This is a genomic window from Porphyromonas gingivicanis JCM 15907 (assembly GCF_000614585.1).
GTDB lineage: Bacteria > Bacteroidota > Bacteroidia > Bacteroidales > Porphyromonadaceae > Porphyromonas > Porphyromonas gingivicanis.
In genome coordinates, this window is sequence record NZ_BAKX01000001.1 from 57,672 (window position 1) to 115,342 (window position 57,671).

39 protein-coding genes and 4 pseudogenes (1 of these 43 only partly in view) are annotated in these 57,671 nt (G+C 41.5%); 22 read left to right on the plus strand and 21 right to left on the minus strand.

From position 1 onward, the window contains the following. Positions 1 to 36: 36 nt before the first annotated feature. The gene (locus JCM15907_RS11885) at positions 37 to 237 is read right to left on the minus strand and encodes a hypothetical protein (RefSeq protein WP_025842241.1); all 201 of its coding nucleotides are present in this window, start codon (positions 235 to 237) and stop codon (positions 37 to 39) included. 1,245 nt (positions 238 to 1,482) lie between these two features. On the opposite strand from JCM15907_RS11885, the gene JCM15907_RS13210 reads away from it, so the two are divergent. Both JCM15907_RS13210 and JCM15907_RS09845 read left to right on the plus strand, forming a co-directional pair. Continuing rightward, on the plus strand, positions 1,483 to 2,400 hold the full coding sequence (locus JCM15907_RS13210) for a hypothetical protein (RefSeq protein ID WP_242396734.1): 918 nt from the start codon (positions 1,483 to 1,485) through the stop codon (positions 2,398 to 2,400). Next, positions 2,397 to 6,299, plus strand: coding sequence for a RecQ family ATP-dependent DNA helicase (locus JCM15907_RS09845; protein WP_242396735.1), 3,903 nt, complete (start codon positions 2,397 to 2,399; stop codon positions 6,297 to 6,299). Before JCM15907_RS13210 ends, JCM15907_RS09845 begins: the two co-directional genes overlap by 4 nt. 100 nt (positions 6,300 to 6,399) lie before the next feature. Here JCM15907_RS09845 and JCM15907_RS00265 read toward each other — a convergent pair whose 3' ends face one another. The 4 genes and pseudogenes from JCM15907_RS00265 to megL all read right to left on the minus strand — a co-directional run bounded on the left by JCM15907_RS00265 (position 6,400) and on the right by megL (position 10,753). Continuing rightward, the gene (locus JCM15907_RS00265) at positions 6,400 to 7,596 is read right to left on the minus strand and encodes a C1 family peptidase (protein ID WP_025842242.1); all 1,197 of its coding nucleotides are present in this window, start codon (positions 7,594 to 7,596) and stop codon (positions 6,400 to 6,402) included. A 50-nt stretch (positions 7,597 to 7,646) separates the two neighbouring features. Then, complete coding sequence (locus tag JCM15907_RS09850) at positions 7,647 to 8,951, minus strand: DUF8439 domain-containing protein (RefSeq protein ID WP_051522296.1); 1,305 nt, start codon at positions 8,949 to 8,951, stop codon at positions 7,647 to 7,649. A 39-nt stretch (positions 8,952 to 8,990) separates the two neighbouring features. Next, positions 8,991 to 9,472 (minus strand): annotated as a pseudogene (gene dnaX / locus JCM15907_RS13215) (DNA polymerase III subunit gamma/tau); the annotation flags it as partial. Between the two features lie 81 nt (positions 9,473 to 9,553). Then, entirely contained in the window at positions 9,554 to 10,753 is a 1,200-nt protein-coding gene (megL, locus tag JCM15907_RS00275) for a methionine gamma-lyase (RefSeq protein ID WP_025842243.1), read from the minus strand. A gap of 230 nt (positions 10,754 to 10,983) precedes the next feature. Between megL and JCM15907_RS00280 the strand changes: the two genes are divergently transcribed. Then, positions 10,984 to 12,393, plus strand: coding sequence for an MATE family efflux transporter (locus tag JCM15907_RS00280; protein WP_025842244.1), 1,410 nt, complete (start codon positions 10,984 to 10,986; stop codon positions 12,391 to 12,393). A gap of 145 nt (positions 12,394 to 12,538) precedes the next feature. Here JCM15907_RS00280 and JCM15907_RS09855 read toward each other — a convergent pair whose 3' ends face one another. The 8 genes from JCM15907_RS09855 to JCM15907_RS09865 all read right to left on the minus strand — a co-directional run bounded on the left by JCM15907_RS09855 (position 12,539) and on the right by JCM15907_RS09865 (position 22,524). Continuing rightward, positions 12,539 to 13,432, minus strand: a complete 894-nt coding sequence (locus JCM15907_RS09855; protein WP_051522298.1) for an MATE family efflux transporter — start codon at positions 13,430 to 13,432, stop codon at positions 12,539 to 12,541. Further along, positions 13,429 to 13,899 (minus strand): MATE family efflux transporter, encoded by a 471-nt coding sequence (locus tag JCM15907_RS11895; RefSeq protein WP_051522299.1) that lies wholly within the window; start codon positions 13,897 to 13,899, stop codon positions 13,429 to 13,431. Before JCM15907_RS11895 ends, JCM15907_RS09855 begins: the two co-directional genes overlap by 4 nt. Before the next feature lie 52 nt (positions 13,900 to 13,951). Further along, positions 13,952 to 15,895, minus strand: coding sequence for a RecQ family ATP-dependent DNA helicase (locus JCM15907_RS09860; protein WP_159099878.1), 1,944 nt, complete (start codon positions 15,893 to 15,895; stop codon positions 13,952 to 13,954). Between the two features lie 29 nt (positions 15,896 to 15,924). Continuing rightward, positions 15,925 to 16,053: a hypothetical protein gene (locus JCM15907_RS13540; RefSeq protein WP_277906745.1), complete on the minus strand. Its 129-nt coding sequence runs from the start codon at positions 16,051 to 16,053 to the stop codon at positions 15,925 to 15,927. Positions 16,054 to 16,058: 5 nt separating this feature from the next. Then, positions 16,059 to 17,807, minus strand: coding sequence for a single-stranded-DNA-specific exonuclease RecJ (gene recJ, locus JCM15907_RS00295; protein WP_025842245.1), 1,749 nt, complete (start codon positions 17,805 to 17,807; stop codon positions 16,059 to 16,061). A 646-nt stretch (positions 17,808 to 18,453) separates the two neighbouring features. After that, complete coding sequence (locus tag JCM15907_RS00305; protein WP_025842246.1) at positions 18,454 to 19,014, minus strand: hypothetical protein; 561 nt, start codon at positions 19,012 to 19,014, stop codon at positions 18,454 to 18,456. 181 nt (positions 19,015 to 19,195) lie between these two features. Then, positions 19,196 to 21,007, minus strand: coding sequence for a translational GTPase TypA (gene typA, locus JCM15907_RS00315; protein ID WP_025842247.1), 1,812 nt, complete (start codon positions 21,005 to 21,007; stop codon positions 19,196 to 19,198). A 776-nt stretch (positions 21,008 to 21,783) separates the two neighbouring features. Next, positions 21,784 to 22,524, minus strand: coding sequence for a M23 family metallopeptidase (locus tag JCM15907_RS09865; RefSeq protein WP_242396736.1), 741 nt, complete (start codon positions 22,522 to 22,524; stop codon positions 21,784 to 21,786). Positions 22,525 to 22,807: 283 nt separating this feature from the next. On the opposite strand from JCM15907_RS09865, the pseudogene mutS reads away from it, so the two are divergent. The 4 genes and pseudogenes from mutS to JCM15907_RS00340 all read left to right on the plus strand — a co-directional run bounded on the left by mutS (position 22,808) and on the right by JCM15907_RS00340 (position 27,844). Beyond that, a pseudogene (gene mutS, locus JCM15907_RS09870) lies at positions 22,808 to 25,454 on the plus strand (DNA mismatch repair protein MutS). A 307-nt stretch (positions 25,455 to 25,761) separates the two neighbouring features. Next, entirely contained in the window at positions 25,762 to 26,160 is a 399-nt protein-coding gene (locus tag JCM15907_RS00330; RefSeq protein ID WP_025842248.1) for a DoxX family protein, read from the plus strand. Between the two features lie 400 nt (positions 26,161 to 26,560). Continuing rightward, positions 26,561 to 27,289 carry a pirin family protein gene (locus JCM15907_RS00335; protein WP_025842249.1) on the plus strand — a complete coding sequence of 243 codons (729 nt, stop codon included), beginning with the start codon at positions 26,561 to 26,563 and terminating at the stop codon, positions 27,287 to 27,289. Positions 27,290 to 27,310: 21 nt separating this feature from the next. After that, positions 27,311 to 27,844: an NADPH-dependent FMN reductase gene (locus JCM15907_RS00340; RefSeq protein ID WP_025842250.1), complete on the plus strand. Its 534-nt coding sequence runs from the start codon at positions 27,311 to 27,313 to the stop codon at positions 27,842 to 27,844. A gap of 427 nt (positions 27,845 to 28,271) precedes the next feature. On the opposite strand, the gene rsmD is transcribed toward JCM15907_RS00340, so the two are convergent. From rsmD to JCM15907_RS09875, 7 genes and pseudogenes are all read right to left on the minus strand, one after another. After that, positions 28,272 to 28,826 carry a 16S rRNA (guanine(966)-N(2))-methyltransferase RsmD gene (gene rsmD / locus JCM15907_RS00345; protein WP_025842251.1) on the minus strand — a complete coding sequence of 185 codons (555 nt, stop codon included), beginning with the start codon at positions 28,824 to 28,826 and terminating at the stop codon, positions 28,272 to 28,274. Positions 28,827 to 29,083: 257 nt separating this feature from the next. Then, positions 29,084 to 29,677, minus strand: a complete 594-nt coding sequence (locus JCM15907_RS00355; protein WP_025842252.1) for a DUF3822 family protein — start codon at positions 29,675 to 29,677, stop codon at positions 29,084 to 29,086. Next, positions 29,678 to 30,319 carry a hypothetical protein gene (locus JCM15907_RS00360; RefSeq protein ID WP_025842253.1) on the minus strand — a complete coding sequence of 214 codons (642 nt, stop codon included), beginning with the start codon at positions 30,317 to 30,319 and terminating at the stop codon, positions 29,678 to 29,680. 275 nt (positions 30,320 to 30,594) lie between these two features. Further along, on the minus strand, positions 30,595 to 31,815 hold the full coding sequence (gene hflX, locus JCM15907_RS00365; protein WP_025842254.1) for a GTPase HflX: 1,221 nt from the start codon (positions 31,813 to 31,815) through the stop codon (positions 30,595 to 30,597). A gap of 37 nt (positions 31,816 to 31,852) precedes the next feature. Continuing rightward, positions 31,853 to 32,899 (minus strand): dTDP-glucose 4,6-dehydratase, encoded by a 1,047-nt coding sequence (gene rfbB / locus JCM15907_RS00370; RefSeq protein WP_025842255.1) that lies wholly within the window; start codon positions 32,897 to 32,899, stop codon positions 31,853 to 31,855. A gap of 14 nt (positions 32,900 to 32,913) precedes the next feature. Next, positions 32,914 to 33,795 (minus strand): glucose-1-phosphate thymidylyltransferase RfbA, encoded by an 882-nt coding sequence (rfbA, locus tag JCM15907_RS00375; RefSeq protein WP_025842256.1) that lies wholly within the window; start codon positions 33,793 to 33,795, stop codon positions 32,914 to 32,916. A gap of 106 nt (positions 33,796 to 33,901) precedes the next feature. Next, a pseudogene (locus JCM15907_RS09875) lies at positions 33,902 to 35,562 on the minus strand (dipeptidase). A 489-nt stretch (positions 35,563 to 36,051) separates the two neighbouring features. Between JCM15907_RS09875 and JCM15907_RS00390 the strand changes: the two are divergent. The 13 genes and pseudogenes from JCM15907_RS00390 to JCM15907_RS00450 all read left to right on the plus strand — a co-directional run bounded on the left by JCM15907_RS00390 (position 36,052) and on the right by JCM15907_RS00450 (position 50,545). Next, positions 36,052 to 36,543, plus strand: coding sequence for a TlpA family protein disulfide reductase (locus JCM15907_RS00390; protein WP_025842257.1), 492 nt, complete (start codon positions 36,052 to 36,054; stop codon positions 36,541 to 36,543). A 7-nt stretch (positions 36,544 to 36,550) separates the two neighbouring features. Then, positions 36,551 to 38,326 (plus strand): DUF6029 family protein, encoded by a 1,776-nt coding sequence (locus JCM15907_RS00395; RefSeq protein WP_025842258.1) that lies wholly within the window; start codon positions 36,551 to 36,553, stop codon positions 38,324 to 38,326. A 19-nt stretch (positions 38,327 to 38,345) separates the two neighbouring features. Then, positions 38,346 to 39,161 carry an Omp28 family outer membrane lipoprotein gene (locus JCM15907_RS00400; RefSeq protein WP_025842259.1) on the plus strand — a complete coding sequence of 272 codons (816 nt, stop codon included), beginning with the start codon at positions 38,346 to 38,348 and terminating at the stop codon, positions 39,159 to 39,161. 438 nt (positions 39,162 to 39,599) lie between these two features. Next, positions 39,600 to 42,199: pseudogene (gyrA, locus tag JCM15907_RS09880) on the plus strand (DNA gyrase subunit A). 73 nt (positions 42,200 to 42,272) lie between these two features. Beyond that, positions 42,273 to 43,454: a tetratricopeptide repeat protein gene (locus JCM15907_RS00410; RefSeq protein ID WP_025842260.1), complete on the plus strand. Its 1,182-nt coding sequence runs from the start codon at positions 42,273 to 42,275 to the stop codon at positions 43,452 to 43,454. 45 nt (positions 43,455 to 43,499) lie between these two features. Beyond that, positions 43,500 to 44,186 (plus strand): porin family protein, encoded by a 687-nt coding sequence (locus JCM15907_RS00415; RefSeq protein WP_025842261.1) that lies wholly within the window; start codon positions 43,500 to 43,502, stop codon positions 44,184 to 44,186. Positions 44,187 to 44,300: 114 nt separating this feature from the next. Beyond that, positions 44,301 to 44,825 carry an NAD(P)H-dependent oxidoreductase gene (locus JCM15907_RS00420; RefSeq protein WP_025842262.1) on the plus strand — a complete coding sequence of 175 codons (525 nt, stop codon included), beginning with the start codon at positions 44,301 to 44,303 and terminating at the stop codon, positions 44,823 to 44,825. Positions 44,826 to 44,847: 22 nt separating this feature from the next. Continuing rightward, entirely contained in the window at positions 44,848 to 45,564 is a 717-nt protein-coding gene (locus JCM15907_RS00425) for a cell division ATP-binding protein FtsE (protein WP_036885283.1), read from the plus strand. 30 nt (positions 45,565 to 45,594) lie between these two features. Further along, positions 45,595 to 46,962, plus strand: coding sequence for an aspartate kinase (locus JCM15907_RS00430; RefSeq protein ID WP_025842264.1), 1,368 nt, complete (start codon positions 45,595 to 45,597; stop codon positions 46,960 to 46,962). A 32-nt stretch (positions 46,963 to 46,994) separates the two neighbouring features. Further along, the gene (menA, locus tag JCM15907_RS00435; RefSeq protein ID WP_025842265.1) at positions 46,995 to 47,867 is read left to right on the plus strand and encodes a 1,4-dihydroxy-2-naphthoate octaprenyltransferase; all 873 of its coding nucleotides are present in this window, start codon (positions 46,995 to 46,997) and stop codon (positions 47,865 to 47,867) included. 69 nt (positions 47,868 to 47,936) lie between these two features. Continuing rightward, positions 47,937 to 48,938: a type IX secretion system protein PorQ gene (gene porQ / locus JCM15907_RS00440; RefSeq protein ID WP_025842266.1), complete on the plus strand. Its 1,002-nt coding sequence runs from the start codon at positions 47,937 to 47,939 to the stop codon at positions 48,936 to 48,938. A gap of 9 nt (positions 48,939 to 48,947) precedes the next feature. Beyond that, the gene (cmk, locus tag JCM15907_RS00445) at positions 48,948 to 49,649 is read left to right on the plus strand and encodes a (d)CMP kinase (protein WP_025842267.1); all 702 of its coding nucleotides are present in this window, start codon (positions 48,948 to 48,950) and stop codon (positions 49,647 to 49,649) included. Then, entirely contained in the window at positions 49,646 to 50,545 is a 900-nt protein-coding gene (locus tag JCM15907_RS00450) for a 4-hydroxy-3-methylbut-2-enyl diphosphate reductase (protein WP_025842268.1), read from the plus strand. The genes cmk and JCM15907_RS00450 overlap by 4 nt, the downstream gene beginning before the upstream one ends. Before the next feature lie 125 nt (positions 50,546 to 50,670). Here the strand turns inward: JCM15907_RS00450 and rho are convergent, their stop codons facing one another. Beyond that, positions 50,671 to 52,488, minus strand: coding sequence for a transcription termination factor Rho (gene rho, locus JCM15907_RS00455; protein ID WP_025842269.1), 1,818 nt, complete (start codon positions 52,486 to 52,488; stop codon positions 50,671 to 50,673). 450 nt (positions 52,489 to 52,938) lie between these two features. On the opposite strand from rho, the gene JCM15907_RS00460 reads away from it, so the two are divergent. Together JCM15907_RS00460 and JCM15907_RS00465 are read left to right on the plus strand one after the other, a co-directional pair. Continuing rightward, a complete protein-coding gene (locus tag JCM15907_RS00460) occupies positions 52,939 to 56,109 on the plus strand; it encodes a hypothetical protein (RefSeq protein ID WP_148297407.1) in 3,171 nt (1,056 codons plus the stop codon). Positions 56,110 to 56,244: 135 nt separating this feature from the next. After that, positions 56,245 to 57,671 carry the 5' portion of a T9SS-dependent choice-of-anchor J family protein gene (locus JCM15907_RS00465; protein ID WP_025842271.1) on the plus strand. Its footprint extends 742 nt past the window's final position, so only the first 1,427 of its 2,169 coding nucleotides appear in the window; the start codon lies at positions 56,245 to 56,247; its stop codon lies off the right edge, out of view.

Consider the following 57,671-nt stretch of genomic DNA (forward strand, 5'->3'; position numbering starts at 1 on the left):
TTGCACCTGTTAGAATGATTTTGCCGTTGCCATCGGTTATGCGATAATTTCTTCCCGATTGATGAGTGCTCCCGTAACATTGACATTGCCACTTGCCATAATCTCCAGCTCGATAATTTCGCCTTTTCTTTTGTTTGTCGTCAAGGAGATTTGATTTTGTGCTACAATGTTTGTAGCGGTGAGCATTGCAACAACGGCGATGAGCATACGCAATAAAAAGAGGTTTTGTTTTTTCATATTCTTCTATCATACAAATGTTTAAGTCGCCTCATTTACTAAGGTTTTTAGGGAAAGTCCTTGGTAGGGGCTTTGCAATCTTGGAAAGTAAGCGGTGCGACTTCTTTTTTTGCTCGCCAAAAGTAGTTTTTTTCCTCTTATGTAATAATATTTTGTCAGTCGCTTAATCCTGTAGATGATTCGGAAGAACCCCCATCTGCGAGAACATCAAGATTTGAGATGTGAACAGAGAATAACTGTCATCAATCTTTTCTTCATAACTTATCTGTTGAGTTAAAGCATTTATTCTTCGCTATATCATAGCTAATTGGATCTATTCTTTCTCGAATATACTGCCTAATTGATTGACAAGTTCCAGGCGGTAAACTACCCGTCCTCATACAAGAGCTTTTGATTGCCCTTGAGGCTTAGAATGTAGTCAGCTTCTGACTGGATGATCTGCTCTGCAATGTTGGTACTAGAATATCGCTCAATTTATACTTGCAACGACCTATACCACGTGGATCTTCTTCCGTTAGAAAAATAATCTTCTACATCCATAATCCAAGGATAGCCCTATTTTGATGCGGTTGCCCTGTATTTAGAGTCGAAATAGTACTTTGCAGGAGCTTTTTTAGTAACTTTGATCTGGTAGGAGATGCTCTACCTACTGCGGTGTAGTTGATCTCTCTCTTTGCTATGATGATTTTAGAGGAAGGAAAAGTTTGAACAATAAGGACTTTTTATGGCACTAAGTACATTTCTCTCTCAGCTACTTTTAGATGTAGCTTTGGCTATACCGATAGCTGTAGTTCTCTTTTTATTGTTGCGCTATTTGCGACGTAGGTATAGGGCGAGGGTACTTTACTTAGCCTCTTGTTACTTGTGGTACTCGCTATCCTTATGATAGTGTTTTTCTTTGTGGGTGTGAAAAACTATGCTCTTCTTTCTGCCAATGCTTTAAGTGGAGGTTATCTATTGAATGAACTCAACCGGGGTAAGTGGAAAAGGGTATAATCCTTTGTTCCAAAACCATCCGAGTAAACTCTGAAAACCATAGACCCTTTTTGTAGTTCAGACGGAAGGTTGCTATCCTTAGAACGGAATCTTTGTATCCATCTTATATACTCTGTTCGAGAAATTAATGAAGAATAGAGTTATTAACCTCCTTTTTTGTATCCAAAATACACTATTTTTATGCCCGAATGGGAGCCTATGTAGTAGGTCCTCGGTGTATATTGTATAAAAAGACATAAAGGATAGATTATGGGTGAACGCTTTCTTGTGTTCGTCGATACGGAAATAGATTTTCATAGGAAATGCATCCTTGACATCGGAGCTGTGGATGATAAGGGCAATTCTTTTCACAATACCTCGCTTGGCAAGTTTACAGACTTCCTCTCAGGTGTGCAGTACGTCTGTGGCCACAATATCATTAGGCATGATGCTCTCTACATAGGTGGAGCCATGGCGCAAGCGGGGGTTAAGCCTCAGAACATTATCGATACACTATTCCTTTCGCCCCTACTTTTTCCAACTAAACCCTATCACGCTCTTTTGAAAGATGATAAGCTCCAAACTGAAGAGCTTAATAATCCGTTGAATGACTCCTTCAAAGCGAGAGACCTTTTCTACGATGAGATATCGGCTTTCACTCAGATGTCCGAGGACTTTCGGAAGATATTGTTTCTCCTCCTTAGAGAGCAAAGTGAGTTCTCTGCCTTTTTCAATTTTATTCGTTACAGATGTACCGAGGTAGAGGTAGAACCCTTAATTCGACAACGATTTGTTGGCGAGATATGTTCTCATGTAGACCTTTCCACTCTTATTGCCCATCGTCCTATAGCATTGGCTTATTGTCTTGCTCTGATAAACTCCTTTATTAAGAGTGCAAATAGTCATTCTATAACTCCTCCTTGGGTGCTAAAAAACTACCCGGAGGTAGAGCAGATTATGTTGCTCCTACGCAATAAACCTTGTGTGGAGGGATGTATCTATTGCGATAGAGTCTTGGATATTCATAGGGGGTTAAAGAGATTCTTTGGCTACGACTCCTACCGGACGTATGGAGGCGAATCTCTACAAGAGAGAGCTGTTAAAGATGCCGTTGATGGGAAGTCATTGCTCGCTGTGTTCCTACGGGGGGAGGTAAATCCATTACATTTCAGGTGCCCGCACTTATGAGCGGAGAGCACGTCAGAGGACTTACTATTGTTATCTCTCCCCTTCAATCTCTAATGAAAGATCAAGTTGATAACCTCGAAAGAATAGGTATAACAGAGGCGGTAACTATAAATGGATTGCTTGACCCTTTGGAGCGAGCTGAATCTTTCAAACGAGTGGAAGATGGCTCTGCCTCGTTATTGTACATATCGCCAGAGTCACTACGCTCCAAAACGATAGAGCGCCTTATCTTGGGGCGTAAGGTTGTACGCTTTGTAATTGATGAGGCACACTGCTTTTCGGCATGGGGGCAAGATTTTAGAGTAGACTATCTATACATTGGTGACTTTATTCGCCACATTCAGGAGAAAAAGAATCTTGATGAGGCTATCCCTGTCTCCTGCTTTACAGCCACAGCCAAGCAGAAGGTAATCGAAGATATTCGCAACTATTTTCAAGAGAAGCTACACCTTACCCTCAACCTCCATATCTCCAAAGTGGCGAGAACCAACCTGCATTACAAGGTATTCCCAGAGGCAAGCGAGGAGGAGAAGTATCAAGCCCTTCGCAACCTCATCGAAGGGAAGAATTGTCCGACTATCGTGTATGTGTCAAGAACTCAAAAGGCGGAGGATCTGGCAAGGCAATTATGTAGAGATGGCTTTAGAGCAAAGGCTTATCACGGGAAGCTGGACAAGCAGAAGAAGTCCGAAAATCAAGATGCTTTTATCCGTGGTGAGGTCGATATTATGGTGGCAACCTCTGCTTTTGGAATGGGGGTAGATAAGAAAGATGTCGGTTTGGTGGTTCACTACGACATCTCGGACTCGCTCGAAAACTATGTGCAAGAGGCAGGAAGAGCGGGGAGGGATGAGCATATCGAGGCAGACTGTTTTGTGCTCTTCAACCAAGAAGACCTTTCGAAACACTTTATTCTGCTCAATCAAACAAAACTTTCTATTAAAGAGATCCAACAGGTATGGAGGGCTATTAAAGATATTACAAAAATTCGTACAACGGTATCAAACTCTGCTCTTGAAATAGCTCGGAGAGCAGGTTGGGATCATAACGTTGCAGAGATAGAGACTCGTGTTACCACTGCCATAGCAGCACTCGAAAATGCTGGCTATCTAAAGCGTGGGCAGAATATGCCACAGATATTTGCCAATAGTATCCTTACTAAAACGGCAAGTGAAGCTATTGAAAAAATCAACGCCTCGGAGCGTTTCGAGGAGAAGCAGAAAGCTACAGCTATCCGTATTATAAAGAAACTTTTTTCTAGCAAAAGTCGAAAGCAAACTGGAGATGAGCTAGCAGAGTCGAGAGTAGACTACATTAGTGACCATTTGGGTATTGTAAAGGAGGAGGTAATCAATATCATAACCTTGCTCCGAGAAGAAAATATACTGGCAGACACGAAAGACTTAACCGCTTTTATCAAGAGAGGGGAGCAGATGAACCGCTCTCTTGCACTGGTTAAAGCCTTTTATAAGATGGAGTGTTTTCTGCTCTCTCTCATCGACGAAAAGCCTCAAGATTTCCATATAAAACAGCTGAATGAAGATGCCGAGAAGGCGGGTTGTAGTAATGTGACCAATGCTAAAATCAATACAATTTTCAACTTCTGGCTTATCAAACATTGGATAAAAAAAGAGTTCCTGCCTTTCTCTAAAAATCATATTCGGGTCTATAGTCTTCAACCTAAAGCTACCAGTGAGGAGCGGCTCAAGAAGAGGTATGAGCTGGCACAGTTTATTGTAGAGTTCCTTTATGAGAGAAGTAGTTGGGAGGTTCCCAAAGAGACTACTGCCCCAGAGGAGGTTTTGGTAGAGTTTTCTGTACATGAACTTAAGTCTGCCTATGAGTCAAGCTCCGATCTTTTCAAAATCTCCATCTCGATAGATGATATAGAAGATACGTTATTTTACCTCTCAAGAATTGAAGCTATTAAGATTGAAGGAGGCTTTTTGGTAACTTACAATCGGCTAACTATACAGCGACTTGAACAGGGTGGGCGTAAGCAGTATACCAAAGAGGACTATCAGCAATTGAATCAATTCTACGAAAACAAAATCCAGCAAATCCACATCGTTGGGGAGTATGCTCAAAAGATGATTAGCAATTATAAAGAGGCTTTGCAGTTTGTGGACGATTACTTTCAACTCAACTATACTTCTTTTCTTACTAAGTACTTTAAAGGAGATAGAGGGAACGAGATTAAGAAAAATATCACTCCTACTAAGTTTAAGCAACTCTTTGGAGAGCTCTCTCCGACACAACTCAAAATTATAAATGATAGCGAAGCCAGATATATCGTAGTGGCCGCGGGACCAGGAAGTGGTAAGACTAGAGTATTGGTACACAAACTAGCCTCTCTACTCTTGATGGAAGATGTAAAACACGAACAGTTGCTTATGCTCACCTTCTCTCGAGCGGCAGCCACCGAGTTTAAGAAAAGACTTCTTAAACTCATTGGCAATGCTGCCAACTTTGTCGAGATAAAGACCTTTCATTCCTATTGTTTCGATTTGTTGGGCAGGGTAGGTAGCATAGAAAAGTCGGATGATATCTTGAAAAAGACCATTCAAAAAATTCAAAGTGGGGAAGTAGAGCCTAACCGCATCACTAAAACCGTCTTAGTGATAGATGAAGCGCAAGATATGAATGCCGATGAGTTTGCTCTAATCTCGACTTTGATGGAGCAGAATGAAGAGATGAGAGTAATTGCCGTTGGAGATGACGACCAAAATATCTATGCTTTTAGAGGGTCGGACTCGAAATACTTCGAACAGTTTATTGATAAAGGCGCCGTAAAGTATGAATTGATTGAAAACTACCGGAGCAAAAGGAATTTAGTTGAGTTGGCCAACACCTTCGCGGGTCGCCTTACATATCGTCTCAAGGAGACCCCTATTGTTGCCGTACAAAAGGACAATGGGGGATTGAAGATAGTGCGTTATCGAAGTGAACATCTTATCATGCCCTTGGTGCGAGACCTCCTTACTTCGGGGTTGTCGGGCTCTACTTGTGTGCTGACGAAAACCAATGAAGAGGCTTTGCAGGTTACTGGACTACTTTTGAAAGAAGGAATGCCAGCTAAACTTATTCAAAGTAACGACCGATTTAATCTATATAACCTTGCCGAAATTCGATTCTTTTTGACCCAATTGGCTCTAAAAGAAGATGTCTTTATCATTAGTGATGATAGTTGGGAGGCAGCCAAACGAGCCCTCAAAGAGAAATATGCTCAGAGCAATAAACTTTCTATTTGCGAGGGGATGATTCGAGATTTTGAGATGATCAATCCTAAAAGGAGGTACAAATCCGATTGGGAGTCATTTATACGAGAGTCGAGAATGGAAGATTTTATTAGTTCCAACGTAGAGACAATCTTAGTATCGACAGTTCATAAAGCTAAAGGGAAAGAGTTTGACAACGTATTTTTACTGCTCGAAAATCTCAACTTAATCACAGATGAGGCTCGAAGACATCTCTATGTAGCCATGACGAGAGCCAAACAGAATCTCACTATCCATACCAATTCGAATCTTTTCGACTTCTCGCTAGAAAATTTAGACTTCGTTACAGATGCAATGCTTTATTCCCCTTTGAGAAGAATAGCTATGCACCTAACCTACCGAGATGTCTTTTTGGATTACTTTATAGATAAGCAACATATTATTACTCAGATGGTAAGTGGCTCTCCTTTACAGTTCAATAAAGAGGGCGGGTTGAGTTATAAAGGTCATTCTGTAGTGCGTTTTTCTCAATCTTTTCTCAAACAGATAGAGGAGCGAAAAGAAAAGGGCTACCAGCTCAAAGAGGCGAAAGTAAATCTTATACTTTACTGGTTCAAGGAGGAGGGGAATAGAGAGATACAAATCATTCTCCCTGAACTTTATTTTGAAAAGGTCGAATAGTTACTGAGACAATATATATATGAGAGGATGCTCTGCACACAAAAAAGAGGTGAGAGTACAGAAACCCTCACCTCTTTATTACGAGATTGTGTTTTCGAACTTAACGGATGCCCAATTTCTTTGCAATATCTTTTGGTAAAGCATCCTTGTGTAACACGATGTTCATAGTGCGTCCTGCTACGTATTTTTCAGATACATACCAAATACCCTTGTAGGCACCAGCTTCTCCCCATGAGTTTTTAACCATGAAGAAAGGACGTCCTTTTTGGTTCTTGGCAAGACCGTAGATTACCATACCGTGGTCGTCGGTTAAAGTATAGTTGTCATAACCTTTCTGACGAAATTCTTGTGTAGGTTCGATTTCTGGGCAGTCTGGAGTGTTGATGAGGCGAAGAATTTCTTGCTGACGTGCAGAGTGGCTCAAACCAATCCAGCGAGCTTGGTCGGACCCCGCTGTGTTGATAGCTTCTACATCGGCAAGTACACCAATTCCATCACGGTTGAAGCCTACTTCGCTTACATCTGCACCCCATGCGATAGGATATCCTTTATCCACGGCATTGTACATAACTTTCATAAGTTCATCAATAGGGAGGTTGTAGCTTTCGCTCCAACGCCAGTTGTCTTCTATCTCAAGAGCAAATTTGCTGTAGAAGGGATGGTGCATATAGCTTGTAAGAGATACATAGTCATCGGCATTCAAACCTAACATTTTAGCAAAAGAGTTCGGAGTGTAGCTCTTACCCTTGTAAGTGAAAGAGGTAGGTAGTTCGCCCAAGTAGGTGTCTATGATGGCGTTGAATGCTTTCTTCCAGACGGGAGTTAATTCCTTATTAGGATTCTTTACTATGGCATCCAAGAAACCTTTTGCTCCTTGCTCCATTTCGTTGTGAGCGTTGCGCTTAGTTCCATAGTTAAGACCTTGCATTACCTCTTCGGGTACAGCTCCATAATGCTTAAGTACGTAGATAACATCATAGAATGAACCACCTTGAGCAAAGTTAAGTTTGCCATGGAGACGTACATACTTTTCTGCCTTGTCACGGTAAGAATGGCTTACCACAAACATGTCAGAAAGGTCATACTCAGGTTTCCCCATACGCATAAGCTCTGCTTCAAGAAAACCTTGAGTAGAGTAAGACCAGCAAGTACCAGAATTACCTTGGTCCTTGATTGTCGTAATAGGGAGTTCCTTCACCACGGAGAAAGTGTTAGTTTCCACCTTCGTTTCTTGGGCTTGAACAGCTCCAAAGGTCAGAAGACCTGCCAAAAAGAAAATCGAATACTTCTTTTGCATAATAATTTAAGTGTGAATATCTAATTTATTTAGCTTGTTTCGTATAAGGTTTAGGGGGCTATCCTTAAATCCAATGCTGTGACTAATTTCTGTAAATCTTTATTCTCTTGGAGTAGGGAGTGTAGCCAGTCATTGGCCGTTTCCATCTCTCCTTGCCACTGTTGGGCATCTACAATTTGAACCTCTATCTGAAGAGAAGGCTCTGAGAAAACAGCTCTAAGATGAGAGAGTATAGGAGGCATAATTTTCTCCAAAGCATTCATTTGCATAGAGTTGAATACTCCTACCCGCCACTTACCATCATCATCTTTTTGAGGGATGGAGGTAGTCATCGTGTTTTTTAGAAAAGGATCCTTCGCATAGGCACCATTAGCCCAAGCAAACCATTCGGTTATGAGAGCTTCTTCGGTTAGTCTTAGGGACTCTTGCTCCAAAATCTCTTCCTTCGCAGGAACTCCCTCTACCTTTTCCCTATGGAGTGTCTCTTGAGGAACTTTTGCTTGAGAATGAGGTGTTGAAGTAGATGTTAGAGGGCGTGTTTGAAGAGGACGAATAGGATTGGATGCAGGTGGAGGTTGCAGAGACTCTTTTTTTTGTATAGGAGCAGGAGAAGGTGTAGAGCGTTGTGGTTCGTTAGAAGGAGGAGAGGCGATACCTGTATTTACTGGCTTGGTTTGCTGAGGAGTAATCAATGTGGCAGTATGTTGTCCATTGGGTATCGTAGCACTGGGAGTGTGAGGTTTGTTGTCTGAATGAGAAGATGGAGGGTAAGGTATACTATCGTTACCCATGGGGGCAAGCGACAGAAGAGTCATTTCTGCTAAAAGGCGTTTAGAGTTGCTATTACGATACTCTTTACCGTAACTCAGCAACTGCATAATAGCGCGATAGAGAAATACTTTCCCTGCTCGCTTTGCTAAATCGTTATACAAGGCAGCTTGTGATTGAGACAAACGTAATAGAGGGAGGGTCAGAGCATCATAGGCTATCAAGAGCGTTCGCATAAACTCTGTCAAGCCGTTCATAATGATACGAGTGTCAAACCCTTTTTCTAATAGTTCGTCCAAAAGGAGTAAGATGGAGCCTTGCTCCCCTTTAATGATATGATTTACCAGCCTAACATAGTACTCTTCATCCAATATGTTGAGGCTTTCAAGTGTACGTTCATAGGTAACATTGCCTCCCGTAAAACTAACGATACGATCAAAAACAGACAGGGCATCTCGCATACCTCCATCTGCCTTTCTTGCTATCAAATTAAGGGCTTTAGGTTCGGCATTGATACCCTCTATCTCTGCAATGTGAGCCAGCTGTTGAGCGATAACTTCTATAGATATAGGACGGAAATCATACACCTGACATCTTGAAAGAATAGTAGGGAGAATTTTATGTTTTTCCGTTGTCGCAAGGATAAATATTACGTAGCTTGGAGGTCTTCGAGGGTCTTTAGAAAGGCATTGAAAGCAGCGGTTGAGAGCATATGCACCTCGTCGATGATGTAGATTCTATATTTCCCGATTTGAGGGGGGATAGAGACTTCATCAATTAGACGACGAATATCCGTCGTAGAGTTATTAGAGGCGGCATCTAATTCAAATATATTTAGAGAGCGTTGTTCTTCAAATGCTTTGCAACTCTCACAGAGACCACATGCTTCCCCGTTGTCTAATGGAGAGAGACAGTTGATAGCCTTAGCAAAAATACGAGCTGCAGAAGTCTTTCCCACTCCTCGAGGTCCGCAAAAGAGATAAGCATGAGCTGTCTTTTGTTGTAGGATAGCTCTTCTTAGAGTCTCGCGCACAGCATCCTGTCCTAATAAACTTTCAAAGCTATCAGGTCGAAACTTACGGGCAGAAACGACAAATCCGTTACTCATTATATCGCTAAAAATGGGAATAAAAAATGGAGGAGAGACAACCTTTTATAAGAGCCTTCTCCTCCATTGTTATCATTGAATTTAAATTTGCTCAAGTGCCTGCTTGAGGTCGGCAATAATATCCTCTACATTTTCTATACCTACAGAGAGACGTACTAAGCCTTCAGAGATGTCTGAAGCAGCACGTTCTTCTGGTGTGTAAGGAGAGTGTGTCATCGAAGCAGGATGTTCGATGAGCGTTTCGGTGTCGCCCAAACTTACTGCCAAGGAGCAGAGCTTTACAGCATTCATAAGTTTACGACCAGCTTCTAAGCCACCTTTTACCTCGAAAGCAATCATTGCTCCAGGAAGTTTCATATACTTCTTGGCAAGTTCTCGTTGAGGGAAGTTATCCAGTCCAGGGTAAGCTATACTTTCTACCTTGGGGTGTGTTGCGAGGAACTCTGCTACCTTTTGCGCGTTTTCACAGTGGCGTTCCATACGTATGTGTAGGGTCTTCAAACCTCTATTTATAAGGAAGGCTTCGAAAGGACCTAATACAGAGCCTGTCAAGTCTTTAACTCCCAAGAAGCGTACTTGATCGATGTATTCTTTAGAACCTACTACAAATCCAGCAATTACGTCACCATGACCATTGAGATATTTAGTAGCAGAGTGTACCACAATATCTGCTCCGTGCTCTAATGGGCGGCAAATGTAGGGCGTACAATAAGTGTTGTCTACCATAACACGTACACCTTCTTGCTGATGAGCTATCGAAGCAATGGCCTCAATATCTGAGAGGTACATATTAGGGTTGGCAGGTGTCTCAATGTAAACTAATTTGGTGTTAGGGCGCATCGCCTTGCGCACATTTTCAGGGTTTCTCGTATCTACGAAAGTAACATCTACACCATAACGCTTAAGACCATGCTCCATAAAAGCGTAGGTACATCCATAAAGTGTTTTACCTGCTACGATATGGTCGCCTGCAGATACACAAACCCAAATGGCAGATGTAATCGCTCCCATTCCCGAAGAGGCACTCATACAGGCCTCAGCTCCTTCCAGAGAGGCAACTTTTTCTTCTACAGCAGTGCAAGTAGGGTTACCCAAACGGGTGTATATATATCCCCCTTCTTCCAAAGCAAAGCGACGACCACCTTGTTCGGCATTGTCGAAGATAAAGGTGGAAGTTTGGTAGATAGGAGCGGCCAAAGTACCGTACATGTTCTTTTCAGCACCAACGTGGATTGAGCGTGTGCCGAAGCCCGATTTTTCTAATTGTTCAGGAGACAACATAATATTGATAAGGATTATTGAATTTGTTTTCTATAGTCTTCGCGAAGTTAATCATTATTTCTATAAGATACTCTCTTCCTCTTTTCTGTCGAGAGGAATATAATTTGGGTCGGTCAAAATATCGTACCTTTGCACTTGCTTTTAGACAGAAAATGGAGCATTCAATGGAGTAAATACTTCCCCTTTTGTTCTGTTTTGAGCCATAAGAAACCCTTTAAGAAAACGTAAGATTGACCACTAAAAAAGAAACTGTCTCTATTCTTTCGACTTCAGAAGAGAAGAAACTTTTTGACCTTAGAAATGAGCATATCCCTAAACTTCTAATGAAGTATGCTATCCCATCGGTGATAGGGGCGGTGGTCAGTGCTCTTTATAATATTGTAGACCGTATCTTTATAGGTCAGGGAGTGGGAAGTAATGCATTGGCGGGCTTGGCCATTACTTTCCCGATATTGATGTGCCTTATCGCTTTCGGTATGCTTGTTGGGAGCGGAGCTTCTGTACGTATTTCTATTTACATTGGGCGTAACGATTTGAAAACTGCCGAGCGTCTTCTTTCTAATGCAGTTTTTCTGACTTTTTTCTTCAATCTAATCATGTGCTCCTTAGCCTTGGTTTTTATGGATCCTTTGCTTCGAATGTTTGGGGCGAGTGATGCCATTATGCCCTATGCTAAGGAGTATCTTTATATTGTTATCCCAGGGAATATATTTTGTGATCTGAGTTTTAGTTACAATGCCATTATGCGAGCCTCGGGTTACCCGCGTAAGGCTATGTATACAATGCTTATAGGAGCACTTCTCAATGCTTTTTTGGATCCCATATTTATATTCGGATTGGACTGGGGTATTCAAGGTGCTGCATGGGCTACGCTAATCTCCGAAATTGTAGCTGCACTCTACGTTATGGGGCACTTCTTCAACCGAAAACACCTTATTCATTTCTCGCCTCGTCGCTCTGCTTATAAGCCTGACTTTGCTATGATGAAGGCTATCGTATCCATTGGTATGGCTCCTTTTACGATGATGATTGTAAATAGTGCTATAAATACTATTATGAATCGCTCGTTGGTAGCTTACTCGCCAAGTACATCCGAAGCTGATTTATCTATTGCTGCGTTGGGGATAATACTCGGTATATCGCAACTTTTTATCCAATTTATGCTGGGGGTTTCGATGGGTATGCAACCGATTGTTGGTTATAACTTCGGGGCAGGTAATATTCGACGCTCCATAAAGACTTATAAAGTGGCCACAATGGTCAATGTAAGTGTAGCTACTTTGGGCTTTTCGATAGCGATGTTTTATCCTCAGCTTATTATAGGGCTTTTCTCTAATGATGCTGATTTAGGAGACCTTTTGCATCGCACTATTCGATTAGTAATGATGATGTATCCAATTATAGGTTTGCATCTGACTACGGTTCAGTTCTTCCAAAGTTTGGGGATGAGTGGCAAGTCGATGTTTTTGAGCTTGACACGCCAAATTATCTATCTTATACCTTGCCTTGTACTCCTACCCCGCTTTATAGGTATGGATGGTATCTGGCTTTCTATGCCTATCGCTGATGTTTTGGCAGGTATAACAGCTATCTTAATGCTTCTTTACCAAATACCTCGTTTGGTAAGAAAACACGCTTGATATTATTCTTATACAATATCTATTTTAAAAGTAACGTAAGAATCAATTGATTCTTACGTTACTTTTTTGAAATCTTACGTCACTTTTTGAGGCAAATTGCACAGCTAAAAAAGAACCGTTTTAGCCAACCTATTAATGGATACTTTTAGTAGGATAACCTATGCAATGCTTTGTTATAATAACGGAAGAGTAGCCAAGCCATCAATGCCAAACTAATTGGAAACGAGCTCCACACTGCGCATAGTTGATAATTGGGGTAAGATGCAGACCAATGGAAAGTAAACCAATATGAAAGGGAGGGAGCTACTACGATATGAGCAAGAAAGGCGATGGGCGCGAGCTGCCTCACTTGTCCCAATCCTCTTAAAGCATTGGAATAAATTACTTGAAGTACATCGGCAAATTGGTAAATAATAACAGGAAGAAGGGCAATTGCCACAAGGTCTGAGACTTGGGTGTCAGAGGTAAAGAGTACGGAAACCCGATGGCGTATGACAAACATCAAGATAGCTGCTCCCAATGCCATCAAGAGTCCAATGTGTGATGAGGCTCTTACTACCTCTCGTACCGATTGATAATCTTTTATTGCCTTGAAATGGCTCACTCGGATAGCTACAGCTGCACCTAATCCGTAGTAGATAAGGTAACCCAAAAGTGTAACCACCATAACGACCTGATGAGCAGCAAGAGACAAAGTACCCAATTTGGCAACGAAGATGATAATTAGGGAGAAGGAGGTTGCCTCCAGCCCCAATTGAAGTGCTATGGGTAATCCCAGTCGCACGAGAGATTGACTAATGGCTTTGTCCCAAGAGAATACACCGAAAGTCCGACGAATATCTTTCCAGTGCTTTTCCATAAATAATGTGATGGCAATAATCGTTAGCATTAATACCCTGCTAAGCAGAGTGGCGACACCTGCACCGAATAATCCCCATTCGGGGAATCCCCACTTCCCGTAGATGAAAAGATAATTGAAAAGTACATTCAGCATAATGCCTATGAGTGTTATGTACATGGGCCATTGTGTGCGGCTCATACCATCGTAAAACTGTTTGAAGCATTAAAAGCCATTGAGATTAAGAACGAGATTGTTTGTAGATAGTAGTAGGGTAGTGCTATTGGACGTAATTCTTCCTCCAAGTTGAAGAGTCCCAAAAAAGGAGAGAGACCCAACACAATGATAGAAAGGAAGAGTCCTACACCCATATTGAGCCAGAGAGATATTTTGAGCAATAGACCGATGCGATCTCTCTGTCCTAACTTATCTGCTTCGGCAACGAGAGGGGTTAAGCCATACGAGAAACCTAAACCAAAGATGAGGATAAGATTGAGAAAATTATTCACGAAAGAAGCTGCCGAAAGTTCTTCTATGGCGTGTTGACCTACCATCATATTGTCTACAAAGCCGATAAATATAGTAGCTACCTGTCCTATAATAATCGGTAGAGCAATGCGAAAGAGCGAACTGTAGTGCTGTGTATATCTTTTTTGCAAAGAAATCATGATGGTTTATTCTCTATAAAGTGAAGGCTAAAATTTGCAACGATCTCTATGTCTATCTCCGATAAGAGATGGAAGAGCCATCAAAGTACAAATGTCGATGGCTTTCTACCACACGACTTAGTAGAGTACCCAGTAGCTCTTTCTTAATACCCGTTTCGTGTTGAATGATTTCTAAAGAGAGAGTATCTCCCTCTTTTTGGAGCTTTTTCTCTAAGTAGTGTACTAAAGGAGGCAATAAATCTACCGAGGGTTTCCCCCTTTTCTTCTGTTGTAAACAGACATCACAACAGCCACATCCTTCGGTTAATAATTCTCCAAAATATTCTAAAAGTATAGCACTCCGACAGCGATTGTCTTCGGAGATATAGGCTATTGTACGTTCGAGGCGTTCTGCTAATCGTTGCTTTCGTTCCTCATAAATAGAATAAGGGATGGGGATATGTTTGCCCTCTTCTCGACGAGAGCGAAAGATGAGCCGTGGCTCTGAAGATTTGGGTATGTAGTGAATTACTCCCCTGTGCGAGAGGGAGGTTAGTGATAGATAGACATCTTGTAGGGTTAGTGATAATTCTCTAGCCAATACGTTTTCATCAATAAAAACATAATCGGTAAAAAGTCCTGGATAAGTGCGCAATAGTAAACGTATCAAATGGTCCGATGCCGGACTTATGAGCGAATTGCTATATAGCTCCTCACGAGAGACAAGGAAGGTGAGTCGAGAGCGTTGCTCTTCACTCTCTTGATACTCCCACACTCCCATCATGTCCAATAGGCGTATAGAAGACATAGTAGGTATAGGAGGCAGATGGAATTCTTGAATGAAGTGTTCTACATTGAAAGTAAAACTCTTATCCAATCCATCGCCCAAACCGATGCTTAGTTTGCTGGTAATCAGGTCGTAGAGCGAACGTACAAAGTTTTTCTGTGGAAACTCATCCTGCAAGCGACGTGCAATAACAGCCTTGTCGTACCTGCTGACCAATACTACGGCATAGGCTTTCTGCTCATCTCGTCCCGCCCGCCCTGCTTCTTGAAAGTACTCTTCCAACGAAGAGGGCATAAGCCAGTGGATTACCACACGCACATCGGGTTTGTCGATACCCATACCAAAAGCATTGGTTGCGACCATAACGCGTACAGAACCCTCCATCCATCGTTTTTGGTGTTCGTCTCGTTCAGCATGAGTCAGACCTGCATGAAAAAAATCGGCAGTAATACCTGCTTCTCGAAGAGCTTGGGTAAGTGTTTTAGTACGCTCCCTATTACGACAGTAAACGATAGCAGAGCCTCGTACAGAGCGTAGTATTTGGAGCATCATCCCCAACTTGTCTTCTGTGCGACGTACCACATAGGCAAGGTTGGGACGTAAGAAACTTCGACTAATAACATTGGGGGTGGGGAATCCCAATAGCTTCATCACATCTTGGGTTACCTCAGGGGTTGCTGTGGCAGTAAGGGCAAGAATTGGTACCTCGGGATAATACTTTCGTAGCTCACTGATGCGAAGGTAGGAGGGGCGAAAGTCGTATCCCCATTGGGAAATACAGTGACATTCATCCACTACGATAAGGCTAATCTTAAGATGTGATAAAGCTGCGAGAAAGGAGGGAGATCCTAATCGTTCAGGGGAGAGGTAAAGGAACTTATAGGCTCCATGTACGGCATTGTCCAAAAGGCGTTGCATCTCATACCCATGAAGCCCTGAGTGTAGTGCGACCGCTTTTATATTGCGTTTCTTAAGATGCGCTACTTGGTCTTTCATTAGCGCTATCAAAGGGGTTATAACGAGAGTTATCCCTTGGAGTAATAGCCCTGGGACTTGAAAAGAGATACTCTTGCCTCCTCCTGTGGGGAGAAGTCCTAAAGTATCTCTTCCTGATAGAATTGAATCTATTATGTCTCGCTGTTTAGGACGAAAGGCTTTGAACCCCCAATACTTTTTGAGGATCTCTTCGGGAGTCGAAAGGTGATCTGTCTCCTCGATTTCTTTGTCCACTTTAGAGTAAAGCTCCCCCTCGTAGGCTTCTATCGGAACAAAAAATCCTCTTCGCCCGATATGAAGTCGGGGATATAGCCATATCTGTCGCTATAATGGGAAGCCTCCTCTTCCGAAAAAAGAGGATTTTTTGGCGAAAGATTACAATCTTTCTCCATAATCATCACACACCTTTAGATGTCTCTTCTTGCTTTAAATCTTTAACTAACATCTGCACAGAAGAAACTCCCTTAAAGCAATTTTCCTCCAGAGTATAACAGATAGAAAAGGGTCTATAACTCTTTACATAAGCAAAGTTAGAAGCCTGTCCATAGGCAATAGCACTACGTACATTTAGCATCTGTGGTGATTCGGTTACCTCCAACTTGAGATGCTCGTTGTTCTTGCCAACTGTTTGGCTCTTACCCGTGTCGAATATGAAGCGAGTCATAAATATTGGTTTTGGATTATCGGGCCCGAAAGGACCCATGCGCTCAATACTTCGGTGCAGCGACTTATTCACCTCGGAAAGACTCAAAACGGCATCTATCTCTATCTCATTGGTGGGAGGTTTAGGAGTAGTATGTTCTAATGAGTAGCGATGAATACGTTCTATAAATAGAGGTACATTGGCCTCTGATAATGCCATACCTGCAGCATAGGGATGCCCACCGAAGTTTGTCAATATATCTCGGCAGTATTCAATAGCTCCATACATATCGAACCCTCCAAAACTTCGTGCTGAACCAACTACCAGCTCGCCCTCGCCAGCAAGCACTATCACAGGACGGGCAAAACGTTCGGTAAGACGAGTAGCAACAATGCCAATAACTCCTTTGTGCCAATCTTTACTATACACAACTACTACATTGTGGAGTTTATAGAGCTTTTGCTCTTCCACTATACGTATAGCCAGTCGAGTTGTTGTTTGATCTAACTTACGTCTTTCGTTATTGCAACTCTCGATTACGGCACATTTTTCCTGTGCTTCTTCTAAATCTCTACTAACTAAGAGATCTACAGTTTGCCGCCCATTCATCATGCGACCAGAGGCGTTAATCATCGGCCCTATCTTAAATACTATATCGCTCATTGTGATAGAACCACTTGTGAGCATACAGGTTTTTAAGACACTACCTAAGCCTGGAGAAGGGCTTTTATTAAGTTGCTTGAGTCCGTGGTAAGCCAGGATGCGATTTTCTCCCAATACGGATACCACATCGCTGGCAATACTTACAGCTACAAGGTCGAGCATAGAGTAAAGACGACGCATACGGATATTATTGTCAATAGCAAATGCCTGCATCAACTTAAATCCTATGCCACACCCCGACAAATCTTCTGCTGGGTAAGTGTTGTCTATACGCTTGGGGTCTAATACAGCCACAGCATCAGGCAAAACATCGTCTGGAGTATGATGGTCGCAGACGATGAAGTCTATTCCTAACCTTTTGGCATATTCAATTTCTTTAATTGCTTTTATACCACAATCTAAAACGATGATGAGTTTAACTCCTAGTTCGTGAGCATAATTGATGCCTTGGTAGGTAACCCCATAACCATCGTCATTGCGCCCCGGAATATAGTAGTGTAGCAGATGGTCGCTACATCCAGAAAGGCGGAGGAATTTGTAAACCAGAGAGACTGCCGTAGTACCATCTACGTCATAGTCTCCATAAACCAATATCGGCTCTCGACGCCCCAGAGCAAGATTGATACGCTCTACGGCTTTGTCCATATCCTTCATTAAGAAGGGGTCGTGGAGATCTTCTAATTTCGGTTCAAAAAATTGTTTGGCTGCTTCAGGAGTCGTAACCCCTCTTTGTACCAGCAATTGCCCCACAACAGGCGGTACACGGAGTACACTGCTGAGGGACAAGCCCGTGGAAATCACCTCCTCGGTAGGAGGGTTCCAAATCCATTTCTTTGCCATTATATAGTATCATTTTTATTTTTCAAGTTAGTAAACTCCTCATGTCATAAAGAGTAGTTATTATACAATAAAAGACCTTTACTTATTTCCCTAAAGGTCTTCGTCAAAAACTTGGTACCCTGTAATAAAAAGGGTGTCAAGACCTTATATCAAGGTGCTTTAGAAAAGTTCTCCTCACAGAACCTATATCACAGAGGCTAAAACTTTTCAAGAGCGTAAATATACAGAAAATCGGTGGTAGAGAAGATATAGAAAGATCTGTATTAACCTATTTTATTGCTATAAGAAGAGAGAATAGACTCGATAATCTCTTCTCCCGAGAGTTTCACTGGAGGTGTCTAGGGGGTTACCATTAACCCTTAGGATAGTAACCATTATTCTTAAGGGGCGTAAGGGTTAATCCTTATGCCTATTAGGTATAAGGGTTTGAAAAAGCATTTTATGCTACTTTGCATCGGACTACAATCTGACCTTGAAGGAAGCATTTAGTTTACCCACCGTAAAACTATATGACAAGTTCTATAAGTATTGCCAAAATGGACAAAAGAGTGGGAGAACCAATGCTCCCCGTTGCCAGCAAAGAAAAATCCCCCTCCGTCCTTAGACAGAGAGGGATGTACTGTGTATCCTATTTAGGACTATACTCTTAGAAGCGGTAAGAGATACCTATGTTCAAGAGAGCTAAACCATAGCCAAGCTCAGCATTTACAGCAAAAGCGGGGCTGAAGTAGTAACGAGCTCCCAAGTGTCCACGATATCCAAAAGCTGCTCTAGTAGCATTTTGAGAAGTAGCAACACCTACAACAGAAGTGCTTGCAAGATTAATACCTAAAGAAAAACCTGTATAAGTATCCAATTTAGGCATAAATTGATAGTGGAAAGAACCACGTGCTCCCAAGAAAGCAACATGAACAGAAGAACTTACTCCCAGTACAGTGAATTGGCTCATACCATAATCAACGGTTCCACCAACACCAACACTAGCACGACCTTCGATAAGACCATCTACAACACCTTGTTCGAAGTTCAATTGAATAGGAGGAACAACAGTAGAATAACCTGTAACTACACCTGTAGAGCTAAAGAAGCCAACCAAAGCACTGGCTACATTTGTTCCTTTCTTAAATACCTCTTGAGCATTAGCTTGTGAACCCAAAATGGAAGCAGCTGCAAGAGCAAGTCCTAAAATAATACCTTTAATCTTCATAAAGTTTCTTTTTTACAATTAGTTTTCTTCAATTCTTTTATTCCTAACACAAACATAACAACTTTTTAGCGAAAAACAAAATAGACAAAAGCTATACTTCCTTTCAAAAAATCTATCTGTGTATAAAAAAGATGCCTTTTGCATAGGGCAAAAAGCATTCTTTTGAGTTTTTCTTTTAACATTATATCTCCTCTTGACGAGCTTGACGTTTACGTTCATTTTCGTCCAAGAGAATCTTACGCATGCGCATACTTGTGGGGGTGACCTCTACGTATTCGTCGACTTTAATGTACTCCAATGCATCTTCTAAACTGAACAATATAGGGGGAGCCAGAGAGACTTTATCATCACTCCCCGAGGCGCGCATATTGGTTAGTTTTTTTGTTTTGCATACATTTACTACCAAGTCATTGTCTTTGGCGTGTTCTCCAATTACTTGTCCTGCATATACTTCCTCTTGGGGGCTAATGAAGAAACGTCCTCTACTTTGCAAGTTGTTGAGTGCATAGGCGAAGGCCGTACCTGTTTCCATGGCAATTATAGAACCATTAGTGCGTCGCTGTATCTCTCCTCTCCAGCCGGAAAATTCTAAAAAGCGGTGTGCAATAACAGCTTCTCCTGCCGAGGCTGTTAGAACAGCATTATTGAGTCCGATAATACCTCGTGAGGGAATTGTGAACTCTAGCATAATCCTATCACCTTTGGTTTCCATAGCGGTCATTTCTCCTCTTCTGCGCGTTACAATATCAATAACACGGCTCGAACACTCTTCGGGTAGGTTTATTGTAAGTTGTTCTATTGGCTCGCATTTGACTCCATCAATATCTTTGATGATGACTTGAGGCTGCCCTACTTGAAGCTCATATCCCTCTCTTCTCATTGTTTCAATTAAAACACTGAGGTGGAGAATGCCTCGACCATATACCAACCAAGCATCGGCAGAGTTCGTAGGTTCTATGCGAAGGGCTAAGTTTTTGTCTAACTCTTTAGTGAGCCGGTCAAATAGGTGTCTACTTGTTACATATTTGCCCTCTTTACCAAAGAAAGGAGAGTTGTTTATGGTAAAGAGCATGCTCATTGTGGGTTCGTCCACATGGATACTGGTCAAAGGCTCGGGGTGAGAGGCATCGGCGATAGTCTCACCAATTTCAAATTGTTCCAATCCAATGATGGCACAAATATCTCCTGAGTGTACTTCTTCAACTTTGGCTCGTCCTAACCCTTCGAAGGTATTGATTTCCTTAATTCTCTGACGAAGTAGGGAGCCATCTCTTCGACAAAGTACAACATCTGCTCCTTCTTTTATAGTGCCTCGATGTACACGCCCTATGGCAATACGTCCTACATAAGAAGAGTAGTCCAAAGAGGTTATAAGCATCTGAGCGGGACCCTCGATAGGAGGTGGGGCAGGTATATGCTCTATAATGGCATCTAATAAAGGAGTTATGGTATCGGTGGGTTGTGTGTAATCGGCACTCATCCAAGATTGCTTGGCAGAACCAAAAAGAGTAGGGAAGTCTAACTGTTCATCAGAGGCATCAAGACTCGCCATAAGATCGAAAACCATGTCTTGCACTTCAGAAGGTCTACAGTTGGGTTTGTCTACCTTATTGATAACCACGATAGGCTTAAGCCCTATACTGAGAGCTTTTTGTAGTACGAACCTTGTCTGTGGCATAGGCCCTTCAAAAGCATCTACCAAGAGTAGACAGCCATCCGCCATATTCAAAACTCTCTCTACTTCTCCTCCAAAATCGGCGTGTCCCGGGGTATCTATAATGTTTATTTTACACCCTTTGTAGCGAATGCTTACATTCTTGGAAACGATGGTAATACCTCTTTCCCTTTCGATGGCATTACTATCTAAATAGGTGTCTACTTCTTCAGCTTTATCTTCTCGAAACAATTTACCCGCGAGAAGCATCTTGTCAACCAAAGTGGTTTTTCCATGGTCTACGTGGGCAATAATTGCTATGTTACGTATTTCCTGCATACACATTTAATTATGGTCCGTAAAAGTACAAAAAAGCTCTATACCCCGCTTTATGTTATGCTGAAGTTTTTCGTTTTTATACTTTCTTCTTGTCGCTCTTTTCTTCGACTGGAGGTTGTTGAGTTGCCTTTTAATAAGGATTAAAAGGATCTTTTGATGAAGCCCTCTCGAATAGCTGTTGATGCTGGGGTTGTTATATTGGCTTCAAAAATTTGTTTTAATAGATTTTTGCAAGGTCGGGACGAATGCTGTGGTTATGGGTTGTAAAATATTAGGAGACTGACGCTCAAGAGGGCATAGCTGTGTGACCCAACCTGAACATCAATAGTAATACAGGCGTTTGGTATTATTTCATAGTCCCTAATCGGAAGATTTTTATATCTAATGATGGATTGTATAAAGAAAAAGGAGAGAGAGTTCAATAAGAAGTCTCTCTCCTTTTTAGTCGTTGTTTTGCGAATAGATTACTATTAGAGTTTATCTGATTCTCAATGTTTTTCCAGGACGAAGAGTCGCCTTTGTACTCATATTGTTGAGCTTGCAAAGGCGAGAAACTGGTACTCCTGTTTTTTTTGCGATGGCTCCGAGTGTATCCCCCTTTCTAATCCTATAAACTGAAGGCGTTTTTGCTTGAACCTTGGCTTGCGCTGCTGATGGATCAAGAGAACTTGCCCCTTTGTAACTTGTGGCTTCACTATAAGCAAAAGTTCCTACAGTTTTTCCTCCTTTATATTGGAAAGTATAGACATCTCGCCAAGGAGCCCCCTCTGAGAAATCTATGATGAAAGAAGGTTGATGTCTACCCCCATAAATCGTGTCTCAAAATGGAGGTGGGGACCCGTAGAGCGACCCGTAGAGCCTCCTAAGCCAATAGGTTCTCCTGCTCGTACTATTTGGTCTTTTTGCACCAAATGGCGACTAAGATGACCATAAACAGTCTCCAACCCATTGGGATGGCGTATTACTACATAGTTGCCATAGCCTTTACCTTCATAGTCACGGATGCGAATCTTTCCGTCAAAGGCAGCACGTACAGTATCTCCGGTTCTAAGGGCTAAATCAACCCCTTTGTGTTGGCGACGGAAACGACGACGATAACCATAACCTGATGTAAGTCTTATTTTTCCATCAAGGGGCATCACAAATCCATTACAGTCGATATCGTGTGATGCAGGGATTGCTACATGCTGTCCCGCAAAAGGATTGACATAACTACCCCAGCTATTCTCTCCGTAGAGTTCAATAGCTGGGGCATTGAGGGCCTCATCGGCCAGCTCAAGTTCAAGAGCAGCTTTGTTTGCCTTGATTTTTTCAATTCCTTTTAGACCGTCAGCAAGTAGGTTGTCCAGATTGAGGGTGTCTGCAACGTTACTTCGTATCGCTCGTTTTTGCACAGGATTCGTAGCCATCGTACGAGGACCACGTTCCAAAGCAACCGCTCTCTCCGAGGAGAAAGCCTGTAGAGGAAACGCAAGCAACACTGCAAAGCCCGCAAAAACGAAGCCTTTTCTTAGCATTGTCATTGTTTGAATTAATTGTTTGTATCTCATTGGTAAAACGCAAAGCGTGCCTCCGTTATACACCGCTAACGAGAAGCACCACTTACACTTCAAGCCACAAATATAGATAATCGAAATGAAAATACCAAATATCCTTCACTCTTTTTTTGTTGGAAAAAGAATTTTTACACCGAAATCTCTCTTGACGAGGGTACACTACGACTTTTTGCCATGTAAAATAAACTTACATCAAACTCTTTTGTACTTTTGTTTCTCATATAGCTCCAAAATTGATATTGTCGTGGCAGGAAATGTTGTAGAAACGCCTTTGATGAGGCAATACTTTCAGATTAAGCAAAAGCATCCCGATGCTATTCTCCTCTTTCGTGTAGGAGACTTTTATGAAACTTTTGTCGAAGATGCTGTTGAGGCTGCTCGTATATTGGGGATTACCCTCACGCGGAGGCTAATGGTTCGGCGCAACATGTAGAGCTAGCAGGATTTCCTCATCACGCCTTAAATACCTATTTACCTCGTCTCATAGCGGCTGGCAAAAGAGTCGCTATATGTGACCAACTGGAAGACCCCAAACTGACTAAAAAGTTGGTTAAGAGGGGAATTACTGAATTGGTCACCCCAGGAGTTGCTGTCGGAGATCATGTGTTGGAGAACAAAGAGAACAACTTCTTGGCTGCTATTACATTTGGAAAGGAGCGTATAGGACTCTCTTTTTTGGATATATCGACGGGTGAATTTTCTGCCGTAGAGGGAGATGATAGATTGATAGAAAAACTTCTTGCAGGCTATAAACCTAAGGAGATCTTAGTGGAGCGCAAGCAGCGTTCGGAGTACAATCAACGTATGGGAGATATACATTCTTTTGTTTTCGAAACAGATGATTGGCTTTTTACTCCTTCGAATAATAAAGAGCGACTACTCCAACACTTTGGGGTAAAATCTTTAAAGGGATATGGTCTAGAAAACTATCCTCTCTCCATTACAGCTGCAGGGGCCATTCTCAATTATTTAGACCTTACGCAGCATACAGAAATAGGCCATATCACGTCTATTAGTCGCATTGATGAGGGGAAGTTTGTACGCTTGGACAACTTCACGATTCATAGCTTGGAGCTACTGCAACCGATGAATCCCGATGGGTTAAGTTTGTGCGATATATTGGATAGAACTATAACTCCCATGGGGGCAAGGCTTTTGCGACGATGGATTGCCTTTCCTCTCAAAGAGATAGCACTAATTGAAGAGCGACAGCATATTGTTAATCATCTACATAATACCTCTTCGCTTCGCCTTGACCTGAAGAACCTTTTCCCAGAAATCGGAGATTTAGAGCGTATGGTTTCTAAAGCCTCCATGAAGAGGATAACCCCTCGAGAAGTAGTTTCTTTAGCGAATGCTCTTATTGCCATAGAAGAAATCAAAAAAAAGTGTGCCGCTACAGACAATGCCTTTCTACAATCTTTAGCTTCGGGTTTGGCTCTATGTGAGTTGCTGCGGGAGCGCATTAAATATGAACTTAACCCTGATGCTCCTCAACAGGTAAATAAGGGTAACGTTATTGCAGAGGGGTATAGTGAAGAACTCGACGAACTCCGTCGATTGGCTTTTTCTGGAAAAGACTACTTGTTGGCACTACAACAGAGAGAGAGCGACCGTACAGGGATTCCTTCTCTAAAGGTAGGTTTCAATAACGTATTCGGTTACTACATAGAGGTGCGTAATGCGCATAAAGATAAAGTACCTCAAGAGTGGATTCGTAAGCAGACTTTGGTTAATGCAGAACGTTATATAACAGAAGAACTTAAAGAGTATGAACAGAAGATATTAGGGGCAGAGGAGAGGATACTAACTTTAGAGACCCTTCTTTTCAATCAATTGGTAGATGATCTTCAGGAATCTGTCGTAGCACTCCAGCAAAATGCTCGTCTACTTTCCACTCTTGATGTCTTACTCTCGTTTGCAGAAGTGGCTTTAGCACAGAACTATGTCTGCCCAGTTGTAAACGACTCTCTCATCCTAGATATTAAAGAGGGACGACATCCCGTAATTGAGCAACGGCTCCCCTTTGGAGAACCCTACATAGCCAATGACCTTTTATTGGATAACAATGGGTGCCAAATTATGATTATAACGGGTCCCAATATGAGTGGAAAGTCAGCTCTACTGCGCCAGACAGCTCTCATAACTCTGATGGCTCAAATAGGGAGTTTCGTTCCTGCTCGTAGTGCTTCGATAGGAGTAGTCGATAGTATTTTTACTCGTGTAGGAGCTTCGGACAATATCTCTATGGGAGAGTCCACTTTTATGGTAGAAATGCAGGAGGCTGCAAGTATTCTCAACAATCTCTCTTCTCGCAGTTTGGTTCTCTTTGATGAATTGGGAAGAGGTACCAGCACATTCGATGGTATTTCTATTGCATGGGCCATTGTTGAACATCTGCACAACACGCCTTTGATACGGCCAAAGACTCTCTTTGCTACCCATTATCACGAATTAAATGAAATGGCCCAATCTCTTTCTCGTGTACGCAACTATAGTGTGTCGGCAAAAGAAGTTGAGGGGCAAATGATTTTTCTTCGTAAACTGGTCGAAGGAGGAAATGAGCATAGTTTTGGTATTCAAGTAGCAAAATTGGCAGGGATGCCTCGGAGTATAGTAGATAGGGCGAGCGAAATACTTAAAACCCTCGAATCTGAACGAATACAGGATGGAGTTGTGGAAAGAGAAATAATGGCCATACCCGGAGTAGCAAGAGTACAAAAGATATTGATCGTAAAGAGGAAGAATTTCAACTTTCTTTCTTCCAAATGGAGGATCCTTTGCTTTTGGAAATTAGAGACGATTTGCTCGCCATAGACATTAATAATCTTACTCCAATAGAAGCTCTAAATAGGCTTAACTATATCAAAAGTCTACTTAAGAAGTATTAGCTATAGTCTGTTCTCGAAGTTTGAGCATCAATAGTAATGCAGACAATGGGGGTTGTTATGTAACAGTCTCCTTATTAATATTTAAGTTCATTCTTGTATACGCTTCTTTTGCTTTACGTATTTGTATTCTTTGCGAAATCTGTACACTGTTCTCTTCTTGTAAACATAAAATAGCTCGTGTGAGATGTAAATAGTTTTTTATTTCCTATTTTTGTGATAGCTGGTTAGTAAATCGCATAGGTTTTTAATCATAAGTATAATAATTGTGCTGAGTAGAGAAAGTTTATTGTTAACTATATAAATGTCTATGAATAGAAATAAAGATTTAGGATTCTTAGTGATACGCCTTTCAATAGGTATTATGATGCTACTTCATGGTATAGCCAAATTAATTGGAGGAGTAGGAGCAGTTCAAGGTATGGTTGTGGCCAAAGGGCTTCCCGCATTTATTTCCTATGGTGTCTATATAGGAGAGGTAATTGTTCCCCTTCTTCTTATTATTGGATATCGTACGAGGCTGGCGGCTTTAATTTTTGCCCTCAATTGTTTGGCCATTATTTGGTTCGGAGGTCATTCGATCTTTACTCTGGATAAATTTGGAGGATGGTCGGCTGAACTACCAGGACTTTTCTTCTTTGGAGCCTTGTCTCTCTTCTTTACTGGTGCTGGCAAGTATGCACTATCCAGTAGCAATAAGTGGGATTAATACTCCTTTAAAAATCTATTTTATACGACCGTACCCACTGTACAATTATTCGGTGGGTGCGGTTTCGTATTTATGAGATTTTTATACTCTCTTACAAAGCGGATGAAAGAACTTTTTTATGGGACTTCATAAGGGAGAAATAAATAGCAGAGTAGGGAGAGGATATGAATAAGATTTATTGCATGTGTTAGGAGAAAATTTTTTGGTTTTAGAGGGTATTGAGATTGATGACAGAAAGGGTATGCACAAGTAGATGATGGGGTGAGAGTTTTGAGAATAGTGCAACAAGAACTTTATTTATACGGAGGATTTGTTTTAGTATTTCTACCTCTTAACATAGGTCAATGTGTGTTTCTTGAGAGTCTAATACTTTTGCCTTGTAAATAAAGAATAAGTTAAGATGAAGACAATATTACATCAGGCTAAGACTCGCGGATTTGCTAATCACGGGTGGCTCAAAAGCTACCATACTTTTAGCTTTGCTGACTATTATGATCCAGCGCGTGTAAACTTTGGAACACTTAGAGTTATTAATGAAGATCGTGTGGTAGGAGGAGAAGGATTTGGTACGCATCCGCACAGAGATATGGAGATTATATCTATCCCTCTATCTGGAGCATTAGAGCATAAAGATAGTATGGGTAATGGGAGCGTTATCAAGCGTGGAGAGATTCAAGTAATGTCGGCAGGCACAGGAGTAACTCATAGTGAGATGAACGCTTCGGACGAAGAACTTGTACACTTTCTGCAAATTTGGATTTTCTCCAAAGAGAAGGGTGTCTCGCCTCGTTATCAACAAAAGAAAATATCGGAGTTTGTGCAGCCCAATGAGTTTCAGCAGATACTATCTCCTAATCCCGATGATCAGGGTGTGTGGATTCATCAGGATGCTTGGTTTAGCTGGGGGGAGTTTGCTAAAGAGACAACTACCTCCTATACAATTAAACGTAAAGGTAATGGGGCATACTTCTTTATTATAAGTGGAAAGGTTGAAGTGGAAGGGCAACAACTTGGTCCCAGCGATGGTTTCGGAGTATGGGAAGTCGACAATATTAGCGTACGCGCTATGGAGGGTGCAGTGGTGCTCGTGATGGATGTACTGATGCAACTCCCTAACTATTTATATTAATCAAAATAAAAGAATAAACGAATGAAAGTATTAGCATTTGCTGGATCTAATTCTCGGCAATCAATTAACAAGACTCTGCTTAAATATGCCTTGAGTTTTGTAAAAGAAGGTATCGAAATTGAGTGGGTTGATCTCAATGATTATGAAATGCCTATCTATTCTGTTGAACGAAATCAAGAGGGCATTCCAGCTCAAGCCATAGATTTTAAGCGTAAACTGGAGGCTGCAGATGCCATTGCTTGCTCTTTAGCAGAGCATAATGGAGCTTTTAGCACAGCCTTCAAGAATCTCTACGATTGGACATCTCGTATAGATATGAATGTTTTCGGACAAAAACCTATGTTACTTATGAGTACATCTCCAGGTCCAAGAGGTGGTGCTTCTGTACTAAACCTTGCTTCAGAAACTTTTCCATGGTTTGGGGGTAACATTATTGCAAAGTTTTCACTGCCCAGTTTTGGTCAAACATTTGATGTGGAAAAAGGAGTGATTGTAGACGCTGATGCTGATCGACAACTACGTGAGCAGGTAGCTCTCTGGCAGGATACATTTTGACCCATATTTGATTACCATGAGGAACACAACTACAAAGATTCAAGAGTCCCCTAAATAATGGGGACTCTGCCATAGAAATCTGTCGCAGGAAATTATTGGGTTTAAGGATGAAAATAATTTGCTTACGGTATATATAGGAATTCGAAAACCAATAGAGATAATACTCTTTCCGAATAATTAGTCTAAATCTATTTGGAACGAATTAGGAGAGAATCAAATAATGTAGACCGTTGTCTATTCTCGTAAAAGTTGATTAAAACGACTTTGGAGAACTTGTACAACGGTTTTATTTATTGCCTGAATATACAAAATGATTATACCTTACGTTTGAAACGATTAAAGGTTATACCCAAAAGCATTAATCCTTTTTACTCAAAGGATTATACTTCTGTGTGGCTTTTTATACTCTAAGAAAGAGGGGAGAATATTAGTTCCCTGTTTTGGAGAAAAAGGAGAAGTTTACGGCACTATAGCTTTTGTGCCTTAGAAAGTGAGATATTTCTGAAAAATCGTAGGTGGAGGGATGCTCTACAATGAGAAGACCATCGGGTTTCAATAGAGAAGATGAGAGAATAAGTGTGGGAATTTCTCCTAACCATGGAAGATCATAGGGAGGGTCGGCAAAGATTACATCATACGATTTCCCTTCTTCTTGTGCCGATTGGATAAAGGAACGCATCTCTTTGACGAAGGTTTGTGCATCATTTGTAGCCCCAATCTCTGTAATTACCTGACGGACAAAGGCTATATGTTTAGGATTTTTGTCCACCATGGTTACTTGACGTGCCCCACGAGAAATAAACTCTACTCCGATGCTACCTGTGCCACAGAAAAGGTCTAACACATCAATATCTTCAAGTCCTATGGAAGCATTGAGTGAATCAAATAGAGCCTCTTTAGCCAAGTCTGTAGTAGGGCGGAGTTTTAAGCCTTTGGGGAGAGTAAATCTCCTTCGACCATATTTTCCACTTATTATGCGCATACAAGTGTATTGTAACTGTTATTGTTGAGAACTCCACTTGTAAGTTATGCCCAAAGAGGGGATATTCTCCTGAAGAACAAGAGCCACTTTTTGAGTTTCTTCTTTAGGCAAAGGTTCAGTGTAGTTCAAAACTATAAGTTTTTCTTCGATAGTGGATGCCGTATGGTTTAGAGCATTGAGAGAGGAGCCGATGTAGAAAAGTATTTGGTCTGCTATACCTTGAGGAGATAGAGTAGGCGCAAGTTCAAATTTATTGGCTAAAAGAATAGTGCTTTATGACAGGCAATGAGATTGATATGTCTGTTGGCTATGAAGACAAATAGTTGTAGTGGAGACTCCTTATGTGAGGAGTTAATAGCCTCTTTTAGTTGCTTGACAATGCTGGCTTCTATAGTACGGTAGGGATAGGTTCTTCGCAAAAAAGAGTAAGCCTTTGAAGACCAGCAGGCGAGGAGTTGTATGCCATACTCGTTAATAGGATAAGTCGCCACATATCCAACGCTATCATCTTGTAATATCAATGAAGAAGATATCCAAAGATTTTCTTTACCCTCAATAGCTATTCCTGGAGGAATTAGGATAAAGTTCTCTTCGGGGAAGGAAATAGTTACGTCTTGATAAGGATATGTAAGAAAGGGATGGGTGTAAATGAGTTCACTTAATTCTCCCTCTAAAGAGAGCTTGTCTTTCTTTGCAAAGAGGATTTTATCACTGTGTAGTAAGGAAGATGTTTCAGAAGAGGATATGAAAAAAGCAAGTCCATCTGTAGAAATACAGATGGACATTGTACATTTCTCTGCTTCTTTTTCTGTTATAAGTGAAGCAAGTTTACCATTGCTGAGCTCAGCCATTTATTCCCAGTTACCTGTACTCTTAAACTCTTCTAAAGAGCCAATTACGAGACCTGGATACCCCTTACCATTGTTGCGACTTTTGGCATCACGGATTTTATTGTCAAGGATTTGACGATCCATACCTTGTAGATATACCTCCATTGGCACACCAGCTTGAAATACTGCCATGTTAATAGTGTCATTACCGACTTCTTGAGGTATGACTGAGGCTTGAATTTCTATTTGATGTTGGGGAAATTCGGGTACGAGGATAAGCTCGGCTGGATTTTCTCCATTTTTCAAAAGAGAATCTTTAGCACTAACGTATATAGTATCACGTTTGATGAGTCCTTGTCTTGCAGCGTCTGCTTCCGAAAGTCCTTTTTCAAACATAGCATCAGTGTAGTCTCCTTCAGCCTTGATAACAAATATCTTCCCATCTGTAAGGAATTGTACCAACTCCTCTGCCGAAGCAAACTGCCCATAGGCCTCACGGTAAGCCAACTCGTAAGTAGCAATGTCTTTTAGCCGTTTTTGTATGAGTGCTTCACGTCTTCTCTGCTCTTTGTTAAACTGTTCTGGAGTGAAAATACTCATCACACACAAATAAGCAAGTACTATAACGGCCAAGCCGACCAGTATTTTTACTACAACCTTCATCTTTATGATTATTTACTATTTATGTTTTCTTTCAAGGATGCTCACTATATCAGAAGCAACAAGGCAACCTTTTAGCTTTACTAAGCCCTTTTACTCCGCAAATATACAACTACCCGAACAAATTGGAACAATAGTCTGAGAAAAATATCTATTAGTGTTTGTTACCTAATTCCGTTTCTAATGTTTTGTGTATGTGTCTACAAAAGGGCAGAAGTTTATTGCCTCCCACTTAATTCTATCTTTTTTATGTGGAGAATAGACGAGGATAAGAGGCTCTATTCCTCCAGACCTTCGTAGTCTTGGAATAGGAAGTCATTATAGGGATAACGGCGAATGTGTATCTCTTTTACTCGCTCGTAGAGCATAGACTTGAGTGCTTCGATACCGTCGCCTGTATAAGCAGAAACGAAGAGACAGTCTCTACCGATTTTTGCCATCCAGCTGCGTTCAAGCTCTTCTCGGCTATAATTTTCTCGGCTTCGAGGTGTTAAGTCATCTTCATCTTTTGGGGTATAAGTAAAAGCATCTGTTTTATTGAATAAGAGTATTTGAGGTTTTTCTTCTTTGCCCAATAGCTCTCTTAGCGTGGCGTCTACTACATTGATTTGAGACTCAAAGTCGGGATGACTGATGTCCACCACGTGTATGAGTAAGTCAGCCTCTCGCACCTCGTCCAAAGTGCTTTTGAAACTCTCAATAAGTTCTGTGGGGAGCTTGCGAATAAAGCCCACTGTGTCACTTATCAAAAAAGGTAGATTGTGTAGAATTACTTTGCGAACCGTAGTGTCAAGGGTGGCAAAAAGTTTGTTTTCGGCAAAGACATCACTTTTAGATAGAACATTCATAAGCGTAGATTTGCCCACGTTGGTATATCCTACTAAAGCTACACGCACCATCTTGCCACGGTTTTTCCGTTGCACGCTTTTTTGCCTATCGATTTGTTTTAGTTCCTCTTTGAGTTTACTAATACGATCCAATATGATACGTTTGTCGGTTTCGAGCTGTGTTTCCCCAGGACCTCTCATCCCTACTCCTCCACGTTGGCGTTCCAAGTGTGTCCATAAACGAGTGAGTCGAGGGAGCATGTAGCGATATTGAGCCAGTTCTACTTGTGTTTTAGCATGAGCTGTTTGCGCTCGCGTAGCGAAAATGTCGAGGATAAGACTGGTACGATCTAATATGCGTACTTTAAGTGTGGTCTCTATATTTCTGAGTTGCTTGGGCGAGAGTTCGTCATCGAAGATAGCCATATCAATACCTTCCTCCTGTATATACTGGGCTATCTCGTTGAGTTTCCCTTTCCCTACGAAAGTACTTGAGTGTGCCATATCGAGCTTTTGAATAAAACTCTTTATAGGCTGCACTCCAGCGGTCTCTGATAGGAAAGCTAACTCGTCAAGATAATCTTTAGCTTGCTGCTCTGTAACCTTAGGTGTTATAAGACCTATCAAAACAGCTTTTTCTCCTTGTGTAGCGGTAAGAATAAAATCTTTCATCTATAAAAGAAATCGAATATACTAATGCAACGGCTGTTTAGTGACGGAACTGCTCATTGTACTGTTGGTAAGCTCCCGAACTTATATTTTCGAGCCAGTCTCTATGTTCTAAGTACCAAATAACTGTTTTTCGTATCCCGTCGTCAAAAGAGGTTTGGGGAGTCCAGCCCAATTCATTTTTAATTTTTGAGGCATCTATCGCATATCGGAGGTCATGCCCTGCCCGATCTTCTACGTAAGTTATAAGCTTTAAAGAGTAGCCCGAGGGGCGTCCTAATAGTTGGTCAGTTATTTTTATTAGGGTTTGTATGAGGTCGATATTTTTCCGCTCATTGTGTCCTCCTATATTATAGGTCTGTCCATTTTTCCCCTTCCGATATATTAGGTCAATGGCTTGTATATGATCCTCTACATAGAGCCAGTCTCGAACATTTTCGCCATTACCATAGACTGGTAGAGGTTTCTCTAAACAGATGTTATGAATAAAGAGGGGAATTAATTTTTCGGGAAATTGATAGGGTCCATAGTTGTTGGAGCAATTGCTAATCACAGTGTCCATACCATAAGTATTGTGATACGCGCGAACGAAGTGGTCGCTCGAAGCCTTTGCTGCCGAATAGGGACTCTTCGGATTATAAGGCGTTTGCTCTGTGAAAAAGCCTCCAGAGAGAGGGAGAGAACCATACACTTCATCGGTAGATATGTGGTAGAAACGTCCTTGTATACCACTCTTTTTCCAGTTTCTGTGAGCCGTGTCAAGCAAGGTAAGAGTGCCTATAACGTTAGTTTGGGCAAAGAGCAGAGGGGTTTCAATGGATCGGTCTACATGACTCTCGGCTGCCAAATGGATGATCCCCTCTATATTTTCCATCGAGAAGAGTTTTTGTAGTAGTGTAGCATTTGTAATGTCGCCTGCCACGAAGTTATAGTTGGAGTACTCTTTGAGGTCATCTATATTTGCCATATTGGCTGCATAAGTGAGATTATCTAAATTGATAATCTTTTGATGGGGGTAATGCTCTACGAAGTGGCGTACTACATGAGAACCGATAAATCCAGCTCCCCCAGTGATTAGGATACTCATTTTAGTCGTTGGATTTAGTTTTTTGTTTCAGTTAGAGAGAATAGGTATTGTCCATATCCATTTTTGCTCATAGGTTGAGCTATCTCTATTAGTCGCTCTGATGACAACCAACCGTTGTGGAAAGCAATTTCTTCCAAGCAAGCTATTTTTAGACCTTGTCGTTTTTCAATAACTTCGATAAAAGTCGAAGCCTCGCTTAGAGAGTCGTGGGTGCCTGTATCTAACCAGGTGAACCCTTGCCCCAAAAGTTCTAAATAAAGAGCCCCTTTGTCTAAAAATGCTTGATTGACTGAAGTGATTTCCAATTCTCCTCGAGCAGAGGGTTTGATGTTGTGTGCTATTTGTATTACCTCGTTTGGGTAAAAATAGAGTCCTGTTACGGCATAATTGCTCTTGGGGTTCTTGGGCTTTTCCTCAATAGAAAGAAGTCTGTTTTGGGAGTCGAAAGAGGCTACTCCATAGCGTTCTGGGTCACTTACTCGGTAACCAAAGATGGTCCCCTTATGCTCCTCTTCCACTCTCTTAACAGCATTCTTGAGGAGGGGGGTAAATCCGGCTCCGTAAAAAATGTTGTCTCCTAAAACAAGGCATACAGCATCTTGTCCGATGAAAGACTCTCCAATTAGAAAAGCCTGTGCCAATCCATCAGGAGAGGGTTGCTCGGCATAACTAAGATTAATACCAAAGTCTCGACCGTCGCCCAACAAACGTCGAAAAGATGGCATATCTTCTGGAGTTGTAATAAGGAGTATGTCTCGTATCCCTGCCAGCATAAGTACGCTGATAGGATAGTAGACCATCGGTTTGTCGAATATGGGCAAAAGTTGCTTACTGACTCCCTTGGTTATAGGATATAAGCGAGTGCCTGAACCTCCAGCAAGAACAATTCCTTTCATAAAGCACTATAAAGGGTGAATACTTGTCTAATGAACAAAAGAGGATAGTGTCTTAAGGCGTTTTACGACTTAGACTACTATCCTCTTGATATAGGGTTAATAGAGATTAGTGTTCTCCTCCTTCTGACAGGAAGCGTTCTCCTGTTTGCTCTACAATTTGTTTGTAATACTCGGCATCGTACCCAGGAAAATCAGGGGTCTCACTAAGTCCGTAACCGTTGTCTTTGAAACGTCCGTTTTCTTCTTTCTTTCGGTTACCATCCATATACTTAACTAAGAGATACTCTCCGAGTTGCTTCCAGCGAGCGGTAGCTCCATTAGCTACTTGGCTGCTGTATTCGGTGAGGTAGTTAATGGCTTCTTCGCGAGAAGTTTTAAGTAGTCCAACTGCTTTTTGGTCTATTTGAGCGAGCATAGTGTCGAATCCTTGCTCCAACTCCTTCTGTACAGGGCGGATATCTTTTATCATTTGATCATAGCGATGATAAGCCATATTGGCAACCCAGTTATGAATCCAAAAGGCACTTGTCCATGAAAAATTCATCATATCTCCATTTCCTACACGGTAGCATTCGGGTGTTTGCTTCATAGAGGCATACATGGGCGTAAAGACGGCAGTATTAGCATCATCTACCCCAAACCACAATACACCTCCTACTTCATCTGGGAGGTAGTTGCGTAACTGAGCAACAAGAACAAAGCCCGTCTGTTGGGTGGCTATAGCACGTTCGTTAAAGTAAGTCTTTTCCTCGTGTTTCCAAGACATAGGTCTCCAGCGATAAGGTACTTTGTAGGGACCAGCACCAATGTCTTCGCACATGGTCATAGGAGTGCCTTCGTAGTGGTCTCGCATCATGTCGCGTACATCAGCTACAGAAAGTTTCTGTTTGGGGATTACATAGAGAGGCATAGGAGATTGATTTACATCACCCATAGCAAGAGCAAGATGTTTGTCCATACCTTCTGCAAAGCGGTTGAAGAAAGCCCAAACACGAGCTTCACAACCACGTAGGTTATCCTTAGTCCAAGGGTTATAGGCCTTTTGGAAGCTGAAGTCCTTATCTTTTCCTTTGAAGTAACCCATTTTGCGAGCAAACGAAATTACATCAGGAGAGTAGAGACAGTTTTCTGGGTCTTTGAATTTTATCTGCTGGATGCGCGCCTGATTGGCATGGGCAGAGATAGCATTGTCAGGAATACGCATAGCTACCCAAACAGCTCCTTTCTCCTTGGCACCCTTGCCGATGAGTTCCAGTACCCATACCTCATTTTTGTCGGCTATCGTGAAGCTCTCTCCAGAGCTGTGATAACCATACTCTTTAACCAAATTGGTCATTACTTTAATCGCCTCACGTGCAGTTTTAGCACGTTGGAGAGTAACTTGTATCAGACTACCATAATCCATAATTCCGTTGGGTATGGATAGCTCTTTTCTACCACCCCAAGTAGATTCTGTAATGGCTAATTGATGTTCGTTCATATTACCTATTACATTATAGGTATAGGGCACTTCGGGATATAGCCTAAGGGTTTGTGCGTATCCCACTCTATGATTTGTCTCATGGCTCCCTTAGCCCAATGTTGGGCAGGCCAGTGGTAGAGCTCACCATACAATGTATGAGAGTCGGCTGCATAAGAGATCATAATAGAACCATCTTTAGAAGCTCCTTTACCCACTATAAGGTCAGAGCATGCCTTGGCGTGTGGAGAGTTCCACAAAGTAAGAACAGTCGCTACAATGACTGCTAAGAGCGAGGTTATTTTCATATTGATTTCAATTTGAACTATTCACTGCCCACAAATATACTACAATACTATGGTATAGGGGGCAAGGAGATGAGCAAGAGTAGATGGTCGCGAAATAAATCTTTTCCTATTGCTTTGTCTTCGTTGATAATAAGCAGTCGGGTGCAATATTACTGCTCAATTGCTTTTTATTTGATGATTCATTCAAATAAGTTTCTTGCGCTACACCTATATTTTATATACATCCAGTCAATACATCCATTATTTTGGGGTGTAGCTTTTTGTAAAGTCTTTGTTCTGATAGAGCTTGGCTTAAGTCGATAGAGGCTAAGTGTATCTGGTTGTTTCTGGTGTAGTTAATGCTTGGAGGCTATAGAACGAGAAAAAATATCTACATAGAAGAAAAGAGATAATACCATTAACCCTTTCTCCAATAATCCCATCAAATGTCCTATATTTGTGCCAGTTTAGAACGTAAAAGAACAGAACAGATTTTAATTTAGTCGCATTATGAAAAAGCTAACTCTTCTATTTACCATCTTGTTAGTAGCGTTTGCAGCGCAAGCTCAGAACGCATTGCCCAGCGTAAATATTAAAACTTTGGCAGGAAAAGAAATCAATACTGCTAAACTTAATAACAATGGCAAGCCCTTTATCATCAGCTTTTTTGCTACATGGTGCAAGCCTTGTTTGAGAGAGTTGAAAGCTATCAACGAAGTGTATGCAGATTGGCAAGATGAAACAGGCGTTAAGTTAATCGCTGTTTCTATCGATGAGGGACAGAATGCTCAAAAGGTAAAACCTCTCGTAGACGGTAATGGTTGGGAGTATGAAGTGCTTTTGGATAGCAACTCTGACTTCAAGAGAGCTATGAAGGTGAACCTCATACCTGCCGTTTTTGTAGTAGATGGAAAGGGAAATATCGTGTACACCCATAGTGGTTATAGCGATGGTTCAGAAGAGCATCTTATAGAGGTAGTACGTAAACATCTAAAGAAATAAATAGGAAATGAAACAACAGATCCTTAGATGGGGGATGGCAGTAGTTGCTGCCCCCCTTTTCTTTTCGTCCGTTTGGGCCAATGATTCTATCCCCTCGACCTATACTCAGGGAGTGCCTGTAGAGAGACAAGAGTCTTTCTTCCCCCGCCCTGAGAAGTGGCAACCTCTGCAAGCCAGTTTTAGCGTGCAGAGCGATATGCTCTTCTCACGGACTAAAGGCGATACTTACAATAGCTGGAGAGGGAATAGCTATGTATCTGCTACACTTCGTAATAATTATTTGGAGTTAGGAACTCGCTTTGAAGAACTCTCGGCTCCACTGCCAGGAAGAAGTCTTATAGAGCAAGGAAGAGGCATACCTCATATGTACTTAACTGCTTACTATGGCAAGATGGCAGAAGTTACTTTGGGGGACTTTTACGATCAGTTTGGTAGCGGTACTATCTTCCGTGCCTATGAAGATCGCAACTTGGGCATAGATAATGCCCTTAGAGGGGCTCGTGTGGCGATTTCTCCTTACAAAGGGATTACTTTCAAAGCTCTAACAGGTCAGCAACGTTACAACTTTGATAGGACGTTCAAGGTGTTTAATCCTGATCGTGGTTTTGTGTCGGGAACAGACCTCAACTTGAGTGCTGAAGAATGGTTCTCTGGGCTCCGTTCTCGTAATATGAGTCTTCAATTAGGAGGCTCTTTCGTAACTAAGCAAGAGAAAGATGCGGATGTCTTGGTGTCTAGAGATGGTAAGAATTATCGCCTTAATTTACCCGAATATGTAGCAGCTTATGGGGGTAGACTACGTTTTGGGGTAGGTAACTTTGTTTTGAACGGAGAGTATTCTTATAAACTCAATGACCCAACCGCAGAAAATAACTATATCTACCATCCTGGATCTGTGGCAATGCTTTCTGCCTCTTATTCAAAGTCGGGTATGAGTGTGCTTTTGCAGGCTAAGCGTAGTGAGAACTTTAATTTTATGTCACAGCGCAGTTTGCTTGGGATGCACTTGCACGTAAATCATTTGCCTCCATTTACGGCACAGCACACCTACACTTTGGCAGCACTTTATCCTTATGCTACACAGCCAGCAGGAGAGTGGGCTTTTCAGGGAGAGCTTCGTTACAAGTTTGGTCGTAAAACAGCTCTCGGCGGTAAGTACGGAACAGGTGTGAGACTTAACGTATCTCATGTTCGTGGTCTGAAGAAGAACTATCTCCAAGGTGTAGATCCCTCTGTTCCTACTTCTATGTATGGTACTGATGGTTATACTTCGCCTTTCTTTGGTATGGGAGGGCTCTACTACTCTGATGTTAACGTAGAGATTAGTAAAAAGGTTTCTTCTAACTACAATTTTACCTTTACCTACTTACACCAAATCTATAATCAAGAAGTAGTAGAGGGGCACGTAGAAAATCCTCTTCAGGCAGATCCGTATATCTACTCTAACATATTTATCTATGATGGTACTTATAAATTGAGTCGCAAGGCCTCTTTGAGAACAGAGCTTCAGTTCCTTGCTACCAAGCATGCAGAGGGTAATTGGATTTATGGTTTGGCAGAGTTCTCTTTCTTGCCCAACTGGATGATTTCAGTTTCTGACCAATATAATATGGGTACTACCAAGCAACACTACTATATGGTAGGGGCTACTTATACAGAAGGTTCTCACCGTGTGATGCTTTCTTACGGAAGAACGCGTGCTGGTATGAACTGCTCTGGTGGGGTGTGTAGATGGATGCCTCAAACCAAAGGTTTCTACATTTCCTATACAGGTAACTTTTAATTAAACGAACAAATAGGGTATGAAAAAAAGTGCTTTAATACTATCAATACTTTCTGCAGGTTTGCTCACGCTTTTTAGTTCGTGTAGTAAGATTGCTCCCGAGAAGCGTTTAGTTCCATTAGATGCAGGGATGGGCGGAGATAAACGAACTATTCTCTTGGAAGATTTTACAGGAGAGAAATGTGTAAACTGTCCTAAGGCTGCTTTGGCAATACATGATATCCAAAAATTATTTGGACACAATGTAGTAGCCGTGGGGCTTCATGGAACGGCTGCGTTTACCCCAAAGGGATCGTCTTTGTTTACTCCCGAGGCTGCGGCTTACTATGAGCGATTTGCTAATGGTGTTGGCTTACCAACAGGAATTATTAGTAGAACAAAGTTCCCCGGTAGAAATGCTCTTTCTATCAATGAGTTTGGTACTTGGTCGGGGCTTATTAAAGGTCTGTTGGACAGTAAACCTCGCATCTTTGAAATAAAGACAGAGGCTACAAGCGACGGTATCGATGCTGTTACTGCTAAGATTACTTTGAAAAAGTATGGCAATAGCGAGAACTTGCCCAAAGACTTGATGCTCCAAGTGTGGGTGATAGAAGACGGTATCACAGGTATTCCTCAAGAGGGAGCAGAAGATAAGTACAACTATGTACACAATCATGTACTCCGTGGTAGCTTGAATGGTATTTGGGGTGAGGCTGTTACCTTGGATAAAGAGGTAAGCTATACTCGCTCTTTAGAAAACATCAACGATGTACAGAAATGCCATTTGGTAGCTTTCGTATACGACTCTAATACAATGGAAGTGTACGAAGCCACAAGTGTCAATATCAAGTAATTCTTTTGTAGGTTGCTTCAACCTACGGAGGTTATAAGCCCTTGGACGAGAGTCTGAGGGCTTTTTATTTTTGCTCTTTTGTAATGGTGGTATTACTATTCTGAGAAAGGTATATACCTTGCGTCAGTAACCCTCCGAGTAAACTTTCATAACCATCGTACCTTTCGAACTAAAGGTATAATGGTTTTGAGCAAATGGATTAGTCCTTTTGTAACTTGAGGTACAGCTCTTTTTAGAAATCCATTGGAGAGGCGAAGAGATGGATAGCAACTCCTCTGCTTTTATTGCCTTAATTAATATTGAAATAAGGCAAAACTTTCGCAGAAAAGTAGTAACTTAGCCACTCGAAAAGAACTATCCTTATGAGTGCTACGTCTTGGAAGATACGACTTTTATTCCTCATAAGAGAACGACACAATGTAAGCAAAAAAGCGACTTATGGAAGAACTACAGGAGCGTGAAGATAGGATTATAAAGATAGATATCGAGAACGAAATGAAATCTGCCTACATAGATTATTCTATGTCGGTGATTGTTTCTCGAGCTCTGCCAGATGTGCGAGACGGTTTCAAACCCGTGCATCGTCGAGTACTTTACGCTATGAATGAGATGAACAATGTTTATTCTCAACCTACTAAAAAATCGGCAAAGGCAGTAGGGGAGGTCTTAGCAAAGTATCACCCCCATGGAGATAGCTCGGTGTATATGACTTTGGTGCGTTTGGCTCAGCCTTGGAACTTGCGCTATCCGATGGTAGATGGGCAGGGTAACTTTGGTTCTATCGATGGAGATTCGCCTGCGGCTATGCGTTATACGGAAGCTCGTTTGACGGAGATCGCTGGTGAAATGCTACGAGATATAGAGAAAGAGACTGTAGATTTCCAAAATAACTATGATGATACCACGTTAGAGCCTACTGTATTGCCTACACGTATCCCTAATTTGCTGGTTAATGGCGTTTCGGGAATTGCCGTCGGTATGGCTACTAATATGCTCCTCACAATTTGACGGAGTGTATTGATGGTTGTGTGGCTTATATTGACAGTAAGGGGGAGATTTCTGTTGAGGAACTTATCCGCTACGTGAAAGCCCCCGACTTCCCAACGGGAGGTCTTATTTACGGCTACGCAGGAGTAAAGGAGGCTTTACTCACTGGGCGAGGTAGAGTAGTTATGCGAGCTCGTACCGAGATAGAGACTGATGCGCATGGACGTGAAACGATTGTTGTAACCGAGATCCCTTATCAGGTGGTCAAATCACAGTTGGTACAAGATATTGCTCAGTTGGTAACGGACAGACGTATAGAGGGAATTTCTAATATTACTGATGTTTCCAGTGGTAAGGGAGGTCTTCGTGTAGAGATCGAGGTGAAGAGAGATGCCAATGCTTCCGTAGTATTGAACCATCTTTTCAAATTGACAGCACTACAAAGCTATTTTAGTGTTAATAATATCGCCTTAGTGAATGGACGTCCTCGTCAGTTGAATCTAAAGGAGCTTATACACTACTTTGTGGAGCATAGACACGATGTGGTTACGCGTCGTTGTCGTTTTGAATTGCGTAAGGCGCAGGAGCGTGCCCATATCTTAGAGGGTCTGCTTATTGCCGTTGATAATATCGATGAGGTTATTCGCATCATACGCTCTTCCGAAAACACCAATCAGGCTATGGAGCGTCTGTGTGAGCGTTTTGCTTTGACGGAGATTCAGGCTCGTGCTATCGTGGATATGCGTTTGCGCGCTCTCACGGGATTGGAGAGAGACAAGCTACGCGCCGAGTACGAAGAGTTGGAAAAAACAATCCATCGCTTGCAAGAACTCCTCTCTAACGATGATCTCCTTATGGAGCTTATTAAAGAGGAGCTTATCGAAATTAAGGAAAAGTACGGCGATGAGCGCAAGACAGAGATTGTTTTCTCCAGTGAAGAGTTTAATCCAGAGGACTTCTATGCCGATGATGAGATGATTATAACGATCTCTCACTTAGGCTATATCAAGCGTACTCCTTTGAGCGAGTTTAGAAGTCAAGCAAGAGGTGGTATCGGCTCCAAGGGCTCTACTACTCGTGAAGAAGACTTTATCGAATACATCTATTCAGCTTCGATGCACGCTACCCTGTTACTATTCACTACCAAGGGACGTTGCCACTGGCTACACGTGTACGAAATACCCGAGGGAGCGAAGAATACAAAGGGTAGAGCCATTCAGAATATTTTGGATATAGACCCTGATGATCGTATTACAGCATGTATACGTATCAAGAAGTTAGAAAAGGACCAAGAGTTCATCAATTCTCACTACTTGATTTTTGCCACTCAACAGGGACTTGTCAAAAAGACCCTCTTGGAGGCTTACTCTCGTCCTCGTAGTAAGGGTGTTAATGCGATCAATTTGAACGAAGGTGATAGGGTAGTTACCGTGCGCTTGACCAATGGTAACGCAGAAATCCTCTTAGCCAACAGAAACGGACGTGCTATCCGTTTCCACGAAAGCAAGGTGCGTGCCATGGGACGTATAGCTACGGGTGTGCGAGGTATAACCTTGGACGACGATGATGATGCCGTGGTAGGTATGGTTGCTCTGAAGCACCCCGAAGAGGAGAGCCTCTTGGTGGTGAGTGAGGGCGGATATGGTAAGCGTTCACTATTGGATACCTATCGTACTACAAACCGTGGTGGTAAGGGCGTTAAGACCATGCAAATTACTGAGAAAACGGGGCGTTTGGTAGACTTCCGTGCCGTAACCGATGAGTTAGATTTGATGATTATCAATAAGAGTGGTGTTGTGATTCGTATGCCCATGGAGTCTATCTCTACGATTGGTCGAGCCACCCAAGGGGTGCGTCTTATCAATTTGGCAAGTCGAGAAGATGAAATTGCCTCTGTGTGTAGCGTAGCTCGCGAAGAAGACACCGCCGATAAGGCTTGGGCTAAAGAGGGCGGTTCAGAAAAAGATACCGAAGAGTGGAGTCCTGCTGGCAAGGCAGAGTCAGTGGAAGAGGACTCTCGTGAAGAATTATCTGACGAACATACAGTGTAAGTGAAATAAGCCTCTGTTCAAAGGAGTTAGAGGTGTTAAAACTTAAATTAACTATAAAGCTATTAATATGAAAATGATGAAGAAAGCATTTCCAATAGCTCTTGCGGTACTTATGGGTGCTGCTCCTGCTATCGCACAGAAAGCGAATGTTAAGGGTGCTGAGCGTATTGCCGACAAAAAGGGAGATTATAAAGAAGCTCGTACTTTGATTAAAGCGGCTCTTGAGAATGATGAAACAAAATCAGAGCCTAAGACTTGGTATGTAGCTGGTTTTGTAGAGGAGTCCAATTTTACCCTCGAAAATAATAAGCAACTTAAGGGCGAAATGCCCAACAGAGCCGTTATGAACACTGCTCTATTGGATATGTTCGATTACTATATGGCTACTGTGAAGATGGAAAGCCCCGATGGCGTAAAGTTGGGCAAATACTCCAAGAAGATTAAGGAAGCCTTCCAAATCAACCTCCTCTACTTTATTAATGCAGGAGGCTATTATATGGAAATTAAAGATTATCCAAAGGCTTTAGAGGCTTTTGATAACTTTAAGCAAATTAAGAAGCTACCTATGTTTGCAGGTACTCCTATTGCTGCAGCAGACTCTAATTCTATGATGGTAGATTTCTTCTCTGTAATCAATGCCTATCAGACTGGAGATAAAGCTCTTACTATCAAATTGGCAGAAGAAATCAAGTCAGTAGACTATCGCCGTAATGATTTGTATCAGATTCTTTCTCAAACCTATCTTGAAACAGCCGATACGGTTAATTACATTGCGACAATGAAAGAGGGCTTGGCTCTCTACCCTAATGAGTCTTATTTTTCTGTAAACCTTATCAATACATTGATTCAAACGGGAAAGAGCGAAGAAGCTATAGCTTTATTGCAGAAATCGATAGAAAAAGCTCCAAATAACGCCCAACTTTACGATGTTATGGGTAAACTCTATGAGCCTACCGATGAGACAAAAGCTCTCGAATGCTTTGCTAAGGCTTTGGAGATAGACCCTGAGTTTACAGAGTCTAACTTCAATATAGGACGTGTTTACTATAATCAGGCTGTGGCTATTAAGTCGGGAGATAAGGTTGATGCTACTACGGATAAGAAAGCAGAGGAACTTTTCCGTAAGGCTCTTCCCTACTTGGAAAAAGCTTATGCTGGAGATCCAGATACAGCCTACTATGTACTCAGTACAGTGTATTACAACCTCAAGATGTCTAAAGAGTACGAAGCTATCAAGGCAAAGTACAATCTTTAATGTCGAAAAAAATAAGTTGAGTAATAACGAATAAATAGTGTAACTATGAGAAAGTTTATTTTCGCGCTAAGTATCCTATTAGCATCTGTTTGCGTAGCATCTGCTCAGTTTGTCAACTTCCGTCTGGAGGGAGCACCTGCTTTCTCTTTGTCTTCTGTTAAGGCCCATGGTTTCAATGTTATGAAGTCTGGTACTAAGGTGGGTTATCATATAGGAGCTTATGTAGATGTGCCCGTTTTTAAAGGGTGGTATTTGGGTTCTGGATTAACTTTTGCTATGAAAGGCAATAAGTTTGCTCAAAAAGGAGGTAACATTATAGATGATGCTAAGGGTTTGTTGGGCATCGGAGAGTCTAATGAAATTACTATGCACTACCTTCAAGTGCCTATCAATTTAGGTTATAAGTTGAAAGTTTCTCCTGGATTGCGTGTGGGTATTCAAACAGGGCCATATTTTGCAGCGGCTCTTGGGGGGACTTACAAGAGAGGTGTTGCGGGTGTAGTAGCAAGTTATAATATATTCAAAGAGGGAGTAACCAATATAACAGCTAAGCGCTTTGACTTTGGTTGGGGAGCTGCTGCGATGCTTTTCCTTGGTAATTACTATGGAACAGTAGGTGCAGATTTTGGTCTTTTGAATGTTTCTAAGACATCGAAGAGCTCTCTTCCTACTAACCCCTCTTTAGATTATCGTAATACTCAAGTGTATATAGGATTAGGTTATTCATTCTGATGATATTTCAGAATTAAGATTTTTGAGAATATAATTAGGGAGAAGGGTACACTTGAGGGATAAAACCACTTTGTATTCTTCTCCCTTTATTGTTTGAACAAGGATAAAAACAACATGGAAAAAAAGACTCTTGTCATAGTGGTTCACCCCTCTTTGGCTTCTTCTACGATTAATAAAACATGGGCAGAAGCACTGCGTGGAGAGGTTACATTACATTTTTTATATGAATGCTATCCCGAAGGAACTCCTATTGATGTGCTTGCAGAGCAAGCTATCTTAGAGCAACATGATCGTATTATTTTCCAATTTCCATTATATTGGTACGCAGCTCCCTCTTTACTCAAAGAGTGGATGGATAAAGTATTTCTTGATGGATGGGCATACGGAGCTGGTGGAGACAAGATGGAAGGCAAGGAAATTGGTGTAGCTGTCTCTTGTGGAGGTAAGTTTGAGCAATTTGTCGAAGGGGGAATTCAGCGTCATACAATAGAGTCTTATATGCATGTCTTTGATGGTATTTGCGGTTTTGTACGTGCTAAATACATAGGAGTACATGCTTTCTACGATACTTATAATCCAGAGGCGCTAAAGACCCTTCCCCTTAATTGCGAGAAGTATTTGCAGTTTGTTAAACAATAATTAAACTATCTATAACTAAGATATGGCACATAATGCATCGGTATCTGTGAGTCCTATTTTTTTCGAGAATGTTTCGGTAAAAAGGTATGAGAATGAACTCCTGCATAGTGTAACTTTCCGTATGGAAGCAGGAGACTTTGCTTATTTGACAGGTCCTGTGGGAGCGGGAAAAAGCTCTCTTCTGGAGTTGCTATATGGTGAACTTGCTCTTACCGATGGAGGGCAAGCCAGTGTCTTAGGATATGATTTAAGTAAGCTCAATGTTCGTCGCCGTCAGGCTATGCGCCGTAGGATGGGCATTGTTTTTCAGTCGCAGGACCAACTTCTTTATGACCGTAGTGTGACGAAAAACTTAGACTTTGTGCTCCGTGCTACTAGCAAAATTGATAAAAAGGAGCGAGCTTTACGCATCGAAGAAGCTTTGAATCAGGTTGGAATGACAGGTAAGGGATACAAGATGCCTTATGAGCTTTCGGGAGGAGAAGCAGAGCGCATTTGTATTGCTCGTGCATTAGTAGTACGTCCAGACTTAATTTTAATGGACGAACCTACTGCAGGTCTTGACCCCGAAACATCGCTCTCTATTGGTCGTATGATGAAGCAAATTGCAAGTAAGGGAACTACCGTTTTGATGGCAACACATAATTATGAGCTTATGAAACAGTTGCCTGCTACTACCTACACGATAAACCCACAGACACGTACCTTAATTCATCATCCACTTGAGAGCGAAGGGTAACAATAGTTTTTGATAATCTCTTTGAAGGGTATGATAGTATTGAAGTTTGGTGGTACCTCAGTCGGAAGTGCACAACGTATCCGTTCGGTGGCGCACCTTGTAGCTTCCGTAGAAGGAAGAAAGATTATTACACTCTCTGCAATGTCGGGTACAACGGATGCTCTTGTGCGTATTGCCAATACGATACGAGAGGGGCAGTGGGAAGATGCAGAAGAGCAGGTAAAGGCTTTACAAGTGAGGTATCACAATGTTGTGGAAGAGCTTTTTGAAGAAGAGGAGTTACAAAAAGAAGCTATAGATGCTTTAACCCCTGTTTTCGAACAGCTTCTTGACCAAACGCATAATGAGGCTTTTACGCAAAATGACGAAAAGTTCATTCTCTCTCGAGGGGAGATTATGAGTACAAGTCTTATGGGATTCACGCTCCGAGAGTATGAGGGGGTTAATGCAGTACACTTGGATGCCCTCTCTTTTATGCGTATCAATCATGCTGGAGAACCCGATCCTGTTTACATAAGGGAACATCTTACCCCTCTCTTGGAGGCAGATAAAGGAGAAAATACACTCTTCTTGACTGAAGGATATATCTGTATCAATGCTTTTGGAGAGATTGATAATTTACGCAGAGGAGGGAGCGACTATACAGCTACTCTTGTCGGAGAGGCAGCTGATGCTCAAGAGATTCAGATATGGACAGATATTGATGGGCTTCACAACAATGACCCTCGAATTGTAAATGTTACGAGTCCAGTGCGTCGCCTTCATTTTGGAGAGGCAGCAGAATTAGCTCATTTTGGAGCGAAAATACTACACCCTGCATGTATAGAACCTGCTCGTAGGGCCAACATCCCTGTCCGTTTGCTTTATACGTTAGACCCTCAAGCTCCAGGCACACGCATCTCTTGTGAGACGAGTAAAGATATGGTCAAAGCTGTTTCTGCGAAAGATGGTATTTCTCTTCTCACTCTTCGTCGTCATCTGCGTATAGATGGAGGGCTTTCGATGACAGAGTGCCTTGTAGCTATATCGGAGCTTCTTGCCAAGCACAATATCGTTACCGACTTAATCTCTATTATGGGAGATAGTTATCTGATAGCGGTAGAGGAAGCTCCCTCCGTAGCCCTTTTCTGTGAAGAAGCTTCCCAGTGGTCCGATGTGCTTTACCAAAAAGATATGACTATACTTGCCGTTGTGGGAGATATGGGGTGGGAGCGTATGGGCTTCGAGGTACGTATTTTGGAGGCTGTGGATGATATTCCTATTCGTATGATTAGCTATGGTAGTAGCAACTATAGTTTAGTTTTGGTTGTCTCTTCGGAAGATAAACGACGAGCTATGATTGCCCTCTCGGATCACCTCTTTTCTAATCTCAATAGACAAATGCCAGAGCTGGGATAATGCCTCTAATACCATAATCTATTTTTCAAGAGATGACGCTCCGACAAGTACTCTATCTACTCCGCCCTCACACCTTTCCGGCTTCTTTGTCCCCTGTTATAGTAGCATTGGCTTTGGCTTTTGTTGATAGGGGAGAGTTGCGTTATTTGCAAGCTATACTAACTTTATTGGTCGCTCTCTTGGCTCAATCTTTGAGTAATGTAGCGAATGATTTTTTCGATTATAAGAAAGGTGCCGATGGAAGCGATAGAAGAGGTTTCGAGAGGCTTTTGTCTTCGGGAAAAGTTTCGTATCAGTCCGTAAAGGGTATGATGTATATTCTTGTGGGGTTAACAGCCTTATCAGGGATTACTTTGGTAGCACTCTCTTCTTGGTATTTGGTGGGGTTAGGTCCTTTTATTATTGTTCTAGCCATTGCCTATACGGGAGGGCCTTTCCCTCTCGCCTATCGTGGATGGGGTGAGGTATTAGTTTTTCTCTTTTATGGTATTGTGCCTGGACTTATTTCCTATTATATTCAAACCGATACATTTACGCTTACTTCTCTCCTTCTATCTGTTTCTGTGGGATGTGCCAATGTGAATATTCTTTTGGTTAACAATTATAGAGATTACGAAAGTGATAAAGCATGTGGTAAGAATACCTTAATCGTTCGCTTTGGGAAAGAGTTAGCTCCTTTACTTTATCTCTGTAACCTATTACTTTCTACTGCTCTTCTTATTCCTATCTCTTCTCTTTGGGGGATGTTTCTCTTAGGGGGATATCTATTTTTTATGCTCAGAGTGTTTAGACAGATGAAGCTCAATGAGGGAGAAGCTCTCAATAGGGTACTTGTTTCCACAGCGAAAGGTGTTTCCGTACTTTCTATATGCATTGTAGCACTTCTTTTGGGAAGCCTATTTTGAGTATGACTGTACACTTTTTCTCTTCTATTTTGCGTTACTACTTAAAGATATTGTTGATATACACATAGCATGCGAAGATATATTAAGAGCCTTTCAGTGACTTTTCTTCTTTTCTTTTTGCCCTTGTATGCCATGCAGGCACAGAAAGCGGAGCATAGTTTTGAGTTTCTGAATATCCCCGCTACTCCTTATACTATTGCCAATGGAGGTCTTTCTCTAACCTACGTGGCTGGTAATTCAGGTCTTGCCTTTGATAACCCTTCTTTGTTTGGAGAAGAGACATCAGGATTATTATTTCTCTCCTATCTCAACTATATGTCGGGCGTACACTCTGTCAATACTCTTTATGGACGTCCTATAAACGACCGAGGCTCTTGGGCCGTTGGTATGCGTGCCATGCACTATGGTAAGATGGAGGCTTACGATAAAAACAATGTTGCTATGGGATCTTTTACAGCGACTGATGCAGCTCTTCAAGGTCTTTTTAGTTATGACCTTTCTTCCAAATTGCGTGGAGGATTAGCCTTGAAACTTATCTATTCTAATATTGAGAGCTATAATGCTTTTGCCGTTGCCGTTGATGCAGGTATTAGTTACTATGATGGTGAAAAGGGACTCTCCTTTGGGGCTGCTTTGACCAATGCAGGTGTAACTTTAAAGGGATTTCATGACAAAAAAACAGCTCCAGCGTGGGATTTGCGTTTGGGCTATTCACAGTCACTGAGTCATGCACCCTTTCGTTTTCATATAACAGCGTATGGACTCAATCCAAAGATTATTCAAAGTAGAGTAGAGGAGACCAAATTGCTACAAAAAGCATTTCGGCATATTACCTTAGGTGTTGAGTATTTTATGGATGAACGCTTCTGGTTAGGTATGGGGTATAACCCACGTTTAGCGCAGGACTTAAAGCACTTGAATGGTAACTTCTTTTCTGGACTTTCTTTCGGAGGAGGCTTCAATCACGATTATTTTCGTATAGGGGCTGCTATTACTCGTTATCATCCTTCAAGTTTGAGCTTTATGATTTCTTTTTCCACCAATTTTGGAAACGATGAATTTATTTTTTGATTTACCCTTATGACATCCGACAAAATTATTATCGCTATAGATGGACACAGCTCTTGTGGAAAAAGCACAATGGCAAAGGCTTTGGCGCAAGCACTCAACTATACTTACATAGATACGGGAGCAATGTATAGAGCAGTTACTCTTTTTTCGCTACAAGAGAATTTGTGGCAGGGAGATATCTTAGATACCGATGCTCTGTGTTGTAAACTACCCTCATTGAGCATTTCGTTTGAAAGGACGGAAGATGGAGAGTTGCATACTTTTCTTAATGGGAAAGATGTGGAGAAAGAAATACGTACTATGGAGGTATCTGGACATGTAAGTCCTGTCAGTACTCTGGGGTTTGTGAGAGAAGCAATGGTTGCGCAGCAACAAGCTATGGGACAGCAGAAAGGTATTGTGATGGATGGTCGCGACATAGGTACAACAGTTTTTCCACAAGCCGAGCTTAAGGTATTTGTTACAGCTCGACCCGAAGTGCGTGCTATGCGTAGATATAAGGAACTTCAAGAAAAAGGAGATAAAACTTCTTTTGAAACTGTGCTTGCGAATTTGACTGAGCGTGATAGGATAGATTCTACACGAGCCATTTCTCCTCTGGCAAAGGCCGTAGATGCCCGAATTTTAGACAACTCGACTCTTTCCATAGAGGAGCAAAATCAATTGCTTTTATCTTGGGCTAATGAAGTAATTGCACAACAGAAAGTATGATTTCGATAGAAATAGATGCCCGTTCGGGTTTCTGCTATGGAGTCGTGAATGCTATCAAGAAAGCAGAGCTTGAGATGCAAAAGGAGGCAAAAGCACCTCTCTATTGTTTGGGAGATATTGTCCATAATACCCGAGAGGTAGACCGTTTGCAAGATTTGGGACTAAGAACCATAGATTACAGTCAGTTTGAGCATTTAGAAGGGCAGAAGGTCCTTTTTCGTGCTCATGGAGAACCTCCCTCTACCTATTGGATAGCACAGCAAAAGGGGATAACGATTGTTGATGCTACTTGCCCCGTGGTATTGCAGTTACAACGTCGAGTACGTAGGTGTTATTTGGAGGGAAAGCCATTGAATGCTCAAATTGTTATATTCGGAAAGAAAGGGCATGCTGAGGTGAATGGACTTGTGGGACAAACGAACAACGAAGCTATTGTAATACAATCTCTTGAAGAACTTGACGTTCTGGATTACTCTCGTCCCATCTATTTGCATTCACAAACGACTATGCCTTTAGATGTTTTTGAGCAAATTATCAAAGAGATTAAGAGAAGGATGCATAAGGATGTATACTTCTATTATGCCGATACTATTTGTCGTCAAGTAGCTCTTCGTATACCTCATATTAAGGAGTTCGCCAAGCGTCATAATCGTATCTTTTTTATAGCAGGGAAAAAGAGTTCCAATGGTAAAGTACTCTTTGAGGAGTGTAAGGCAGTTAATGAAAAAACTTTCTTTCTTTCTGATAAGGAAGACTTGCAGGAAAGGATGCTTCCCTCTGCTATTGATGACGAGTCGATTGGCATTTGTGGAGCAACCTCTACACCTATGTGGCAGATGGAGGAGTTAGCATCTCTTATTTTAGAATATTATGGTGATATGGCTTGCAGGATCTAATCATTGCCCTTGGGATAATCTTTATAGGAGATTATAAAACTGTGCAAAAGTTTTCATCTTGCTATTAAAACAAAAAGGTCAAACTTCATAAAAAGTTCGACCTTTTGTTACTTCTGTTGAGATGTTTAGCTATTCATGGATGCTAAAAACTCTAAGTTGTCGTTGGTTTGTTCTATCCTATTTTTTACAAAATCCATTGCCTCTATAGAGGTCATGTCGGCAAGGTACTTGCGCAGTATCCACATTCGAGAGGTAATTGTCTTATCAAGGAGCAGGTCATCACGTCGGGTACTACTTGCCATAATATCAATAGCAGGGAAGAGACGACGGTTGGCTAATTTACGGTCGAGTTGTAATTCCATGTTTCCTGTGCCCTTAAATTCTTCGAAGATAACATCGTCCATCTTAGATCCTGTTTCGGTAAGGGCAGTGGCTATAATAGTCAAGCTTCCTCCTTGTTGTATATTACGCGCAGCACCGAAGAAACGCTTAGGCTTTTGTAGTGCATTGGCATCTACCCCTCCTGAAAGTACTTTCCCAGATGCTGGTTGTATAGTGTTGTACGCACGTGCTAAACGAGTGATGGAGTCTAAAAGAATAACTACATCGTGTCCACATTCAACCATTCTTTTGGCCTTATTGAGGACTATTTCTGCAATCTTTACATGGCGTTCTGCGGGTTCATCGAAAGTAGAGGCAATAACTTCAGCATTAACATTGTTAATCATGTCCGTTACCTCCTCTGGACGCTCGTCTATCAGTAGTATGATTAAGTAAACGCCACCTTTCCCATTATTCTTTGTGTTGTAGTTATGGGCTATAGCATTGGCAATATCCTTAAGTAGCATTGTCTTACCTGTTTTCGGTTGTGCTACGATAAGTCCTCTTTGTCCTTTACCGATGGGGCTGAATAGGTCTACTATACGCATAGCTGTCTTGTCGTATACGCCCACAGCATCAGCACCTACCTCAAGTTTGAATTTTTCGTCAGGAAAGAGAGGTGTTAGCATGTCGAAAGGGACACGATCTTGGATTTCTTTGGGGGTGCGTCCATTAATTCGGTTGATTGAGGTCAGAGGAAAGTATTTTTCTCCTTCTCGAGGTAATGCCATAGTACCATCTACTACGTCTCCAGCTTTCAACCCATAATGTTTTATCTGCTGCTGTGAGATATAGACATCGTCAGGAGAGGTGAGATAGTTATAATCAGAAGAGCGGAGAAATCCATAGCCGTCTGGCATTATTTCTAGTACTCCTATGCATGAGAGTTGTCCATTAAAATCATACCCCGTATGAGTGGTTTTACTCCCTTCTGTATGGGCTTTAGTATTCTTCCCTTTTATTTTAGCTTTTGTTGGGGTATTATTGGATGCCTCTGTATTAGGTTTATTACTTTCTGCTTTAGTAGAATCTAAAGAAGTTAGTTCTGGTAAGATGCTATTTAATACGCTATTTGTGCTCTTGGAGCTTGTAAAGATCATCTGAGAGGGAAGTACAGGTGTTATATTATTGTCTACTTCAAAGTCGAGTATAGCATTAACTCCTTTCGGTTCCCTAGTAGATGTTTTTCGGCTACTGCTCTTTTTTTCTGGTTCAGGTAGTATTAGGTCGTTGTCTGTTTCCCCCCTTGCAGAAGTTGGTGGCAGTAAATCAGGATGACTGAATATCTTAGCGGATGAGATGGGGGCATTTCCCTCTAATTTTTTCCCTTTTTTATGATTGGAAGAGGAGTTTGCTTTCTGAGCCAAATTGCCAGAAGATTCTTCTGAGGTTACTCCTCTTTCTATGATTTTGGTAGAAGAGAGGGAAGCCTGACGTTCGATAATAGCTTCGATGCAAGTTTCTCGATCATCAGGAATCACACTGAGTCCGACTTCTCGAGCTATCATAATTAGCTCTTCATCTTTTTTGCCTTTTAAATCAAGGGCTGTATATTGTTGCATAAAAGTATTGGTTGCAAAGATATTTTCTTGTGTAATTTGTTATTGCTTTATTCTGCCTGTCCTGTTGTATACCGATTTGTCTTAGCAATTTTATAGCTTAGTCTTGTAGGGAAAAATAGAGAGAAAAAGAAACCTTCAGCCTTATCAATCGGATGACTTTAATGAAGGACTATTAAAGAAAGTATTTTCCCAAGCAATAAAGGGCTCGTTGCAATACGAATTACCCGAATTCTGTCCGCAAAGATAGGATTTTTCTTCTACTAATCAATAGAAACATCACAAAGTTCGATGAAAGATACTTGTATGAGAATTCCTTAATGCTTCTTATTTAAGCTTATAAACGACTTTTGTGTGAGTGATATTGCTTATCTTTGTAGAGATTGTATTGAACTTAAGTGTTCAGGGTACATTTTATTTGTTTTAATATACATTGAATAGGTTAAAAAAGCTATGATTAGAAAGAATTCACTATTTAGTTGGCTAACGACAGTGAGTTTGTTCCTTTTGTTTTCTCTAGGAATAGCTCATTTTGCGTTTGCTCAGGGCTCTCAAGCATCTGGTGTGCTTAGCTTCAACTTGCCCAAACCAACTGTTTTCAAACCAAAAGAGGTGACGGGAACAAGTTTTTCTGCTTCTTGGCGTAATGTTCCTCCAGTAGAAGGGGAGTTTAAGACTACTAACTATCGTTTGCATTTAACTCATGAGTTTGAAGCGAAGGAAGATACTCTTTATCCTGTTGGAAATGCTGTAGTTAAAGGTGCAGAGCAAGAAACAGGACTTTTAGCTGCTGGAGGTCAAGTTTGGTTAGATAATTATTTAACACAAGGAGCTTGGTGGGGGTCTTACATAAAAGCTCTGCCTGGAGCAATACGAATAGATGCTGGTGCAATACCGTCCAATATCCCAGATGATTTGATTGAAAATTTTGCAAGAATTGTTTCTCCTGTATACGATTTGCAAAATAACGGAGGGGAGTTCACTTTTAAGTTCAAAGCTAAGGTGGCTTCAGGGACTACGGCAGCCAAACTATCTGTATATGGTTATGGCGAGGAAACTCCTCCAAAGAAAATCTCTGATGTTAAAGAACTTGTTGTTCCTGCGGATGGACAAGAACACGAATTTTCTCTCTCTTTTAAAACAGGAACTTGGTGTCATGTCCTTGTCGTGTTAGTTAAGAACCGTGTATCTGTAGACTTTGTAGATGCTTTCAAGATAGAACAAAATCTAAAGAAGGGGGACAAGGGATTCCGCTCTGTTATGCGAGGTGCTTTCACAAAAGATGAGCTTGTTAAAGAAGATGTTGTAGATGCAGCTAATCCTTTTGCAACAATTTATAGTCGCGAAATTGGAGATCTCACCCCAGATATTCTTGATGTAGAACAGGCTAAGAGTAGAGGAGAGCGTGTTGCCTATCGTGTGTTGTGTGAGAGTGTTTTGGTAACTGCATTGAAAACATTCGTTTCTCGATCTCTTTACTCCGAACCCGCTTATTTCGATAATATCCCTTCTGACGAGAATAAATATCTCTATGTAGGTTATTGTGATTACGAAGAGCCTGACTACAACAAGGCTATCCCTGGTAGTGTGCCCGAAGATCAGAAAGGTTATGCTTCTGCCGCCATCAAAGCCACAAAAGAGCTTTTGAGTGAGTATGTAGGAGGTAAAGTGGTAGGTCTCCGTTTCTGTGTGGCTGCAGCTGCCCAAGTAAATACAGGTCACAAATTTACTCCTGTGCCATGGGAGCAAAGTGTACCTCATATTTATCTTGCCGAAAGATTGAGAACTTGGCAAGATAGCTGGGATGGTAATTACTCAGATGAGAGTAAAACTAAGTTTATTAAAACAAAGAGTGCTGTTTTTCACGATGGTTGGAACTCTGTATTCTTTGATGAGCCCTACCCTATAGAAAAGGATAAAGAATTCTTTGCGGGAGCTTTCCTTTATGATGAGGCTGCATCTGGGTTGACTTTTGTAGGAGGACGTCGTATTGATGAAACAACTAAATCGCCAGATGCTTTTATGGAGGCCTACAATGCTTCTGGTTTACCTGTAGACTTAATTCCATTTGGACGCTACGCTGCTCTTGACAATGCAGTGCTTATGCAACTTATTGTCGAACCAGACCCCAATAATCCTAAGTTCCAAAATAGAGCTACTTTCTCAGATCTAAAGAGTGAGGTATTGTATTACGACCATGAACCCGTAACTCTTTTGGCTACTGTTAAGAATGATGGGGTAAAAGCGATACAAACATTGAACCTTAAGGTGGAAATGGCGGGAGAAACTAAAGAGCATGTTGTAAATTTCAAAGAGCCTGTTGCTTCTGCATCTTCTATAGAGTTTGAATTCCAACCTTTTGAAAAGCTTTCTAAGTTTGGAGAAACAGATGTAAAAGTAACTTTCACTAAAATCAACGAAACTACTCTTGAAGTACCTGCTATCTTGGAAACTAAGACGAAGTTGATAGACCATTCAAAGGTGTTCCCAAGAACCATTATGTTTGAACTCTTTACCTCTGAAAACTGTCCCAACTGTCCACAAGGAGAATCTTTCTTCTTATTCCGTTTTGGGAAGCCTGAGTTTAAGTATATCAAGGATAGAACTGTCTTCGTTTCTCACCATACGGGAAGCGTAGGTGGAGACTTTTTGAAGCATAGTTACAGCTCTCAACTTTTCCCATTTTATGGAGTTGTTTCAAATGCTGGAAATTTGAAATTCCGTTCTGCCTTTACCCCTGGAGGTATGTTTAATAGAACGATTAACCCTCATTTCTCAACGAGAGATCCCTATGCACCTGTTTCTTCTCTTTATATGTTAGAAGATGTATTCCGTAAGTCGATTAATCATGCTACATATCGCGAACCTGCTTATGGTCGCTTGGCATTGAAGGATACTTACGATGATGCTACTAAAAAACTCAAAGTAGATATTGAGGGAGAAATTTCGGAATTGATCGATCCTACTCGTCCTGTATATGTCTCAATTATGTTGGTTCAGAATTCGGTTAAGGCACGTGCTCAGAAAGATGGAGGTAAGATTAATCCTAATTATGTACATCATAATGTTTTACGTTATGTGGATGAGGCTGGTTTACAGGGAATGCCTGTTCAGCTTGATGCTAACCGTAAATTCACAATCTCTAAAACAATAGATTTGGTAGGTGTTGAAGCTGGAGGTTCTCTCCAAGACAATCAACTTCTTCTCGAAGACGAGGCTGGCACTCCTATAACTATGAAAGAGTTGGTAGAAGAAGGTCTCCAAGTGATTGCTTTCTTACATTATTCTGTTCAGTTGCCCACACTTGATGATGTAGAAAAGAACGATCCTCGTATTGGAAAGAACGAAATCATCAATGTTGCTTCCAATCGTATCAAGGAACCTAAGGCTTATTATCCAGCCGAAGAAATTCTTTCAATTGATACCCCTATTTTTGATGCTACTCAAGAGATTGTGTATGTAGCCAATCGTGCTGTACATGTAACTTCTGCTTATAACAATCTCAAGGTATTTGCGATTGATGGTACTATTGTTCGCAATCAAGATTTAGCAGATGGGGCTTACGTAGTGCGTGTAGAGTTGATCGATGGCCGATTAATAACTGCCAAGGTTATAGTACGTTGATAACACAAACTGAATAAAAACTCTTGCAGTCTCTGTCGCTCCAAAGGGGGGGAGGCTGCGAGAGTTTTTAGTGTTATATTCTTTCTTCTAAATAGATATAGTTTATATAATCAAAATTATTTATCAGATTTACTAATGAAAAAGTTTTATTTATTGCTTTTGGTTGCTCTATTGCTCCCAGCTTTTGCTTGGGGACAGCAACTATTTTCTGGAGGAGACGGTTCCGAAGGAAATCCTTATAAAATAGCCAATGAACAAGATTTGAATACTCTTTCAAAAATGGTAGCCGATAAGGCAAACAATAGCTTTGAAGGAAAATATTTTACTCAAACGGCAGACATTCATCTTACTGGAGAAAACTTTACTCCTATCGGGGGGAATGCTACTGAATTAGTTCCTAACTGGGAAAAAGAAAGTTTTTTCAATGGTATGTACGATGGAGGTATGCACAAAATTTATAACCTCAACATTCATACCGAAGAGCAACTTTTAATGGATGGGGACGAATGGAATGGAGCACGTTTCCGTGTAGCTCTTTTTGGAGCTATAGGAGGAAAAGCTGTTATTAAGAATGTTGTAGTAGCCAGTGGCCATATTTATGGGGCTGCCCATACAGCTACCATAGTAGGGTGGATGCGAGAAGGGGCTCTTGTTAGCCATTGTAAAGTAGGCAATAAGGTGCATCTTTTCTCTCGTTATGTCGCAGGGGGAGTTGTTGCTGCTGCATTGAAAAATACAACGGTAGAAAAGTGTGTTAACTATGGGAATGTTCGCTCGTATGGAAATGCTGCTTTTACAGGTGTAGCTGGAGGTATAATTGCTAGCCCAAGTGATACCAAAGTAGAGGGGTGTGCAAACTTTGGAGATGTATACTCTGCTACCAGTTTTGTTGGAGGGATTGTCGGGTTATACCCATTAACTCGCCCTGATGGACAAGAGTTTAATTATGTTTATCCTCCTATGCAAAGTTGTATGAATGCAGGGGATGTAAGCTCGCAGACTGGAGTAGCAGCTGGTTTGGCAGGAAGTTGGCCTTATGCACCTGCTGTTTCTACAGAAAATGGTAGGACTGCTGGAGAGAAGATCGCTCTCAAAAACTGTTATTCTTATGGTCAGGCTTATGTCGCTACGAAGAAGACTTTTGGTCCTATAATTGGTTTTGTACAACGTCAGTTCCCCCAAAAGTCAGAAAAGACTTACTACAATGCCGATCGCTTTTTCTTTAAGGTAGATCCTAACTCTACAGATTCTGAGATCGCTTTTTTACATGGAGAGTCTAAGACTCACGCAGATATGCGTTCTGATGCTTTTATAGCAGAGATAAATGAAGGTAGTCTTCATCCTTTTGAAAAGGATAAACATGGTATAAACTATGGTATGCCTGTTTTGAAGTGGATTAACGATAGCTATGATGCAGAGATTGATGTACCTATCTACATGGAGAAAAATTTGACTCCAAGTGTATTTAAAGAAAAAGCTGGTACTTTCTTCCGTCCAAATAGAAGAGGAGAATTCATTATGGTAAATAAGGATATGCAAACACCAAATATCCAAATGAAGAG

Excerpts from the sequence above, each read along its gene's own strand:
- rfbB (WP_025842255.1), bottom strand. The coding sequence starts at position 32,899 with ATGAGTATCCTAATCACTGGGGGAGCTGGATTTATCGGTTCTCATGTA.
- typA (WP_025842247.1), bottom strand. The coding sequence starts at position 21,007 with ATGCAGGAAATACGTAACATAGCAATTATTGCCCACGTAGACCATGGA.
- JCM15907_RS00450 (WP_025842268.1), top strand. The coding sequence starts at position 49,646 with ATGATTTCGATAGAAATAGATGCCCGTTCGGGTTTCTGCTATGGAGTC.
- JCM15907_RS00410 (WP_025842260.1), top strand. The coding sequence starts at position 42,273 with ATGATGAAGAAAGCATTTCCAATAGCTCTTGCGGTACTTATGGGTGCT.
- JCM15907_RS00420 (WP_025842262.1), top strand. The coding sequence starts at position 44,301 with ATGGAAAAAAAGACTCTTGTCATAGTGGTTCACCCCTCTTTGGCTTCT.
- menA (WP_025842265.1), top strand. The coding sequence starts at position 46,995 with ATGACGCTCCGACAAGTACTCTATCTACTCCGCCCTCACACCTTTCCG.
- JCM15907_RS11885 (WP_025842241.1), bottom strand. The coding sequence starts at position 237 with ATGAAAAAACAAAACCTCTTTTTATTGCGTATGCTCATCGCCGTTGTT.
- recJ (WP_025842245.1), bottom strand. The coding sequence starts at position 17,807 with ATGGCAAAGAAATGGATTTGGAACCCTCCTACCGAGGAGGTGATTTCC.
- JCM15907_RS00355 (WP_025842252.1), bottom strand. The coding sequence starts at position 29,677 with ATGGCTGAGCTCAGCAATGGTAAACTTGCTTCACTTATAACAGAAAAA.
- JCM15907_RS13210 (WP_242396734.1), top strand. The coding sequence starts at position 1,483 with ATGGGTGAACGCTTTCTTGTGTTCGTCGATACGGAAATAGATTTTCAT.
- rfbA (WP_025842256.1), bottom strand. The coding sequence starts at position 33,795 with ATGAAAGGAATTGTTCTTGCTGGAGGTTCAGGCACTCGCTTATATCCT.
- porQ (WP_025842266.1), top strand. The coding sequence starts at position 47,937 with ATGCGAAGATATATTAAGAGCCTTTCAGTGACTTTTCTTCTTTTCTTT.
- JCM15907_RS00430 (WP_025842264.1), top strand. The coding sequence starts at position 45,595 with ATGATAGTATTGAAGTTTGGTGGTACCTCAGTCGGAAGTGCACAACGT.
- JCM15907_RS13540 (WP_277906745.1), bottom strand. The coding sequence starts at position 16,053 with ATGGAGAAAGATTGTAATCTTTCGCCAAAAAATCCTCTTTTTTCGGAA.
- rho (WP_025842269.1), bottom strand. The coding sequence starts at position 52,488 with ATGCAACAATATACAGCCCTTGATTTAAAAGGCAAAAAAGATGAAGAG.
- JCM15907_RS09845 (WP_242396735.1), top strand. The coding sequence starts at position 2,397 with ATGAGCGGAGAGCACGTCAGAGGACTTACTATTGTTATCTCTCCCCTT.
- JCM15907_RS00400 (WP_025842259.1), top strand. The coding sequence starts at position 38,346 with ATGAAAAAAAGTGCTTTAATACTATCAATACTTTCTGCAGGTTTGCTC.
- JCM15907_RS00305 (WP_025842246.1), bottom strand. The coding sequence starts at position 19,014 with ATGAAGATTAAAGGTATTATTTTAGGACTTGCTCTTGCAGCTGCTTCC.
- JCM15907_RS00330 (WP_025842248.1), top strand. The coding sequence starts at position 25,762 with ATGAATAGAAATAAAGATTTAGGATTCTTAGTGATACGCCTTTCAATA.
- rsmD (WP_025842251.1), bottom strand. The coding sequence starts at position 28,826 with ATGCGCATAATAAGTGGAAAATATGGTCGAAGGAGATTTACTCTCCCC.
- JCM15907_RS00265 (WP_025842242.1), bottom strand. The coding sequence starts at position 7,596 with ATGCAAAAGAAGTATTCGATTTTCTTTTTGGCAGGTCTTCTGACCTTT.
- JCM15907_RS00390 (WP_025842257.1), top strand. The coding sequence starts at position 36,052 with ATGAAAAAGCTAACTCTTCTATTTACCATCTTGTTAGTAGCGTTTGCA.
- JCM15907_RS11895 (WP_051522299.1), bottom strand. The coding sequence starts at position 13,899 with ATGATTTCTTTGCAAAAAAGATATACACAGCACTACAGTTCGCTCTTT.
- JCM15907_RS00415 (WP_025842261.1), top strand. The coding sequence starts at position 43,500 with ATGAGAAAGTTTATTTTCGCGCTAAGTATCCTATTAGCATCTGTTTGC.
- JCM15907_RS00425 (WP_036885283.1), top strand. The coding sequence starts at position 44,848 with ATGGCACATAATGCATCGGTATCTGTGAGTCCTATTTTTTTCGAGAAT.
- JCM15907_RS00395 (WP_025842258.1), top strand. The coding sequence starts at position 36,551 with ATGAAACAACAGATCCTTAGATGGGGGATGGCAGTAGTTGCTGCCCCC.
- JCM15907_RS00340 (WP_025842250.1), top strand. The coding sequence starts at position 27,311 with ATGAAAGTATTAGCATTTGCTGGATCTAATTCTCGGCAATCAATTAAC.
- cmk (WP_025842267.1), top strand. The coding sequence starts at position 48,948 with ATGACATCCGACAAAATTATTATCGCTATAGATGGACACAGCTCTTGT.
- JCM15907_RS00360 (WP_025842253.1), bottom strand. The coding sequence starts at position 30,319 with ATGAAGGTTGTAGTAAAAATACTGGTCGGCTTGGCCGTTATAGTACTT.
- hflX (WP_025842254.1), bottom strand. The coding sequence starts at position 31,815 with ATGAAAGATTTTATTCTTACCGCTACACAAGGAGAAAAAGCTGTTTTG.
- JCM15907_RS09855 (WP_051522298.1), bottom strand. The coding sequence starts at position 13,432 with ATGAGCCGCACACAATGGCCCATGTACATAACACTCATAGGCATTATG.
- JCM15907_RS00460 (WP_148297407.1), top strand. The coding sequence starts at position 52,939 with ATGATTAGAAAGAATTCACTATTTAGTTGGCTAACGACAGTGAGTTTG.
- megL (WP_025842243.1), bottom strand. The coding sequence starts at position 10,753 with ATGTTGTCTCCTGAACAATTAGAAAAATCGGGCTTCGGCACACGCTCA.
- JCM15907_RS00335 (WP_025842249.1), top strand. The coding sequence starts at position 26,561 with ATGAAGACAATATTACATCAGGCTAAGACTCGCGGATTTGCTAATCAC.
- JCM15907_RS09865 (WP_242396736.1), bottom strand. The coding sequence starts at position 22,524 with ATGCTAAGAAAAGGCTTCGTTTTTGCGGGCTTTGCAGTGTTGCTTGCG.